This window comes from Methylobacterium cerastii, assembly GCF_022179125.1.
GTDB classification, from domain to species: domain Bacteria; phylum Pseudomonadota; class Alphaproteobacteria; order Rhizobiales; family Beijerinckiaceae; genus Methylobacterium; species Methylobacterium cerastii.
Window position 1 is genome coordinate 1 of record NZ_BPQG01000034.1, and the last position, 55,819, is coordinate 55,819.

At 70.7% G+C, this 55,819-nt stretch carries 51 protein-coding genes and 1 pseudogene (1 of these 52 cut by a window edge); 30 read left to right on the top strand and 22 right to left on the bottom strand.

Translation table 11 applies throughout. The annotated features are described in order from the left end of the window. Positions 1 to 206: pseudogene (locus tag MFF13_RS11830) on the bottom strand (hypothetical protein); the annotation flags it as partial. Between the two features lie 348 nt (positions 207 to 554). Here MFF13_RS11830 and MFF13_RS11835 point away from each other — a divergent pair. After that, positions 555 to 716, top strand: coding sequence for a hypothetical protein (locus MFF13_RS11835; RefSeq protein ID WP_187273592.1), 162 nt, complete (start codon positions 555 to 557; stop codon positions 714 to 716). A gap of 304 nt (positions 717 to 1,020) precedes the next feature. On the opposite strand, the gene MFF13_RS11840 is transcribed toward MFF13_RS11835, so the two are convergent. The 3 genes from MFF13_RS11840 to MFF13_RS11850 all read right to left on the bottom strand — a co-directional run bounded on the left by MFF13_RS11840 (position 1,021) and on the right by MFF13_RS11850 (position 3,049). Further along, positions 1,021 to 2,064: a cytochrome-c peroxidase gene (locus tag MFF13_RS11840; RefSeq protein WP_147763820.1), complete on the bottom strand. Its 1,044-nt coding sequence runs from the start codon at positions 2,062 to 2,064 to the stop codon at positions 1,021 to 1,023. A gap of 167 nt (positions 2,065 to 2,231) precedes the next feature. Continuing rightward, the gene (locus MFF13_RS11845; RefSeq protein ID WP_147753917.1) at positions 2,232 to 2,807 is read right to left on the bottom strand and encodes a sigma-70 family RNA polymerase sigma factor; all 576 of its coding nucleotides are present in this window, start codon (positions 2,805 to 2,807) and stop codon (positions 2,232 to 2,234) included. Next, positions 2,804 to 3,049 carry a NepR family anti-sigma factor gene (locus MFF13_RS11850; RefSeq protein WP_187273593.1) on the bottom strand — a complete coding sequence of 82 codons (246 nt, stop codon included), beginning with the start codon at positions 3,047 to 3,049 and terminating at the stop codon, positions 2,804 to 2,806. Before MFF13_RS11850 ends, MFF13_RS11845 begins: the two co-directional genes overlap by 4 nt. A 613-nt stretch (positions 3,050 to 3,662) precedes the next feature. On the opposite strand from MFF13_RS11850, the gene MFF13_RS11855 reads away from it, so the two are divergent. The 3 genes from MFF13_RS11855 to MFF13_RS11860 all read left to right on the top strand — a co-directional run bounded on the left by MFF13_RS11855 (position 3,663) and on the right by MFF13_RS11860 (position 4,364). Continuing rightward, the gene (locus tag MFF13_RS11855; protein WP_187273594.1) at positions 3,663 to 3,821 is read left to right on the top strand and encodes a hypothetical protein; all 159 of its coding nucleotides are present in this window, start codon (positions 3,663 to 3,665) and stop codon (positions 3,819 to 3,821) included. 121 nt (positions 3,822 to 3,942) lie between these two features. Continuing rightward, positions 3,943 to 4,155, top strand: coding sequence for a transposase (locus MFF13_RS26565; RefSeq protein WP_187273595.1), 213 nt, complete (start codon positions 3,943 to 3,945; stop codon positions 4,153 to 4,155). Beyond that, entirely contained in the window at positions 4,152 to 4,364 is a 213-nt protein-coding gene (locus tag MFF13_RS11860) for a hypothetical protein (RefSeq protein ID WP_147828382.1), read from the top strand. Before MFF13_RS26565 ends, MFF13_RS11860 begins: the two co-directional genes overlap by 4 nt. Before the next feature lie 155 nt (positions 4,365 to 4,519). Here the strand turns inward: MFF13_RS11860 and MFF13_RS11865 are convergent, their stop codons facing one another. The 4 genes from MFF13_RS11865 to MFF13_RS11880 form a co-directional block, all read right to left on the bottom strand. Next, complete coding sequence (locus MFF13_RS11865; protein ID WP_147828383.1) at positions 4,520 to 4,819, bottom strand: hypothetical protein; 300 nt, start codon at positions 4,817 to 4,819, stop codon at positions 4,520 to 4,522. An 81-nt stretch (positions 4,820 to 4,900) separates the two neighbouring features. Continuing rightward, a complete protein-coding gene (gene accC, locus MFF13_RS11870; RefSeq protein ID WP_147828384.1) occupies positions 4,901 to 6,253 on the bottom strand; it encodes an acetyl-CoA carboxylase biotin carboxylase subunit in 1,353 nt (450 codons plus the stop codon). Between the two features lie 113 nt (positions 6,254 to 6,366). Then, the gene (gene accB / locus MFF13_RS11875) at positions 6,367 to 6,834 is read right to left on the bottom strand and encodes an acetyl-CoA carboxylase biotin carboxyl carrier protein (protein WP_147763823.1); all 468 of its coding nucleotides are present in this window, start codon (positions 6,832 to 6,834) and stop codon (positions 6,367 to 6,369) included. A gap of 142 nt (positions 6,835 to 6,976) precedes the next feature. Further along, positions 6,977 to 7,780: a DsbA family protein gene (locus tag MFF13_RS11880; RefSeq protein WP_373322523.1), complete on the bottom strand. Its 804-nt coding sequence runs from the start codon at positions 7,778 to 7,780 to the stop codon at positions 6,977 to 6,979. Positions 7,781 to 7,934: 154 nt separating this feature from the next. Here MFF13_RS11880 and MFF13_RS11885 point away from each other — a divergent pair, with 154 nt between their 5' ends. The 4 genes from MFF13_RS11885 (at position 7,935) to MFF13_RS11900 (ending at position 10,456) form a co-directional block, all read left to right on the top strand. Continuing rightward, positions 7,935 to 8,591, top strand: coding sequence for a DUF1345 domain-containing protein (locus tag MFF13_RS11885; protein WP_147761700.1), 657 nt, complete (start codon positions 7,935 to 7,937; stop codon positions 8,589 to 8,591). Positions 8,592 to 8,678: 87 nt separating this feature from the next. Then, positions 8,679 to 8,951 carry a BrnT family toxin gene (locus MFF13_RS11890; RefSeq protein WP_147761720.1) on the top strand — a complete coding sequence of 91 codons (273 nt, stop codon included), beginning with the start codon at positions 8,679 to 8,681 and terminating at the stop codon, positions 8,949 to 8,951. Continuing rightward, entirely contained in the window at positions 8,917 to 9,231 is a 315-nt protein-coding gene (locus MFF13_RS11895) for a BrnA antitoxin family protein (protein ID WP_238272232.1), read from the top strand. The genes MFF13_RS11890 and MFF13_RS11895 overlap by 35 nt, the downstream gene beginning before the upstream one ends. A 70-nt stretch (positions 9,232 to 9,301) precedes the next feature. Next, positions 9,302 to 10,456 carry a pyridoxal phosphate-dependent aminotransferase gene (locus MFF13_RS11900; protein WP_147761698.1) on the top strand — a complete coding sequence of 385 codons (1,155 nt, stop codon included), beginning with the start codon at positions 9,302 to 9,304 and terminating at the stop codon, positions 10,454 to 10,456. Positions 10,457 to 10,493: 37 nt separating this feature from the next. On the opposite strand, the gene MFF13_RS11905 is transcribed toward MFF13_RS11900, so the two are convergent. Together MFF13_RS11905 and MFF13_RS11910 are read right to left on the bottom strand one after the other, a co-directional pair. Further along, positions 10,494 to 11,753, bottom strand: a complete 1,260-nt coding sequence (locus MFF13_RS11905; protein WP_147761697.1) for a methyl-accepting chemotaxis protein — start codon at positions 11,751 to 11,753, stop codon at positions 10,494 to 10,496. Positions 11,754 to 12,000: 247 nt separating this feature from the next. Then, on the bottom strand, positions 12,001 to 15,096 hold the full coding sequence (locus tag MFF13_RS11910) for an Rne/Rng family ribonuclease (RefSeq protein WP_238272233.1): 3,096 nt from the start codon (positions 15,094 to 15,096) through the stop codon (positions 12,001 to 12,003). 753 nt (positions 15,097 to 15,849) lie between these two features. Here MFF13_RS11910 and MFF13_RS26385 point away from each other — a divergent pair. Then, complete coding sequence (locus MFF13_RS26385) at positions 15,850 to 15,978, top strand: hypothetical protein (protein ID WP_281406900.1); 129 nt, start codon at positions 15,850 to 15,852, stop codon at positions 15,976 to 15,978. A 178-nt stretch (positions 15,979 to 16,156) separates the two neighbouring features. Then, positions 16,157 to 16,771, top strand: a complete 615-nt coding sequence (locus tag MFF13_RS11915; RefSeq protein WP_147828389.1) for a ParB-like protein — start codon at positions 16,157 to 16,159, stop codon at positions 16,769 to 16,771. Positions 16,772 to 16,789: 18 nt separating this feature from the next. Here the strand turns inward: MFF13_RS11915 and MFF13_RS11920 are convergent, their stop codons facing one another. After that, positions 16,790 to 17,170: a PRC-barrel domain-containing protein gene (locus MFF13_RS11920; protein ID WP_238272234.1), complete on the bottom strand. Its 381-nt coding sequence runs from the start codon at positions 17,168 to 17,170 to the stop codon at positions 16,790 to 16,792. Between the two features lie 118 nt (positions 17,171 to 17,288). Here MFF13_RS11920 and mepA point away from each other — a divergent pair, with 118 nt between their 5' ends. Then, complete coding sequence (gene mepA, locus MFF13_RS11925) at positions 17,289 to 18,218, top strand: penicillin-insensitive murein endopeptidase (protein ID WP_147761692.1); 930 nt, start codon at positions 17,289 to 17,291, stop codon at positions 18,216 to 18,218. A gap of 116 nt (positions 18,219 to 18,334) precedes the next feature. On the opposite strand, the gene MFF13_RS11930 is transcribed toward mepA, so the two are convergent. Both MFF13_RS11930 and MFF13_RS11935 read right to left on the bottom strand, forming a co-directional pair. Beyond that, positions 18,335 to 18,631, bottom strand: coding sequence for a hypothetical protein (locus MFF13_RS11930; protein ID WP_238272235.1), 297 nt, complete (start codon positions 18,629 to 18,631; stop codon positions 18,335 to 18,337). Between the two features lie 62 nt (positions 18,632 to 18,693). Beyond that, positions 18,694 to 19,596 (bottom strand): LysR family transcriptional regulator, encoded by a 903-nt coding sequence (locus tag MFF13_RS11935; protein WP_238272236.1) that lies wholly within the window; start codon positions 19,594 to 19,596, stop codon positions 18,694 to 18,696. Between the two features lie 170 nt (positions 19,597 to 19,766). Between MFF13_RS11935 and MFF13_RS11940 the strand changes: the two genes are divergently transcribed. From MFF13_RS11940 to atzF, 6 genes are read left to right on the top strand one after another with little or no spacing between them, the layout of a single operon-like run. Then, a complete protein-coding gene (locus MFF13_RS11940; RefSeq protein ID WP_147761689.1) occupies positions 19,767 to 20,711 on the top strand; it encodes an ABC transporter substrate-binding protein in 945 nt (314 codons plus the stop codon). A 1-nt stretch (position 20,712) separates the two neighbouring features. Next, positions 20,713 to 21,606, top strand: coding sequence for an ABC transporter permease (locus MFF13_RS11945; RefSeq protein ID WP_147828394.1), 894 nt, complete (start codon positions 20,713 to 20,715; stop codon positions 21,604 to 21,606). A gap of 5 nt (positions 21,607 to 21,611) precedes the next feature. Then, positions 21,612 to 22,391: an ABC transporter ATP-binding protein gene (locus MFF13_RS11950; protein ID WP_147828395.1), complete on the top strand. Its 780-nt coding sequence runs from the start codon at positions 21,612 to 21,614 to the stop codon at positions 22,389 to 22,391. Beyond that, positions 22,388 to 23,305 carry a polysaccharide deacetylase family protein gene (locus MFF13_RS11955; protein WP_147828396.1) on the top strand — a complete coding sequence of 306 codons (918 nt, stop codon included), beginning with the start codon at positions 22,388 to 22,390 and terminating at the stop codon, positions 23,303 to 23,305. Before MFF13_RS11950 ends, MFF13_RS11955 begins: the two co-directional genes overlap by 4 nt. Next, complete coding sequence (locus tag MFF13_RS11960; RefSeq protein ID WP_147828397.1) at positions 23,298 to 24,113, top strand: alpha/beta hydrolase; 816 nt, start codon at positions 23,298 to 23,300, stop codon at positions 24,111 to 24,113. The genes MFF13_RS11955 and MFF13_RS11960 overlap by 8 nt, the downstream gene beginning before the upstream one ends. A gap of 49 nt (positions 24,114 to 24,162) precedes the next feature. Next, positions 24,163 to 25,959 (top strand): allophanate hydrolase, encoded by a 1,797-nt coding sequence (gene atzF / locus MFF13_RS11965; RefSeq protein WP_147828398.1) that lies wholly within the window; start codon positions 24,163 to 24,165, stop codon positions 25,957 to 25,959. Positions 25,960 to 25,974: 15 nt separating this feature from the next. Here atzF and MFF13_RS11970 read toward each other — a convergent pair whose 3' ends face one another. Together MFF13_RS11970 and MFF13_RS11975 are read right to left on the bottom strand one after the other, a co-directional pair. Beyond that, positions 25,975 to 26,613, bottom strand: a complete 639-nt coding sequence (locus MFF13_RS11970) for an invasion associated locus B family protein (protein WP_238272237.1) — start codon at positions 26,611 to 26,613, stop codon at positions 25,975 to 25,977. Between the two features lie 8 nt (positions 26,614 to 26,621). After that, positions 26,622 to 29,564, bottom strand: a complete 2,943-nt coding sequence (locus MFF13_RS11975; RefSeq protein WP_187273596.1) for a YadA-like family protein — start codon at positions 29,562 to 29,564, stop codon at positions 26,622 to 26,624. A gap of 705 nt (positions 29,565 to 30,269) precedes the next feature. Here MFF13_RS11975 and MFF13_RS11980 point away from each other — a divergent pair. The 4 genes from MFF13_RS11980 (at position 30,270) to MFF13_RS11995 (ending at position 36,785) form a co-directional block, all read left to right on the top strand. Further along, positions 30,270 to 32,933: a DUF3772 domain-containing protein gene (locus MFF13_RS11980; protein WP_238272238.1), complete on the top strand. Its 2,664-nt coding sequence runs from the start codon at positions 30,270 to 30,272 to the stop codon at positions 32,931 to 32,933. Positions 32,934 to 33,289: 356 nt separating this feature from the next. After that, positions 33,290 to 34,273: a GDP-mannose 4,6-dehydratase gene (gene gmd, locus MFF13_RS11985; RefSeq protein ID WP_147828401.1), complete on the top strand. Its 984-nt coding sequence runs from the start codon at positions 33,290 to 33,292 to the stop codon at positions 34,271 to 34,273. 52 nt (positions 34,274 to 34,325) lie between these two features. After that, entirely contained in the window at positions 34,326 to 35,297 is a 972-nt protein-coding gene (locus MFF13_RS11990) for a GDP-mannose 4,6-dehydratase (protein WP_147828402.1), read from the top strand. A 57-nt stretch (positions 35,298 to 35,354) separates the two neighbouring features. After that, entirely contained in the window at positions 35,355 to 36,785 is a 1,431-nt protein-coding gene (locus MFF13_RS11995; protein ID WP_147828403.1) for a phosphohexomutase domain-containing protein, read from the top strand. Between the two features lie 42 nt (positions 36,786 to 36,827). Here MFF13_RS11995 and MFF13_RS12000 read toward each other — a convergent pair whose 3' ends face one another. Further along, the gene (locus tag MFF13_RS12000; protein ID WP_147828404.1) at positions 36,828 to 37,835 is read right to left on the bottom strand and encodes a sensor domain-containing diguanylate cyclase; all 1,008 of its coding nucleotides are present in this window, start codon (positions 37,833 to 37,835) and stop codon (positions 36,828 to 36,830) included. Positions 37,836 to 38,057: 222 nt separating this feature from the next. Between MFF13_RS12000 and MFF13_RS12005 the strand changes: the two genes are divergently transcribed. From MFF13_RS12005 to MFF13_RS12015, 3 genes are all read left to right on the top strand, one after another. Next, complete coding sequence (locus MFF13_RS12005; RefSeq protein WP_147828405.1) at positions 38,058 to 38,561, top strand: CAP domain-containing protein; 504 nt, start codon at positions 38,058 to 38,060, stop codon at positions 38,559 to 38,561. Between the two features lie 37 nt (positions 38,562 to 38,598). Then, positions 38,599 to 39,540 carry a TAXI family TRAP transporter solute-binding subunit gene (locus tag MFF13_RS12010; RefSeq protein ID WP_147828406.1) on the top strand — a complete coding sequence of 314 codons (942 nt, stop codon included), beginning with the start codon at positions 38,599 to 38,601 and terminating at the stop codon, positions 39,538 to 39,540. Between the two features lie 558 nt (positions 39,541 to 40,098). Beyond that, positions 40,099 to 41,883, top strand: coding sequence for a glucan ABC transporter ATP-binding protein/ permease (locus MFF13_RS12015; RefSeq protein WP_147828407.1), 1,785 nt, complete (start codon positions 40,099 to 40,101; stop codon positions 41,881 to 41,883). A 470-nt stretch (positions 41,884 to 42,353) separates the two neighbouring features. Here MFF13_RS12015 and MFF13_RS12020 read toward each other — a convergent pair whose 3' ends face one another. Further along, positions 42,354 to 43,229, bottom strand: a complete 876-nt coding sequence (locus tag MFF13_RS12020) for a YihY/virulence factor BrkB family protein (RefSeq protein ID WP_147828408.1) — start codon at positions 43,227 to 43,229, stop codon at positions 42,354 to 42,356. A 280-nt stretch (positions 43,230 to 43,509) separates the two neighbouring features. Between MFF13_RS12020 and MFF13_RS12025 the strand changes: the two genes are divergently transcribed. After that, positions 43,510 to 44,388 carry a DMT family transporter gene (locus tag MFF13_RS12025; protein ID WP_147828409.1) on the top strand — a complete coding sequence of 293 codons (879 nt, stop codon included), beginning with the start codon at positions 43,510 to 43,512 and terminating at the stop codon, positions 44,386 to 44,388. Positions 44,389 to 44,572: 184 nt separating this feature from the next. After that, positions 44,573 to 46,255, top strand: coding sequence for an acyl-CoA dehydrogenase family protein (locus MFF13_RS12030; RefSeq protein ID WP_147753143.1), 1,683 nt, complete (start codon positions 44,573 to 44,575; stop codon positions 46,253 to 46,255). A gap of 467 nt (positions 46,256 to 46,722) precedes the next feature. Here MFF13_RS12030 and MFF13_RS12035 read toward each other — a convergent pair whose 3' ends face one another. The 3 genes from MFF13_RS12035 to MFF13_RS12045 form a co-directional block, all read right to left on the bottom strand. After that, positions 46,723 to 48,003 carry a hypothetical protein gene (locus tag MFF13_RS12035; RefSeq protein WP_238272239.1) on the bottom strand — a complete coding sequence of 427 codons (1,281 nt, stop codon included), beginning with the start codon at positions 48,001 to 48,003 and terminating at the stop codon, positions 46,723 to 46,725. 89 nt (positions 48,004 to 48,092) lie between these two features. After that, on the bottom strand, positions 48,093 to 48,374 hold the full coding sequence (locus MFF13_RS12040) for a hypothetical protein (RefSeq protein ID WP_147753141.1): 282 nt from the start codon (positions 48,372 to 48,374) through the stop codon (positions 48,093 to 48,095). Next, entirely contained in the window at positions 48,349 to 48,723 is a 375-nt protein-coding gene (locus MFF13_RS12045; RefSeq protein WP_147753140.1) for a hypothetical protein, read from the bottom strand. Before MFF13_RS12045 ends, MFF13_RS12040 begins: the two co-directional genes overlap by 26 nt. Here MFF13_RS12045 and aat point away from each other — a divergent pair. Then, positions 48,722 to 49,408, top strand: a complete 687-nt coding sequence (gene aat, locus MFF13_RS12050; RefSeq protein WP_147753139.1) for a leucyl/phenylalanyl-tRNA--protein transferase — start codon at positions 48,722 to 48,724, stop codon at positions 49,406 to 49,408. The genes MFF13_RS12045 and aat overlap by 2 nt on opposite strands. A 48-nt stretch (positions 49,409 to 49,456) precedes the next feature. Here aat and MFF13_RS12055 read toward each other — a convergent pair whose 3' ends face one another. Both MFF13_RS12055 and MFF13_RS12060 read right to left on the bottom strand, forming a co-directional pair. Continuing rightward, entirely contained in the window at positions 49,457 to 50,110 is a 654-nt protein-coding gene (locus MFF13_RS12055; RefSeq protein ID WP_147753138.1) for a DUF2155 domain-containing protein, read from the bottom strand. Positions 50,111 to 50,457: 347 nt separating this feature from the next. Beyond that, a complete protein-coding gene (locus MFF13_RS12060) occupies positions 50,458 to 50,874 on the bottom strand; it encodes an NADH:ubiquinone oxidoreductase subunit NDUFA12 (protein ID WP_147753137.1) in 417 nt (138 codons plus the stop codon). 560 nt (positions 50,875 to 51,434) lie between these two features. Here MFF13_RS12060 and MFF13_RS12065 point away from each other — a divergent pair. The 3 genes from MFF13_RS12065 to MFF13_RS12075 all read left to right on the top strand — a co-directional run. Beyond that, positions 51,435 to 55,160 (top strand): vitamin B12-dependent ribonucleotide reductase, encoded by a 3,726-nt coding sequence (locus MFF13_RS12065; RefSeq protein ID WP_238272240.1) that lies wholly within the window; start codon positions 51,435 to 51,437, stop codon positions 55,158 to 55,160. 29 nt (positions 55,161 to 55,189) lie between these two features. Then, positions 55,190 to 55,561 carry a hypothetical protein gene (locus MFF13_RS12070; RefSeq protein WP_238272241.1) on the top strand — a complete coding sequence of 124 codons (372 nt, stop codon included), beginning with the start codon at positions 55,190 to 55,192 and terminating at the stop codon, positions 55,559 to 55,561. A 66-nt stretch (positions 55,562 to 55,627) separates the two neighbouring features. Next, positions 55,628 to 55,819 carry the 5' portion of a hypothetical protein gene (locus MFF13_RS12075; RefSeq protein WP_238272242.1) on the top strand. The gene runs 183 nt beyond the window's last position, so 192 of the gene's 375 nt are visible here — the first part of the coding sequence; its start codon is at positions 55,628 to 55,630; its stop codon lies off the right edge, out of view.

Here is a 55,819-nt window from a genome sequence, read left to right on the forward strand (position 1 = left end):
GCGTTCAGGAGTGCCGTACCGAGGGGGGTGCCCTCGGCGAGGCAGCCGAACATCAGGCACAGGATCGACAGGCCGACGAGCCATTCGAAATCAAGGCAGAGCACCTGTTCGAGGCCGCGGGGCTGGCCGGCGACGTCGAAGGCGCAGAACCACTTCACGTGGGCGCTGGCCTCGCTGCTGGCCAGAACGATCGCCGGGAGGGCCATGGCGCCGGCAAGAAACGGAGAAGAACAGCGCCACTCGGAAAACCGCATCGAAGCCTCGCACCGACCCGCCAGAACAGTCCCCACGCCTGCATTTAGGACTAAGCCGATCGACTTCGCCAAGGGTTTGTTAACATCCATGTCGAAAAGGTTAACGCTGTGGGAAGCGTGTAGAACTGGCTGTACGCGATCTCAGTCGAGACGGCTCGCCCCGGCAACGCGGCATTCAGCATGGGCCGTGATTCCGCCGGGCGCCCCCGCCCCGGCAAGACTTCGCTCAGTGTTCGCCGGTCATCGTGCCCGGGCCGGATGACCACGTCGCCGGCCGGACCCAGCGCGAGGACGCGACGGATGATCGGTTTGACAAGTGTGGTCAGTCTCGGGGCCGGGATCGGTCTCGCCGCGTTCGCGCCCCGGGCGGGCCTGCGCGCCCACGCCTTCGAGTCCTGCGGCGGCCTGCTGCTGGTGGCCGGCCTCGCGCTGCTCGGCTCGGGGCTACCACTGTTCCGCTAGAGCATTTTCCGTGATCTCTGGATCACAGAAAATGCTCTAACCTGCTGTGTGGTCGCATTTTCTTCACGCGAGCCGGCATCCACCTCGCTTGAAAATGCTTTAGCGCGGGGCGTCGTGCGAACCGTCATCCATCCCGCTTGAAGATGCTCAGCGCCGTCGTGGACGACGCGCTGCGTCAACGCCCGGTTCGAGAAAGACTTATACCGAGTCTCAAGGGTAGGAACCCATGAGGTCCGGCGGATTGCCGCCGCCCCGCAGTCGCGGGGGCCAGACCTCGATGAGTCGGGCTCATCGAGGTCTGGTATTACGGCCGCGGTGCGGCCTCGGTCAGATCCGCCAGGGCGGGTCCGGTCCCGGGCTCGGAGTTCAGCGTGCGCAGGAAAGCCAGCAGGTCGGCCTTCTCGTCCGCGCTCAGGTTGAGCGGGCGGATCTCCGGCGAGCGGCTCGGCCGGTCGATGCCGCCCCGGTCGTAGAGGTCGATCACCGCCTCCAGCGCCGCGATCGACCCGTCGTGCATGTAGGCGCCGCGGCCCGCGACCTCGCGCAGGCCCGGGGTCTTGAAGGCGTAGCGCAGGACCTGCGAGTTCGTGACGAAGCGCCCGCGGCCGAGGTCGGCGCCGACGGCCGTGCCGATGTCGTGGAAGGAGCCGTCGGTGAAGGCCCAGCCGCCGTGGCAGGCGGCGCAGTTCGCCCGGCCGTTGAACAGGTCGAAGCCGCGCTTGGCCGCGACCGGGATCGCCGCCTCGTCGCCGGCGATCCAACGGTCGAACGGGCTGGCGCCGGACACGATGAGGCGCTGGAAGGTGGCGAGCGCCGCCTCGATCCGCGCCTTGGTCACGCCCGGGTCGGCATAGGCCTCCTTGAAGGCGGCGACGTAGGCGGCATCCGCCGAGAGGCGGGCCACGGCGTCCTCGACCGGCAAGCCCATGTTGCCGGGGGCGCTGATCGGCACGAACGCGACGCTTTCCAGATCGCGGAACTTGCCGTCCCAGCCGAGCCGGCCCTCCTGCCAGGCGAGGTTGAGCAGGGTCGGGGTGCGCAGGTCCGTGTCGGAATCGGCGCGGGTCGGCGCGCGCCGGCGCCCGTCCGCCCAGGCGAGGTCGGGCAGGTGGCAGGTCACGCAGGCGCGGTCGCGGTCGGCCGAGAGGATCGGGTCGAAGAACAGTTTTCGGCCGAGAACGGCCTTGGCCCGGCTGTAGGGGTTTTCGTCGGGGAACGGGATCGTCGCCGGAGCGGCATAGGTCGCGCGCCAGGCGGCGCGCTGCGCCACCCCTGAATCGGTCGCCGACCCGGTGACCGCGCCGAGCATCGCAATTGCGGTGACTCCACCGCCGAGCTTCCATCGCATCCCTGAGCTCCTAGGGAGCGTACCTACGACGCGAAATCTTGCTGATCCGTGAAGGTTTCGTTCCGATTTCACGCCGTCACGGTCACATGACGCCGGAAAAGCCAGCCCAGGACAATAAACCTCAGCAACGACTTGGCAACCTGGTGCTCGAAACCCTGACGATGCTTTCAGCCGGCCTGGAGCGCGGCGCGGGTATGGGCGTCGGCGCCGACGTCGCCGGCGCCGTCCATGCCGAGGGTTTCGATCAGCCGTCCCCGTGCGCGGCTGACCCGGCTCTTGATCGTGCCGACGGCGACGCCGCAGATTTCGGCGGCCTCCTCGTAGGTGAAGCTCTGGGCGCCCACGAGCACCAGCGCCTCCCGCTGGGCGAGGGGCAGCAGGTTCAACGCGCTCTGGAACGCCCGCATCTCCACGCGGACCTCCTGCTCGGGCAGGCTCGTCAGCCGCCCGGCATGGCTGCCGTCGGCATCCTCGACCTCGCGCTTGCGCTTGCGCTGCTCGGAATAGAACAGGTTGCGCAGGATCGTGAACAGCCAAGCGGTCAGGTTGGTCCCGCGGCGGAAGCTCTCGGCCTTGGTCCAGGCGCGCATCAGCGTGTCCTGCACGAGGTCGTCGGTGCGGTCGAAATCGTAGGTCAACGAGAACGCGAAGGCGCGCAGCGCGGGAATCGCGCCGAGCAGGAGGTCGCGCATCTCGGAATCGGCGCCGGCGGGCGTTCCGACGGGGGCACAGGCCTGGATCATCGCGCCGACTCCTTTTCCGACCGAGCCGCCAACTCCGCGACGAGCGCCTCGAACCGCTCGGGGATCGGCTGGGCGAGCAGGCCCGCGTAGAGCACCCGCAGGCTGCGCCCGATCCGCCGCCGGGTCTCGGCGTCGAGCCGGCCATCGCCGCGCGGCCGCCGTTCGGACGCCCGAACCACGACGACCTCGGGCGGGCGCACGATCGTCCTGTCGGCACCGCGTTCGTCGGGGATGTCCTGCATCGTCGGCCGTCCTCGCAAAGCGGGGCGACGCCTCGCGACCCCACCGCCCGCGGACGACCGGAAACGGCCCTCAGGCCACCGGTTCTCCGCGGACGCAGGGTCCGTCGCCGTCGCTACGGGTGCTAGGGCCGGACGGTTTAATCAAGTCTGAAAACGGCATTCACCTAGAATTCATCGCCATAGATCTCGATACCATCTTATGGTCAAGCTGATGACTTTGTCAATCTGTATGATATCCTCGATCTGGATACATCTTGTTACATTCGAATGTTCGAAACCTGACGGTTTGAACTATGTGGGGATGGGATGGCTCTTCCCTCCCCTTCAGCGGAGGAGCGCGATCACGGCTTCGCTCCACGCTGTTATTACGGGGATGCGCAGTAGAGCTTGGAATCTGGAACCGTAGCTTGCGCTTCAGTGGGTACCGTGAGTGGTCCTGGATCCCTGTATCTTGAGGTGGCTGCTGTAGAGGAGCGGAGCAGGCGCAGCTCGGTGGATCCCCGATCTGCTGCATGATCGCAGTCCGGCGCGGCCGCGCCTGCTCGATAGCCCTCGATCGAACAGGCTTGGGCCCCGCCCGGCTGGCGGCGAGCCTGCATGCCGGACCGGTCCCATGGCTGAAGTGCTGGACGCCGGGCTGATCGCCCGCTTTGTTCGGGCCATGCTCGATGCGATCCGCCCGCTGCCCGACGCCGCCGCCCGTGCGCTCAAGCGCTGTCCACCCGGCGCCAGCAGCTGGTGGCCATGCGCGGGGTCGAAAACACCCGCCTGAAGCAGGCGCGCGAACCGGCCGTGATCGCAAGCCATCGCGCCTGCATCGCGGACCTCGATTGGGGCCTACGCGGCCATCGAGGCGGAGCTGGACGCCCGCAATCCAGGTCGATGCCGAGTGCGTGGTCGCGCATCGCCTGCTGCGCTCGATCCCGGGCGTCGGCGCGCGCGTGGCGGCCGTGCCGATCTACGACCTAGCCGAGCTCAGACAGCGCGACCGCAAGAGCATCGTCAGCCTAGCGGGCTTGGCCCCGCATGTCAGCCAATCCAGCCACGCTCCGCCCCGCGACCATGATCGGCGGCAGCCGGTTCTGCGTGCGCGGCGCTGTACATGAGCGCCCTCGTGGCGGCGCGCCACGACCCGGCCTTCACGACCGCCGACCGAGCCCTGTGCGATCAGACCAAGCCGGCCAAGCTGGACCTGCGCGCCGTCGCACGCCGCATCATCGTCACCGCCAACGCTCACTCGCGCGATTCCTACACCAGCACAACAAACTGGGGTGATGACGGTGAGGATGTGAAAGCCAAAACAAGACGCGCATGAAGCGGATCGCTCTGAGGGCGAGCCAAGATGGCGCTTCGCATTCCCCGGCGCGTTCGAAAATCCCGGTCGGCTCGCACGAGCACGAGGGTCTCGATACGAAAAAGGCCGGCGCCCTCACGGGAACCGGCCTCTCGATCCGCGAACGAACCGGTGCGTCAGCGGGCGGGGCCGCCCGCGGTTCCGCCGGCGTTCGGGGCCATCTTGTTGGTCTGATCGACGTTGCCACCCTTGGCCGAGTCGGCGCCGGGCGCCATGCCCATCTCTTCGGCCGGGCGGGTGACGGTGCTGCCGGTGGTCGCCGCGCCGTCGGCACCCGGCGCCACGTCGCGGGGGCCGCCGGTGGTCTGGCCCGCCTGCGGGACCGCGCGCGAAGGCTGGCCGACGTTGCCGGCATCCTGGGCGAGGGCGGGGGCGGCGACGAGGGCGCCGATCACGGCGAGGGCTGCGAGGCGCATGAGAATTCGTTCCGGTTGCGTGCGATGGGATCGAGCAACGGATGGTGGACGCTTCGGTTCCGGTCTCGCTTCGTCGCCTGCTCAGGCGTCGAGGCCGCCGGCTTCCAGGAATTGCTCCAGCCAGTGAATGTCGTAGGCGCCGTTCTGGACGTCGGCGTTGCGCACGAGGGTGCGGAATAGCGGCAGCGTGGTGTCGACGCCGTCGATGACGAACTCGTCCAGCGCCCGGCGCAGGCGCATCAGGCACTCGTTGCGGGTGCGGCCGTGGACGATGAGCTTGCCGATCAGCGAGTCGTAGTTCGGCGGCACGCGGTAGCCCTGGAAGGCGGCCGAGTCGACGCGGACGCCGAGGCCGCCGGGCGGGTGGTAGTAGGTGATCAGGCCGGGCGAGGGCCGGAAGGTCGCCGGATGCTCGGCGTTGATCCGGCACTCGATGGCGTGGCCCTCGACCCGGATGTCGTCCTGCGTCACCGACAGGGCGCCGCCGGCCGCGACCCGGATCTGCTCGATCACGAGGTCGATACCGGTGATCATCTCGGTGACCGGGTGCTCGACCTGGATGCGCGTGTTCATCTCGATGAAGTAGAACCGCCCGTCTTCATAAAGGAACTCGACGGTGCCGGCGCCGAGGTAGCCGAGCTTGCGCATCGCGTCGGCGCAGATCTCGCCGATCTCGCCCCGCATCTCGGCATTGAGCGCGGGCGAGCCGCCCTCCTCCCAGACCTTCTGGTGGCGACGCTGCAGCGAGCAGTCGCGCTCGGCCAGATGCACCGCGCCGCCACGGCCGTCGCCGAGCACCTGCACCTCGATGTGGCGCGGCTTGGTGAGGTACTTCTCCAGGTAGACCGCGTCGTCGCCGAAGGCCGCCTTGGCCTCGGAGCGGGCCATGCCCAGCGCCTGCTCCAGCTCGCCTTCCGAGCGCGCCACCTTCATGCCGCGCCCGCCGCCGCCGGCCGCCGCCTTGACCAGCACCGGGTAGCCGATCTCGGCGGCGACCCGCTTGGCCTCCACCGGGTCCTCGATGCCGCCGTCGGAGCCGGGCACGCAGGGAATGCCGAGCTTGAGCGCGGTGCGCTTGGCTTCGATCTTGTCGCCCATGATCCGGATGTGCTCGGCCTTCGGGCCGATGAAGCCGATCTCGTGATGGGCCAGCACCTCGGCGAAGCGCGCATTCTCTGAGAGGAAGCCGTAGCCGGGATGGACCGCGTCGGCACCGGTGATCTCGCAAGCCGCGATGATCGAGGGGATGTTGAGGTAGCTGTCGCGGGCGGCGGGCGGGCCGATGCAGACGCTCTCGTCGGCCAGCCGCACGTGCATCGCGTCGGCGTCGGCGGTCGAGTGCACCGCCACGGTCTTGATGCCGAGCTCCTTCGACGCCCGGAGGATGCGAAGCGCGATCTCGCCGCGGTTGGCGATCAGGATCTTGTCGAACATGGCAGGGGCGTTTTCCAGCGAAGTGTGCGCGGTTCGCGTGACGAGAGCGGGGCCTTCGCCGACGGCGGCGCGGATGGCGGGCTGACGAACGCCCTCGGCTCCTCCGCGCTCGGCTACTCGATGACGAGGAGGGCTTCGCCGTACTCGACCGGCTGCCCGTCCTCGACGAAGACCGCGGCCACCGTGCCGGCGCGGGGCGCGACGATCTCGTTGAAGGTCTTCATCGCCTCGATCAGGAGCAGCTTGTCGCCGACCTCGACCCTGGAGCCGACCTCGACGAAGGCCTTCGCCTCGGGCGAGGGGCGCAGGTACGCGGTGCCGACCATCGGCGAGGGCACGGCGCCGGGATGGGTCTTGCCACGCTCGGGCACGGCGCCGGGGCCGGCAGGAAGCGGCTGGGGTGCCGCCGGGAGCGCCATGGCCGCCGGCGCGGCGACCTGGACGTTCACCGGCTCGATCCGGCGGACGACGCGGATGCGGAGATCCCCCTTCTCGACCTCGATCTCGGACAAGCCGGTCTCGGTGACGAGGTTGGCGAGCTCGCGGACGAGATCGGCATCGATGGGGTCGTGCTTGGACATCGGGCCTGTCTTCTGGGGACTGAACCTGGGATGGCGGATGGCGGCCGCGCCTGCGCCGTTCCGCCGGCGCGGCCGCGGACCCCGATCCCGCGAAGGCGCCGGTCTTAGACGAAGGCGCGCGTTCGCGACACCCCGTCGCGCGTCAGCAGGAGGCGTGACCGCACTGGCGGACGTCGGCGATGGTCTTGCGGATCGGCTCGACGCCGACCGCGCCGGGGATGATCTCGTCGCCGATGATGAAGGCCGGGGTGCCCGAGAGGCCGAGCTTGTCGCCCAGGCCCCGGTTCTCGGTGAGTGCGGCCTTCACCTCGGGCCCTTGCGCGTCCTTCTGCAGCTTGGCCATGTCGAGGCCCATCGCCTTGGCGACGTCGAGGGCCTTGGCGCCGTTCACGCGGCCCTTGGACTCGAGCAGCTTCTGGTGGAACTCGAACAGCTTGTCGCCCTTGAGCTGCTGCTTGGCGGCAAGCGCGATCTGGCTGGCCTCCTGCGATTCCGGGCCGAGCACCGGGAAGTCCTTGATCACCACCCGCAGCTTCGGGTCGGCCTTGATCAGCGCCTGCACGTCGCCCAGAGCCTTGCGGCAATAGCCGCAATTGTAGTCGAAGAACTCGATCATCGTGACGTCGCCGGCCGGGTTTCCGGCGACCACGTCGTGCGGGCTGTCGAGCAGCGCCTTCTGCGATTCCTTGAGGGCCGCGGCCTGGGCGAGGCGCTGGGTCTCGACCTGGCGCTTCTCGCCCTCGGCGATCGCCTCCTGCAGCACGTCCGGGTTCTTGATCAGGTAGTCCTTGACGATCGCCTCTATGCCGGCGCGCTGCGCGTCGGTGAAGGGCGCGGCCGGCGCGGTCTGCGCCAGCGCCGGGCCCGCGAGGGCGAGGGGCAGGGCGAGGGGCAGGGACAGCATCGCCGCGAGGCAGGAGGCCGAGAGCAAACGGGGGAGAAGCATACGTCCTCGCTGGGCGGGCGCGGCGGGCAGGCCGAGCCGGGGCATGGTCGATCCGGTATCGATCGGGTTAGGCGTTTTCACGGCGGCGGGTCAAATCCCCGGATCGAATCCGGTTTTGCACGATGCGTCATTTCTCCTGCGAGGCGTCACGTCGATGATCGATCCCCTCCGGGCCTTCCGGCTCCGCCCGCGCCTGCTCGCGGCCTTCGGCATCATGGCCGCCTGCGCGCTGCTGGTCCCGGGGCCGGACCTCGTCACGCGCCTGCTCGCAGGCTGGTGCGCCGGGATCGTGGCCTACGCCGTTCTGATCGTCCGCCAATCGACCGGGCAGTCCCGTGACGCCCTGCGCCTGCAGGCCTCGCGCCTCGACGACAGCGCGGCCCTGGTCACCGTGTTCACCCTGCTCGCGGCCGCGGCGAGCTTCGCCGCGGTCGGCGTGTTGGTGCTCGGCGGCAAGGCGAGCGGGGCGGGCAAGGTCTTCGACCTGACGCTCGCCGGCGCGACGGTGCTGTGCACCTGGTCCTTCGTGCAGCTCGTCTTCTCGGTCCACTACGCCCACGTCTACTACGGCGACGACGCGCCGGGCGAACGCCGCGGCGGCCTCGACTTCCACGGCGACGAGGACCCGGACTTCTGGGACTTCCTGTACTTCACCGTCACCATCGGCGCGGCGGCGGCGACCTCGGACACCAACATCACCAGCAAGCGCATGCGCCGCATCGCGACGGTGCAGACGGTCTACGCCTACCTGTTTAACACCGGCGTGCTGGCCCTCGCCGTGAACATGGCGGCGGGGTTCGTTGGGCATTGAGGATGTTGGGCGATCCGGGCGATGCTCCCGAATCGTCGGCGCGCCGTTTCGTCATCGCCGGCCGCATTTGATGGCGCTACAAATATTATGGCGATCACCTTCGATCCCGCGAAGCGAGATTGGACGCTCCGTGAGAGAGCCCTCGATTTCGCAGCTGCCGCGACCGTCCTCGCCGGCTCCTGCGTCAGCTTCGAAGACGATCGCCAGGATTATGGCGCGACGCGCATCATCACGATCGGGACGCTCGCGAGCCGGATGGTCGTGGTCGGCTGGACCCTGCGTGGCGACGACGAGCATGTCTTTTCGATGAGGAAGGCCAATGACCGTGAGCAAAAGAAATATGGTCCCGCCCTCCGCTGACGGCATCGGGCAAACGGACCTTGCGCGGCTCGATGCCCACGTGATCCAGGCGAGCGAGTATGACGAGATTCCCGAGATTACCGACGCCATGATGGCGCGCGCAGTGCCCGGCTCGGGCCACGACATCGCGCGCCGCGGGCGTGGGCGTCCGAAATCCGAGGCTCCGAAGCGGCAGGTGACGTTGCGCCTCGACGGCGACGTGATCGCGGCGATGCGCGCTAGCGGGCAGGGCTGGCAGGCGCGGGCCAACGCCGTGCTCCGCGAACGCTTCAAGGCGTAGCGCCACGGCGACAGGTCCTGCGGGCCGTTCGAGGGCTGACCGGCGGCCGCGGCCCGCGTATAAGCGTCGGATGATCCCGATCTCCCGCCGTGCCGCCGCCGTCGCGCCCTTCCTCGCCATGGACGTGATGGTCGCCGCCGCCACAAAGGCGCGGGCCGGGGAGGACGTGGTGCGGATGGAGGTCGGCCAGCCCTCGGCGCCGGCGCCTCGGGCGGTGATCGCCGCCGCGCAGCGGGCGCTGGAAGGCGGCCGCGTGCCCTACACCGAGGCCCTGGGGCTGCCGGCCCTGCGCGAGCGCATCGCGCAGGATTACCGCGAACGCCACGGGGTCGCGGTGCCGCCGGAGCGTGTGGTGGTGACCACCGGTTCGTCCGCCGGCTTCATCCTGGCCTTCCTGAGCCTGTTCGACGCCGGCGCCCGGGTCGGCGTGCCGCAGCCGGGCTATCCGGCCTATCACAACATCCTCTCGGCCCTCGACCTGGTGCCGGTGCCGATGCGCCTGAGCGCCGCCGACCGCTACGCCCCGACCGCCGCGCTGCTTCAGGCGACGCATGCGGCACATGCCCTGTCCGGCGTGCTGGTGATGAGCCCGGCCAACCCCTCCGGCACGGTGATCGGTGAGGCGGCGCTCGCCGAACTCTGCGCGGCGGCGCGGGCGCTCGGCCTACCCTTCGTCTCCGACGAGATCTATCACGGCCTCGGCTACGGCGTGCCGACGACGACCGCGCTCCGGTTCGACTCGGATGCGATCGTCATCAACTCGTTCTCGAAGTACCATTGCATGACCGGCTGGCGGGTCGGCTGGATGGTGGTGCCCGACGCCCTCGTGCGCCCGATCGAGCGGCTGGCGCAGCACCTCTACATCTCGGCGCCCTACCTCTCGCAGGTCGGCGCGCTGGCGGCCTTCGATGCCACCGAGGAGCTCGACGCCGTGCGCGACGGCTACGCCCGCAACCGCGCGATCCTGCTCGATGCGTTCCCCGGAATCGGCCTCGGGCGCACGCATCCCGTGGACGGCGCCTTCTACCTTTACGCGGATGTGGCGAACCTCACCAACGACGCCTCCGCCTTCTGCCGGCGGATGCTCGACGAGGCCGGCGTGGCGGCCACCCCCGGCCTCGACTTCGACCGGGAGGCCGGCCACCACCACGTCCGGTTCTCCTTCGCCGGCTCGGAAGCCGAGTGCCGGGAGGCGGTGCGGCGCCTGCGCACTTGGCTGGCGTGATGCCGCTCAGGCTCGTCCGACCCGGCGCCTGATACGTTCAGGCTGCCAGGACGGCCGCGTCGGCGGCCGCTGCAGCTGCGAGGGTCGTCGCGGTCGCCGCGTCGAAGGCCTGGAACGCGACGGTCGCGGCGTCCCAATCCTGAACCTTCACGCCGGCGCAAAGCGCTGCCGCCTGGGCGGCGGCGGCGATGACTCCGGCGCGGACGTTTGCGGGCAGGATCGGGTCGGCGACGATCGCCATCATGCCGGTATGGGGCACGACGCCGACCAGCACCGAAGCGAGCCGGCGCTTCCAGGCGGCGCAGTCGGCCGGCAGCCGGGCGAGGGCCACGGCCAGGGGGTCGCCGTCCAAGCGGTCGAGCAGGGTGCGGCTCATCGCTTCGAGCGCCTCGAGCTCGCCGATCGCGTCCTTGATCTCACCGCGCGACTTCTCTGTGCCGGCGGCGATGCGGCCGACGTTGGAGGCGATCTCGCCGGTGGCGGCGATCTGCTGCTCCATCACCTCGGCCAGGGCCCGCATCTCGGAAGCCGCCTCGGCGACCGCGGCGCTCTCGGCCTCGACGCGGGCGTTGGCGCGGTCCATCACCTCGGAGCCGGCCGCCACCGCGGCCCGGCTGTGGCCGACGGCCGCGTGCATGGCCGACAGCTCGGTCTGAAGCGCGGAAAGCCGCGCGCGGATCTCGTCGGTCGCCCGGGCGGTCTGGCCCGACAGCGCCTTCACCTCGCCGGCGACCACGGCGAAGCCTCGGCCCGCCTCGCCGGCGCGCGCCGCCTCGATGGTGGCGTTGAGCGCGAGCAGGTTGGTCTGAGCCGAGATCGAGGCGATCGCGGTCGCCATCTCTTCGATCCGACGCGCAGCCGCGGCGAATCCGTCGAGGCGCCCGCCGATCTCCGACGTGCCGGCCTGGATCTCCTGCATCCGCTCGCCGGCCCGGCGCATGTCGCCAGCGCAGATCGCGATGCCCTCGCGGGCCCGCTCGGCCGTCTCGGCCGAGGTCTGCGACCGGGCGGCGATCTCGCTGGTCGAGGCGGCGAGTTCCTCGCTCGCGGCCGCGATCAGGCGGGCCTGGTCGGCGACCTGTGCGGAATCGTGGGTGAGCCAGCCGATCGAGGTTCCGGCCGACGAAGCCGCGGCCGACAGGCGGCCGGGCAGGCGCAGCGCTTCGGGGTCGGCGGGCGGCACGGAGACGGGCTTGATGGCCTGCTCGGGCGCCTCGGCGGTGCAGTCGAGACCGCCGGGAGCCACAACCGAGAGGGCCGGCGTTTCAATCCTGGCTTTGCGGAAGAAGCTCAACATCGATTGCGTTCCTTGGGACAGGACTGCAACCTGGAATGGAATAGGTCAATACGGAGTTTATACCGCACACGTTTGTACACAAACAGAGCGATTTCAATCCGTCGGTGATGTCGAGATCGTCATTTGCGCCGCACCCGATGTCTCGGAGACCTCATTGCCGTCGCCGGCGAAGCGAGGCCCTGGGTTCGTTGGAACCCAGGGCCTCGTCTCAGTCGGCCGGCTTCGTTTCAGCCGGCCTTGCGCCGGTTCATTCGCCAGTCAGCGCGGCCTTGGTGCGCGACCACCAGCCGGCACGCTTCGGCCGGTCGGGATCGGACGGCTCGCTGAGCACCACCGCCACCGGCTCCGGCGCGCGCACCGGAGCGGGCGCCGGGGACGCCGGCTCGACCATGGGCTCGGGGGCCGCTTCGGTCGCAACCGGCGACGGCGGCGGGGCGTCGGGGGAAGATGTCTCGGCGGGGCTCGACACCGGCAGGTCGATCGCGGTCTCGGCGGGAGGCGTCGCCGCGGCGATCGCCGCCTCGACGGCCTCGGCGCTCACCGGCTGCTCCGGCTGCAGTTCGGCGACCGGGTCGCCGCCTGCCTCCTGCGACGCGTCGAAGTCGGACGCGGCCCCCTCGGACGCGACGGCGTCGCCACCATCCCGGCCGCGGCCCTCGGCGCGGCCGCGGCCGCCCCGACGTCCGCGGCGCCGGCGGCGTCCGCCGGCATCCTCGTCGCCCTCGGCCGGCGCGGCCTCCCGGGCCGGCGCCTCCACGGCTTCGGGGTCTCCGGTTTCTGCGAGTTCGCCCTCCGCCTCGTCGTCGGCCGACCCCTCGCCTTCTCCGTCGCCCTGCTCCGAACCGGCCTCCGCGCCGCGCTCGGCCTCGCCGCCCTCGGAGCGACCGCCGCCGCGCTTGCGCCGGCGGCGCCGGCGACGGCGCTGGCCGTCGCCCTCATCCGATTTCTCCGAACGCTCGGCTCCAACCTCGCGACCGTCGTCGGCCTCGTCGCCCTCGGCGTCGGTCTCGCCCAAGACCTCCGGGCCGGCGGCGTCCTCGAGGGTTTCGTCCTCGATCTCCTCGAAGGTGTCGTCCTCCTCGATCTCGGAGGTCGGCGAGATCGCGGTGGCGCGGATTCCGGTGATCGGACCCTCGGCGCGCTGGGCCGGCTCGCCGCGATCCAGCTGGTAGGCGGTGGTGGCCCCCAGCCGCTCGTCGGCGGCGATGGTCACGGTGACGCCGAAGCGCATCTCGAGCTCGTGCAGGTGCCCGCGCTTCTGGTTGAGGATGTACAGCGCCACCTCGGTGCGGGTGCGCAGGATCAGGTTGTGGCTCGCCGACTTGAGCAGCGCCTCCTCGATCGCCCGCAGGATGTGCAGCGCGACCGATGCGGTGGCGCGCACGAAGCCGGAGCCGCCGCAATGCACGCACGGCACCGACGAGGATTCGAGCACGCCGGTGCGGATGCGCTGGCGGCTCATCTCCATCAGGCCAAAGGGCGAAATGCGGCCGACCTGGATGCGGGCGCGGTCGTTCTTCAGGCAGTCGTTGAGCTTCTTCTCGACGGCGCGGTTGTTGCGCTTCTCCTCCATGTCGATGAAGTCGATCACCACGAGGCCGGCGAGGTCGCGCAGGCGTAGCTGGCGGGCGACCTCCTCGGCCGCCTCCATGTTGGTGCGAAGCGCCGTGTCCTCGATGTCGTGCTCGCGGGTCGAGCGACCGGAGTTCACGTCGATCGAGACCAGGGCCTCGGTCGGGTTGATCACGAGATAGCCGCCGGACTTCAGCGTCACGTGGGTCGAGAACATCGCGTCGAGCTGCTGCTCGACGCCGTGGCGGGCGAAAATCGGCGTTGCGTCGCGGTAGGGCTTCACCACCTTTGCGGATTGCGGCATCAGCATGCGCATGAAGTCGCGCGCCTCGGCATAGGCCGCCTCACCCGAGACCAGCACCTCGTCGAGGTCCTTGTTGTAGAGGTCGCGGATCGCGCGCTTGATCAGCGAGCCCTCCTCGTAGACCAGAGCGGGCGCGGTCGAGGACAGGGTCAGCGCGCGCACGCTCTCCCACAGACGCATCAGGTATTCGAAGTCGCGCTTGATCTCCGGCATCGTGCGCGAGGCGCCGGCCGTGCGCAGGATCACGCCCATGCCGTCGGGCACCTCCAGCGCCTGGGCGGTCTCCTTGAGGCGCTTGCGGTCGGCGGCCGAGGTGATCTTGCGGGAGATCCCGCCGCCGCGGCCGGTGTTCGGCATCAGCACCGAGTAACGGCCGGCGAGCGACAGATAGGTGGTGAGCGCCGCGCCCTTGGTGCCGCGCTCTTCCTTGACGACCTGGACCAGGATGATCTGGCGGCGCTTGATCACCTCCTGGATCTTGTAGTGGCGGCGGTGGCTGCGCGGACGCTCGGGTAGCTCGCCGAGCGCGTCGCCGTTGCCGCCGACCTGCGAGATCTTCGGCTCGGCGTCGGGATCCTCGTCGCCCTCGTCCTCGTCGGACTCCTCGTCGTCGCCGTCCTCTTCGTCCTCGTCGTCGGAATCGTCGTCCTCGTCCTCGTCTTCATCCTCGTCGGATTCGTCCTCGGACGCCGTCGGCGCCTCGGCGACGGTCAGTCCCTGGGCCACGGCGACGATCGCCTCAGGGCGCGGGGCGTCGTCGGCGGTCTCCCCGTCCTGGGCCTCGTGCTCATGCGCCTCGCCGGCAGGCTCGTCGGCATCCGGCTCGGGCAAGACGGCGGAGGCGTCGCTGCCCGGCGCGATCGCGCCCTCGGGCCGGTCCTGGTCCACATGCGCCTCGGCGACGTGATCGTCGCCGGCATGGGCTTCGTGGGCATGGGCCTCAGCGGCCTGCGTGTCGTGGGACTGCGCGTCGTGATGCGCTTCGCCGGCCGGGGCATCATGCCCGTCCGCACGGGCGGCCTCGTGCGACGCGTCATGCTCCTGCGCGACGTCCTCGGCGCTCACGGTCTCGTCGAGCTTGGCGGCGGAGGCCTCGGCCCGGCGCCCGCGGACGCGGCGGCCGTTGCTGCGCGGCGACTTGCGGCGGCGTTCCTCGCGCTCGCGGTGCTCTTCCGCGTCGCGCGCCTCGTCCTCGAGCAGCGCCTGCCGGTCGGCGAGCGGGATTTGGTAGTAGTCGGGGTGGATCTCTGAGAAGGCGAGGAAGCCGTGGCGGTTGCCGCCGTACTCGACGAAGGCGGCCTGGAGCGAGGGCTCCACGCGCGTCACCTTGGCGAGATAGATGTTGCCGCGAAGCTGGCGCCGGTTGGCCGCCTCGAAGTCGAATTCCTCAACCCTAGAACCGTGAACCGTGACGACCCGGGTCTCTTCCGGATGCATCGCGTCGATGAGCATCTTGTTGTTGGCCATGACGAACTTTCGACATGGCGGCGGACGTCGCTCTCCTGGGCCCGTGTCCCGGTGGAGCCTCGCCCGGCCTGAAGGCCGTCAGGGAGAGGGCTCGCGCCGGCCTCGAAACCGAGGCCGCGGGGCTTGAACTGAAGGGATTGCCGTCAACCGCCGCTCGGCGCGCGCTTCCGCTGCGCCTGGGGTTGAACCTGATCGGGGGGACGGACGGATCGGCGCGACGCGCATCGCGCACGCTGACGGCACGGGCAACGGCAATCGATGCTGTGCCTCCGTCCATCTGTATTCCCGACCTCGCGAAAACCATCTCGACCGTCCCGTGATGACGAGGCGACCGCGAATTCCATGATAACCCATGCGCCGGGACAAAACCCGTCGCGTGTGCAGAGCCCCGGCCGTCCAGGGCCGCAACGGCGGAGAATCGTCGCCGCCGCGGGCACGCCGTCGCCCGATGGCGGGCCGCGACGCACGAACGATCCCGTGAGGATCGGACAGGGCCAGCCATCATTACAGATCGTCGCAGGGATTTGGCAAGGCCGAGCTGGAATCGCCCGCCAAGCGCCTGCGGGGCGGCGCCCGTTTCAAACCGGCCGGCGTGTTCGCGGGCGGGAGGCCAGGGCGCCGATGTCGCGCCCGACACCCACAATCTTGCCGGCTTTGGGGCGCGGACTGCCGGTCCTGCGGTTGCACGGGCGGCGATCCGCCGAGCCCGCTCGACGACCCTCTTCGATTCCCTCAGATGGAGTGCGCGAGCCCTTGTTGAAAACCATCGCCCTGGTCGTCTCGGTCGCCGCCTTCCTCGCGCTCCGGGCCTTCGTGAAATTCCTGCTGCTCCCGTTCCGCGCCCTGCGGAACCTCCGGAAGGACAGCCCGATCTCGACCTAAGCTCCGCTTGGCCGACGGCCCTCGCAGAACCGCTCGTCGCAGAACCGCCCGTCGAAGGGCCGCGGGCGGCTATCGGAACCGTGAACGGCGGGGCGCCGATCGTGCCTTCCGGCGTGGGCTGGAATCATGACAGATCGCCGCGGGGGCCTGAAGGCTCGGCGGTGGGAATACCGAATCGATGGCCAACCGTGAGCCGGTGCTGGCGCCCGTCCCGATCGCGGACCTGCGCCCGACGCAGATGACGGTGGGCTACCGGGAGGTCGCCGAGAAGCGCCGGCGCTGGCGCGACTATGACGACAACAAGCGCGCCGCCTTCCTGGGGGCGCACATGGTGCCGACGCTGCTCGGGCCGAAGAAGCACCACTACGTCATCGATCACCACCATTTGTCCCGCGCCCTGCTGGAAGAGGGCGTCGAGAGCGTGCTCGTGACCATAGTCGCGGACCTGCACCACCTCGACAAGGACGCGTTCTGGACGGTGTGCGACCACAAATCGTGGGTGCACCCCTACGATGCCGAGGGCGTGCGCGCCGGGTTCAAGGATATCCCCAAGGCGATGGCGGACCTCGCCGACGACCCCTACCGGAGCCTGGCCGGAGAGCTGCGCCGGGCCGGGGGCTTCGCCAAGGACACGACGCCGTTCAGCGAGTTCCTCTGGGCCGACTACCTCCGTCGCCACGTCAAGGCCAAGCGCATCGAGAACGACTTTTCGGCGGCGCTGGAGGAGGCGATGGCCTTGGCCAAGGCGTCCGAGACGAGCTACCTCCCCGGCTGGTGCGGCCCGACCGCATAGCGGCGCTCGGCCCTTGCGTCACAGGCCCCAATACGGCGCCGCGTTGTAGTAGCGGTGGACCCGCTCCTCCCAGGCGTGGTCTTCGGCCGGGTCGGTGCCCTCGGGCGAGCGCGGCGGGGCGTCGCGCAGTTGCGCCTCGGTGACGTCGACGACGTAGGCGTCGTGCTCGGGCGAGAAGCGGAGCACCGCCCAGGGCAGCGTATGGAAGCCCTCGCCGAGCCCGAGGAAGCCGCCGAAGCTCATCACCGCGTAGGCGACCTGGCCCGAGCGCTTGTCGAGCATCAGCCGCTCGATCCGTCCGACCTTGGTGCCGTCCGGCCGGCGCACGTCGGTGCCGACGACGCGGTCGTGGGCGATCAGGCTGCGGGCCTGTTCAGAGGTATCCGGCGTGGGTGTCACGATGCGGCCTCCGGTTCGTTCGGCCCGCGCGACGGCGGGCCTGCCCGAAAAACGCCCCGGCGGCGGGCGACGTTCCGATCCTCGACGGGCGACCGCCGGACCGGATACACAGACCCGCATGCACACGCGCCGCCTCGCCCTCTCCGCCGCCCTCGTCCTTTCGTCGGCCCTCGCTTCGCCCGCCCACGCACAGGACAAGGGGACCCTCAACCCCAAACCCCTGCCGCCGCTGGAGAATCCCGACGCGCCCTCGACGCCGGCCAAGGCGCTGTTCGGGCGGGTGACCGGCCCGGCCTCCGGCCCCGCCCACGCCTACGGCTCCTACGCCAAGGGCTGTTTCTCGGGCGGCGCGGCGCTGCCGATCGACGGGGCGACGTGGCAGGTGATGCGCCTGTCGCGCAACCGGAACTGGGGCACGCCCTACCTCGTCGACTTCCTGGAGCGGCTGGCGGCCAAGGCGCCGCGGGTCGGCTGGCCGGGCCTGCTCGTCGGCGACATGTCGCAGCCGCGCGGCGGTCCGATGCTCACCGGCCACGCCTCGCACCAGCTCGGGCTCGACGCCGACGTGTGGCTCACCCCGATGCCGGACCGGCGCATGACGCGGGCGGAGCGCGAGGAGACCTCGGCCACCGACATGGTGCGGCCCGACCGCCTCGACATCGACCCCGACACCTGGACGCCGGAGCGGCTGAGCCTGATCCGCCTCACCGCCGAGCAGCCGGAGGTGGCGCGCATCTTCGTCAACCCGGCGATCAAGAAGGCCCTGTGCCGGGAGGCGGACGGCAGCCGCGGCTGGCTGCGCAAGGTGCGCCCGATGTACGGGCACAATTACCACTACCATATCCGCCTCGCCTGCCCGGACGGTCAGGATTCCTGCGGCGACCAGGCCGCCCCGCCGCCCGGCGACGGCTGCGGCGAGGAGCTCGCCTACTGGTTCAGCGACGCGATCCTCCACCCCCGCCCCCCGAAGACCAAGCCGAAGCCACGCCCGCCGATGACCATGGCGGCCCTGCCGGCCGAGTGCCGGATGGTGCTGAAGGCGCGCTGAAGGCGAAGGTTCGCAGGCGGACGGCGCACGCCATCACCCCACCCTGAGGTGCGGACGCGAAGCGGGCGCCTCAGGATGTGGTGGTGGGTTGGACGATGGGTCGGCGGCCCGTCGGATTACGAAAGCCCCTCTCCCGGCGTCGGCTCGGCCGCGGCGGCGCCGGGCTCCGGGGCGGGGGCGGGCGGCGCGGCCGGGGGCTGGTCGACGAGAGTGCCGATCAGGTCGAGGAGCGCCCGGTGCTCGGGGCCGCCGGCGCCGGCGCGCAGGAAGGCGCCGACGGGGGTCTCGGAGGTGCGGCCGCCGGACGACGCGTTCGGCTCGTGCAGGATGGCGACCTCGGCGCCGTCCGCGCGGCGGAGCCACCAGCGGTCGCCGTTCTCGCTGGCGTGGATCAGGCGTCGATCGGTCTTCATGGGGGCGCTGTCCTGGTTGGCACGGACGGAGAAGTCGGCGGGCGCGGTTTCGCTCCCGTACCTCAGGCGCCTGCCTGCCGCCGGTCGAGGCTGTGGGTGAGCTGGTCTGCGAACTTCGCCGCCGCGACGGAGAGCAGGCGCCCGCGCAGCTGCCCGAGGATCATCACCATCGGGTCGAGGTCGCGCGCGTCGATCGGGCGGCTGGCGAGGCGCGGGTCGTCGGGGATGCCGCTCGGCACCTGGAGGCTCACGGCCTCCTCGCGCAGAACGAGGTTGCGCAGGAACTCGAGCGAGCTCGACTCGACCCCCGGCCCGAGCGGCACGCCCTTCCGCGCCAGGGCCTGCTCCAGGTGTAGGCGGATCGCCAGCGACCGGTCGGGCAGGGCCATCGCATGGGCGAGGCAGTCGCGCAGGCGCACCGGCCCGGCCTCCCGGGCGAGGGGATGGCCGGCCCGCATCAGCGCGCAGAGCGGCTGGCGGCAGGAATACAGCACGTGCAGGTCGGCGGAGGGCGGCGGCTGCAACACCAGGGCTAGGTCGGCCTCGAAGGCGGTCAGCGCCGCCACCGCCTGGACGTGGTCGCGCACCTGCACCGTGAACCCGACCTGCGGAAACCGCTCGCGGTAGGCCTGGACCTCCTCCGGCACCACCTGCGTGACGAAGGCCTGGCTGCAGGCCAGCGCCACGTGCCCGCGCCGGACCCCGGAGAGGTCGGCGATCTGCGAGCGCACACGCTCGAGGTCGGCGAGCTGGTCGCGCACGTGCCGGACCAGCAGCTCGCCGGCCGCGTTGAGCCGCATCCCCTGCGCCAGCCGCTCGAAGATCGGCGTGCCGAGTTCGTACTCGATGTCCTGGACTTGGCGCGTCAGCGCCGAGGGGGCGATGTTGAGGCGCTCGGCCGCCCGGCGGATCGAGCCGCTGCGGGCGATTTCGGCGATGCAGGCCAGCGTCCGGGTGTGCTTCATCGCAGATCCCCGCCTCGGGCGCGCTTCGGACGGCCCATACCAACCAGCTAGACCGCCTGTTGCCGAAATCGCAACAGCCCCATCCCGATTGAGCACTCGTTAGCAACGGCAGGGGGATCTACGCTTCGTACCGTCGCCGTTCCCCGCCTCGCCGGCCTCGGAGTGAAGCCATGATCGCCCGCCGCACCCTCCTTGCCGGCCTCGGGGCCGGGCTCGTCTCGGCGCCCTTCGTGGCCCGCGCCGCCGCGCCGGTGACGATCCGCATGGGCTCGCTCAAGCTGATCCATTCGATCGCGCCATACTTCTACGAGCGCTTTACGCCGGCTGGCTACGTGGTCGAGGTGATCCCGTTCGAGAGCCCGACCGAGTGCAAGAACGCGGTGGTCACCAAGTCGGTGGATTTCGGCACCTTCGGCATCGCCTCGGCGACCCTGGGCGCGGCCGCCGGCGAGCCGCTAACGGTGATCGCCTCGACCTGCAACGGCGGCATGGCGATCATCTCCAAGAAGGATTCCGACGTCCGCGCGGTCAAGGACCTCAGGGGCAAGCGCGTCGCCCTGTGGCCCGGCTCGACGCAGGAGGTGTTCGCCCTCGAGCGCATGCGCATGGAGGGGCTCTCGATCAAGGACATCGTGCCGGTGCGCATCTCGTTCTCGGAGATGCACATCGCCTTGGCGCGCGGCGACATCGACGCCTATGTCGGCGCCGAGCCGGCCCCCGGCGTCAGCCTGTCGAGCGGCGTCGGCCAGCTCGTCGAGTACCCCTACGGCACCGAAATGGGCTCGCTCAACATGGTGTTCGGCACCCATCGCGACACGATCGCGGGCAAGCCCGACCTCGTCCGCACCATGCTGGAAATCCACCGCAAGGGCACCGAGTTCGCCGCCAAGAACCGCGACGCGATGATCGACATGGCGGTGATGAAGCTCGGCCAGAAGCGAGAGGCTTTGGTGGTCTCGGCTCCCAACGTCGACCTGACGTGGAAGCTCGGCCCGGACGAGGTGAAGAAGGCCGAGGCCTACGCCCGGCACATGCTCGCCCTCAAGCAGATCAAGCGCCTGCCGGAGCCGGGCTTCGTCGACACCACGTTCGTCGACGCGATGCGGGACGCGTGACATGAGCGCGACGACGGCGACGGAGGCGGACGTGGCCGCCGCGGGCGACGCGGCGCTCCCCCTCTCCCGCACCGGAGAGGGCACCCGCGTTCCACGCCGTCGCACCAAGGACATCCTGCAGCGCATCAAGGGCGCCGCCCTCGCGCTGGCCCTGCCCCTCGCGCTCGCCCTCGTCTGGCACCTCGCCACGGTCGGGAAACCCTACAGCCTGATCCCGCCGCCGGCCGAGGTCTGGACCGAGATGCGCGACCTCGCCGTCGGCGGCGTCAACGACGACGCGTTCAGCGGCACGCTGTGGACGCATCTCGCGGCTTCGCTCGCCCGCGTCTTCGGCGGGTTCGCGCTCGCGGCGGCAGCCGCCCTGCCGCTCGGGCTGTTGATCGGCCGGGTGCCGCTGATGCGGGCGCTCCTCGACCCGACCTTTCAGATCCTGCGGCCGGTGCCCGTCACCGCCTGGCTGCCGCTGGCGATGATCCTGTTCGGGCTCGGGCCGCGCTCAGCCTACTTCCTGGTGTTCCTCGGAGCGTTCTACCCGATCCTCGTCAACACGATCTTCGGCGTGCGCGCGGTCGAGCCCCGGCTGTTCGAGGCCGCCGCCATGCTCGGCTGCACCGGCCCGGCACAGTTCGCCCGCGTGGTTCTGCCCGCCGCCCTCCCATCGATCTTCAGCGGGTTGCGCCTCGGCCTCGGCTTCGCCTGGGTGGTCATCGTCGTCGGCGAGATGACCGGCGTCCAGACGGGCCTCGGCGCGATCATCATGGAGGCGCGCCAGCTCTCGCGCACCGAGATCGTCATCTGCGGCATGGTGGTGATCGGCGTCGCCGGGTTCATCTCCGACCGGATCGTCATGGAGATCGGTCGCCGCCTGCTCTCGTGGAGCCCCGCGCATGGTTGAATCCGATGGCTGATCCAACGATCCCGATCGTCGATGTCCGCGACGTCTCGAAGACCTACCTGTCGCAGGGGCGCCGGACCGAGGCCCTGCGCGGCGCCAACCTCACCGTCCAGCGCGGCGAGTTCGTCTGCCTTCTCGGGGCGTCGGGCTGCGGCAAGTCCACCCTGCTGCGGATCGTGGCCGGCTTCGAGGCCACCACCGCCGGCGAAGCGCTGATGTGGGGCAAGCCGATCCCCGGACCCGGCCCGAGCCGGGGCATGGTGTTCCAGGATTACGGCCTGTTCCCGTGGTTGACCGTCCGCGACAACATCGGCTTCGGCCCGAACTCGCGCGGCCGCCCCGCCGCGGAGGTGCGCGAGACAGCCGCGCGCTACATCGACCTCGTCGGCCTGGGCCAATTCGCCGACGCCTACCCGCACCAGCTCTCGGGCGGCATGAAGCAGCGCGTGGCCATCGCCCGCGTGCTCGCCAACGAGGCCGAAGTGGTGCTGATGGACGAGCCGTTCGGGGCGCTGGACGCGATGACCCGCGAGCGGCTGCAGGACGAATTGCTCGAGCTCTGGAGCCGAACCGGCCTCACGGTGCTGTTCGTGACGCACGCCATCGAGGAGGCGATCGTGCTCGCCGACCGCATCGTGCTGATGTCCCCCGGCCCCGGCCGGATCGAGGCGGTGCACACGGTCGACCTCCCCCGCCGCCGCGACGTCTCGAGCCCCGCCTTCAACGACGTTCGCCGCATGCTCTCGGCTCAGCTCCACAGCCACCACGCGCCGAAGGCCGCATGAGCGAAATTCCGCGCACCGACCGGCGTCGGCCGGAAAACCGCCTCGCCTATCGTGCCGCGATCGACCGGCCGCGCCTCGCACTGCCCGGGGCCAAGGCCGTCGCGGTCTGGCCGGTGGTCAATGTCGAGCACTGGCTGATCGACCATCCGATGCCGCGCCAGATCCTGGTGCCCCCGACCGCGGCCACCCTGCTGCCGGACGTGCCCAACTGGGCGTGGCATGAATACGGGATGCGCGTCGGCTTCTGGCGCTTCCTCGAAGCTTTCGCAGTGCGCGGCATCCGGCCGACCCTGTCGATCAACGGCTCGGTCTGCACCGCCTATCCGCGGGTCGCAGCCGCCGCGCACGCAGCCGGCTGGGAGTTCATGGCCCACGGCTTCGAGCAGGTTCCGACCCACCGGATCGAGGACCAGCCCGGGATGATCGCCCGCACCGTCGCCGCGATCCGCGATCTCACCGGCGCGGCGCCGCGAGGCTGGCTCGGGCCGGGCCTCACCGAGACGCTGGACACCCCAGACCACCTCAAGGCGGCAGGCATCGAATATGTCGGCGACTTCGTGGTCGACGATCGGCCCGCGCGCATCGCTACCGCGCACGGGCCGCTGGTGGCGATGCCCTATTCGGTGGAGCTGAACGACATCCCGCTGCTCGCGATCCAGCATCATCGCGCCGACGAGTTCGTGGAGCGGGCGCTGGCGCAGTGCGACCGCCTCGCCCGGGAAGCTGTCGGCGACGGGCCGCTGTCGGGCGCGAAGATCATGAGCTTCGCCATCCACCCCTACATCACCGGGGTGCCCCACCGCATCGGGCTGCTCGAACGCCTGCTCGACGCGCTGCTCGCCCGGCCGGACGTGGTGTTCCTGCAGGGCGGCGAGCTGCTCGACTGGTACCTGGGGACCGGCGACGATGCCTGAGACGATGGATTGGCGAGACCTCGACCGCGCGGACTTGAGCCGGGCCTACGACAATTCCGGCGCGGTGGCCGACAGCGCCGCGATCGTCGCCGGCTGGCGGACGCGCAGCGCCGCGTTCCGCGAGGCCCAAGTCGACGCGCTCGACCTCGCCTACGGGCAGGGTGAGCGCCAGCGCATCGACGTGTTCCGCTGCGGCCGGCCGAGCGCGCCGATGCTGGCCTTCGTCCACGGCGGCTACTGGCAGCGCAACGATCGGCGCGGCTTCTCCTGCATGGCCGAGGGGCCGCTGGCGCGCGGCCTCGACGTGGCGCTCGTCGGCTACACCCTGGCGCCGGAGGCGCGCCTGACGGACATCGTCGCGGAAGCCCGCGCCGCGCTGGCGCTGCTGCGGGCCGAGGGCGGCGGGCGCCGGCTCGTGGTCTCGGGCTGGTCGGCCGGCGGGCACCTGGCCGCCGCGGTCGCCGACGCGGCCGACGCGGCCCTCGCGATCAGCGGCATCTTCGACCTCGCGCCGATCGCCGGCACGACCCTGAACGACGCGCTGGCCCTCTCCACCGAAGAGATCGAGACGCTCTCGCCGGTCCGCCACCTCCGCCCGGGCACGCCGCCCGTCGCGGTGATGTACGGCGGCGACGAGCTTTTCGAACTTCGCCGCCAATCGGACGCCTACCACGCCGCCCGCGGCGCCGCGGGGCTGGACGGGCCGCTGATCCCGGTGCCGGGCGCCAACCACTTCACCGTGCTCGACGCGCTGATCGACCCCGAGGGCGTCATCAGCCGCACGGCCGCGCGGCTCGCCGGATTGTAGGCCCCGACACGAGGCCCCTTCCCATCAGATCGACCCGACGAGACGCGCCATGCCCCCGTTCCCGACGATCCCCGCCCTGCACGCGGCCTACGCCGCCGGAGAGGACCCGCGTGCGATCCTGGCGGAGGTGTACCGCCGCGTCGCGGACGCCGACGATCCCGGCATCTTCCTCGCCCTCGTGCCGGAGCCCGAAGCCGCGGCGGCCTTGGCCGCGCTCGGCCCGTTCGATCCGGCAAGCAAGCCGCTCTGGGGCATCCCGTTCGCGGTGAAGGACAACGTCGACGTCGCCGGGATGGCGACGACGGCCGCGTGCCCCGACTTCGCCTACACCGCCACCGAGACCGCCCACGCGGTCGAAAAGCTTCTGGCGGCGGGCGCGATCCTCGTCGGCAAGACCAACCTCGACCAGTTCGCCACCGGCCTCGTCGGGGTACGGACACCCTATCCGGTGCCACGCAACGCGATCGATCCGGCCTACGTACCGGGCGGCTCCAGCAGCGGCTCGGCGGTGGCGGTCGCCCGCGGCCTCGTCGCCTTCGCGCTCGGCACCGACACGGCGGGCTCGGGCCGGGTGCCGGCGGCCCTGAACAACGTCGTCGGCCTGAAGCCGTCGCTCGGCAGCGTCTCGACGCGCGGCATGGTTCCGGCCTGCCGCACGCTCGACACGCTCTCGGTCTTCGCCGGTACCGTGGCCGACGCCGACGCCGCCTTCCGGATCATGGCCGGCTACGACCTCGCCGACGCGTATTCCCGGCGGCTGCCGCTGCCGGCGCCGTCGGCGATCCCGCCCGGCCTGCGCCTCGGCGTGCCGGATGCGCAGGGGCTGGATTTCGCCGGAGACGCCCTGTCGGAGGCGGCCTTCGCGGCGAGCCTTTCCGACCTCGAAGCCCTCGTCGGCGCAGCGCGCCCGGTGGACTTCGCGCCGATGTTTTCGACCGCGCGCCTGCTCTACACCGGCCCCTGGGTGGCCGAGCGCTACCAGGCGATCCGCGACGAGATCGAGACGCGGCCCGAGATCCTGCATCCGACGACGCGGGCCGTGATCGAGAACGCGAAGGGTTTCTCGGCGGCGGACGCCTTCGGCGGGCTCTATCGCCTGGCCGAGCTGCGGCGTGCGGCCGACGCGGTCTGGGACGCGGTCGACGTGCTCGTCGTGCCGACCTTCCCGCGTCCGCGGACGGTCGCCGACCTCGCCGCCGACCCGATCGGACCGAACAGCGAGCTCGGCACCTACACCAACTTCGTCAACCTGCTCGACTGGTGCGCGCTCGCCGTGCCCGGCCGCTTCCGGGCGGACGGCTTCCCCGCGGGGGTGACGCTGCTGGCGCCCCGCGGCCGCGACGGGCTGATCGCGGCAATCGGCGCCCGCCTGCACGCGGCGTCCGGCGTGCCGATCGGGGCGAGCGCCGTGCCGGTCCCGGAGGCGGTCGCGCCGAAGGGGCCTCAGGGCGACGCAATCGAGCTGGCGGTGGTCGGCGCGCACCTGTCGGGCCTGGCCCTCAACGGCGAGCTGACCGGCCTCGGCGCCCGCTTCCTGCGGGCCGTCTCGACGGCGCCGGACTACCGCTTCTACGCGCTCCCCGGCGGCCCGCCGCATCGCCCGGGCCTGCTGCGGGTGGCGGCCGGCACGGGCACGGCGATCGAGACCGAGGTCTGGGCGCTCCCGCCCGAGGCCTTTGGCCGCTTCGTCTCGACGATCCCGAGCCCGCTGGGCGTCGGCACCCTGCGCCTTTCCGACGGCACGGCCCCGAAGGGGTTTTTGGTCGAGGCCGAAGGCGTCGTCGGCGCCGAGGAGATCGGGCGCTACGGCGGCTGGCGCGGGTTCCTGGCCCGCGCCGCCGGTTGATCCGGGCGAAACGCGCTACTTGAGGCTGGCGATCGCGCCAGCGAGGCCGTCGAGGGAGGTCGCGATGGCGACGGGGGCGGCGGTCTCGCTCCGGCGATAGCGTACGCGGACGGAGGCGCGCGCGGCGATCGCCCGGCGAAGAGCCTCGTCCACCGCCAGGAAGCCGAGGCAGAGGCTGGCGTTGCAGCTCTCCAGGCGGATCACGGTCTCCTCGGCCGCGCCGAACGCCAGCCCCACGGTGCGAGCCGACCATGCGCCCACCGGCGCGCGCACCACGAAGACCGGCGCCCCCGCGCTGGTGGCCGCGAGCGACCAGCTGAAAGCGAAGGCCCCGTCGCCGTCCACGATCGATTGCGAGGCGTTGCAGACCCTGCGATGGCGGCGCAGGTTCTCGTCGCAGATCAGGGTCCAGGTCGCGAAGGCCTGGATCATCCGGCGGGTGTCGCCCGGCGCCTCGCCGGGAAGCGGCGCACCCTCGGGCGGGTGGACGCGATAGGCCGGCGCCGCGAACTGGGCGCGGGGCGCGTCGTCGGTGGAGACTGCGCCGCGCATCGCGAACGGCCCGAGGGCGCCGTCTCCGGCCGGGGCCGCGAGCGCGGGCGCCGCGAGCAGCATCCCGAGCCCGGCCACGGCGGCGATGGCCTGTGTGCGCACGGCCCGCCTCAGTTGAGGGTGAAGCTGGCGCCGGCGCCGATCCCGAAGTCGCGTCCGGCGGCGACGCCGGTGGCGTTCACCCGCGCGGACCCGTCGGGAAGCGTGTAGCCGATGCCCATCGAGGCCGCGCCCTCGCCGCGCCAGACGCCGCCGCCGGCCGCCATGCTCAGCTTGCCCGGGCGGTCGTCGAAGCGGAGCGAGGCGGCCGCCAGGCCGATCGCCGCGCCGCGCCGCGCCTCCTGGCGGACCTGCCCGACCTCGTTCTGAAGGCCGGCGAGCTGGCTGCCGAAGGCGTTCGCCTGCTTCTCCAGCGGCGCGACGCGGGCGTCGGTGTAGGCGGTGCCGGCGGCGTAGCTCGCCTGCACCCGCTGGTCGGTGTAGGCAAAGCTCTGCGCCTTTGCGGTCGCGACCTGGGCCGTCACCTGCCCGAGGTTGGCGGCATCAGTGGGCTGCACCCCGGCCGCGACGTTGCGGATCAGAACCGGCTGGTTCGGGTCGCTGCCGGCCAGCGTCATCGACTGGCCGCGCCCGCCGGTCGCCGGGTCGACGTCGTACTTCACCGCGAACGCGTCCACCGCCGCGAGCGCGTCGCCGACGCCGGAATAGGACCGGCCGCCGAGGGCGTAGGTCGGCCCGGTGAAGCTGCCGTCGGCGGCGAAACCCGCTCCGCCGCCGAGGGCGCCGGCGAGGTTGCCGCCGACCGCGCGGAGCTGGCGCAGGTTGACCGCGTCGGTGTCCTGGGTGCCGCCGGCGACGTTGACGATCTGCCGCTCCGCGCCCTCCGCGCCGACCGAGACCGCGCCCGCGGTCGAGGCCACCGTGATCCCTGAGAACGCCTCGGCAGCCCCCGAGAGCCCGGCGCGGCGGGCGATCGCGTTGGCGCCAAGCGCGACGCCGCCCTCGACGCTCGCCACCGAGGCCGGACCGATGGCGAGGCTGTCGGTCGCGGTGGCCTGGGCGGCGGCACCGGTGCTGCGCACCGCGACGTAGCGGCTTCCGGCGGTGTTGAGGGTGGTCACCGCGGCGTCGAGGCTGCCGAGCGCGGAGCCGACGTCGCCGAAGCTCGCGCCTTGGATCGCGTAGCTCGGGGCGGTGACTGTGCCGTCGGCAGCCACGCTCGACCCGCCGCCGAGGCTCCTCGCAAGCGAAGCGGAGAGCCCGTAGACCTGCCCGCCGCTGACCGCGTCGGTGGAGCCCAGGGCGATCCGGCCGCCGGAGACGCCGGTGAGCGTTCGGGCCGTGCCGTCGCGGTCGGCGAAGCTCACCGTGGTGCCGTCGGTCTCGGCGCCGACGGTCAGGCCGCGGGTCGCGGCGTCCTGCTTCACGAGGCCGACGCTGCCGTTGGCCAATCCGGCCGACAGGCCGGCGACCGCCTGGTTCGTCGCATAGAGCTGGCCCCCGTTGACCGCTTCGTCGGAGCCCGCCGAGAGGGCGCCGGAGGAGACGCCGCGGAGCACACGGCCGCTGCCGGCACTGTTGCGGAAGTCGACGAGCGCCCCGTCCGTCGCGGCGGCGACGCGGATCGCACGGCTCGTCGAGTCCTGCCGCACCAGGCCGAAGGTGCCGTCGTCGATGCTCTGGCGCAGCGCGTAGAGCTGGTCGCCGTTGACAGCATCGGTCGAGCCCGCGGCGAGGCTGCCCGGGGCGAGGCCGGTGATGCGGACCGCGGAGCCGACGGTCCCGGCGCGGCTCAGGTCGACGCTGGCCAGCCGGTTGCCCGACCCGTCGGTGTCGTAGCGCAATGCGAGTTGGTCGAGGGCGCCGACGACGCCGGGCACGGTGGCGTAGGATCGTCCGTTGTAGGTGTAGCTCGGCGGCGTGTAGGTGCCGTCGCTGCCGAAGCTGCCGCCGAGCGCTGTCGCATTCTTGGTGACCCCGCTCCCGACCGAACGGAGCTGGCGGACGTTGACGGCATCTGTGTCCTGCTGGCCTCCGGCGACATTCGTGATCTGTCGCTCAGCCCCTTGTGCGCCGACCGACACTTCGCCGTTGGCGGAGGACAGGGTGTTGGTGGTGTAGGCCTCGGTGCCGCTGAGGCTGCCCCGCAGCGCCATCGAGCCGGCACCGAGCGCCACGGACTGCGCCTTCGTCGCCGAGGCTCCGCTGCCGAGCGCCAGCGCCGAGCCGCCGACGGCCCTGGCGTTGTCGCCGATCGCGATGTTGCTGGCCGTCGGATTGCTCCCGGTTTCACCGGCGACGGAGAGGCGGCCCAGCGCCAGCGCGTCCTGTCCGTAGGCGCTGGCGATGAACCCCTGGGCGAACGAGAAGTCGCCGACCGCATAGGATTGTCGTCCCAGAGCGATGGCGACGTCGCCGAGCGCTTGGTTGTTCGTCCCGAGCGAAAGGGTCGAGCGGCCAGTAGCGAGGTTGGCATAACCGATCGCGACGCCGTAGGAGCCGGCCGCGTCGTTGTTCGCGCCGATCGCGGTCGAGTTGAAGGTCCCGGTGCCGGCCGAGTTGTGGTAGCCGACGGCCACGCCGCCGGCGGCGCCGACCGTGGACTTCTTGCCGATCGCCGTGCCCGACGGCTGGGCGCCGGCACTGGTCTCCCCGGCGCCGGGCGGTGTGGTGCTGCCGTTCGCGCCGTTCTGGATGTTGCCGCCGGTCCCGGCCGCGGGGATGCCGACGCCGCTGGCATCCCGGTAATTGATGATGCCCTGGTTGTTCGTCGCCGACTGCGCGGAGGCGCCCGACCCGATCGCCACGGCACCGGCGCCAGCCGAGCTCGCGTTGTAGCCGCCGGCGAAGGACTCGTCGCCGCCGGCCGTCGCATTCGGGCCGATCGCGGTCGCGTTCGTTCCGGCCGACGTGGCGCCGGTACCGGCATTGTAGGCTTGTGCCGAAGCCGAGCCCGTCGCGGCGAAGCCGAGGGCCAAGGTCAGCGCGGTCGTGGTCAGCAGGTGGCGATGCAGGCGCGCCGCAGGGCGGTCACAGGGTCGGTGGCTGGACATGACGACCGGTGGTTCCTCGAAACACGCAACGAAGAGAACGGGACGGGCAAGGCGGTGCCGCGAACATCCAGTCACGCGATGGGCGGATGCTCTCGGTCGATCGGGTCGGGCGGGCGTTCCGGCCATGCGCCTTGGAGGTCGGAAGGCGGATCATGCTTCGGGCAGGCGATCACCCTAAAGAAACTTCCTTGTTCTCACGGCCCCTTCAGCGCTGTTTGCTGCATTCGGATTTGCGCTTCAGCGAACATTTGAGTCCAGCCGTGTCGTTTATGACGGGTCATGATTAAAATCATGCTACTCGCGGCGATGTCGGATCGGCGTCGCTCAGGGACACATCGGGGCCGCTTTCGCGATCCGGCCAGGGGGGCGGTGTGACGGCCGACGTTGGGGCCGGCGGTCGTCCCGTCGCGATCACGTCCAATTGATTGCGCGGGCGGGCCGGCGGGCGCGGACGGGCCGAATGCCGGCCTCAGCCTTCGACCACCGGGGGGCGAACTCGGATCGCGGACGGCCGCAGGGTTATCGTCTCCGCCGGGGGTTCTGGGCGGCCCCCGGCACGCTTTCGCCCCATTGATCGGCGACACGGCGCACCTCTTGCGGGACGGCACCATGGCAAGGGCATCACGGAAGGGCGTCGCGGAGCCCGCGCCCACGGCCCTGTGCCCCCATCCTGCCGTCGCCCCTGCCGAGCATCCAAGGATTTCGATGAGTCGTCGCCCGTCCGCGCGCAGCCGAATCGCCCGCGAAACGCGCCTGCGCAGTCCGATCCGCTCGATGATCGCCGCCGGGCTGGCGGCGCTCCTGCTCGCCCCCGGCCTTGGTTGGGCGCAGTCGGCCCCGCCGCCGGCCCCCGCGGCCGGGACCCAGACCAAGACGCCCGACGCCAAATCCTCGGAGACGAAGCCGGCCGAGGGTAAGCCTGCTGACGCCAAGCCGGCCGACGCCAAGCCGGCCCCCCCGAAGCCCGAGATGTCCGAGGCGCTCAAGGCGGTGCGGGCCAAGCTCGACGCGGCCAAGAACGACCTCGCCGCGCGCGAGAAGGAACTCGCCCGCACCGATCTCGGCACGCCGGAGCTGTCGGCCATCCGCGACGGCGTCGGCCCGGTCACCGACGAGATCCGGACGATCATCGGCCGGCTCGACGCGCCGCTCGAATCGGCCCGCGAGCGCCTGACCCAGCTCGGGCCGAAGCCCAAGGACGCCGAGGAGAGCCCCGAGGTCGCCCAGGAGCGGGTCGAGCGCGACGCGGCGGTCTCGCGCATCGACGAGACCCAGCGGCTGGCGCGCTCGCTCCTGGTCCAGGGCGACCAGATCATCGACCGGGTCTCGAACCGGCGGCGCGAGTCCTTCACCAAGGGACTGTTCGAGCGCAGCTTGGCCCTGGTAAGTCCGCAGCTCTGGAGGCGGGTCGCGGCCGACGTGCCCCGCGACGTGCGCTCGCTGCAGAGCGCGCTGTCGGACATCCTGCTGCTGTTCTCGCGCAACGGCACCCTCGGCAACCTGCTGCTGCTCGGCCTCGCCTTCGGCGTCTCGGTGGCGCTGTATTTCGGCCGCCGCAACATCGCCCCGCGTCTCGGCCGGCGCGACGCGGCGATGGCCGAGCCGACCCGGCGCCAGACCCTCCTCGGCGCGTGGCGGGTGCTGCTGCTCGGCACCGTGCCGGCGGTGATCGGCTCCTACGCGGTCTATTACGCCCTCGACGGCACCGACCTCCTGCCCTCCCGGCTGCTGCCGGTGGCCGGCGCGATCCTGGCCGGCCTCGCCTTCATCGCCTTCGTCGAGGCCTTGTGCGACGGCCTGCTCTCGCCGGACAAGCCGCAATGGCGGCCCGCGCCGGTGAGCGACGCGGCGGCGATCCGGGTGACGCGGCTCGCGGTCGGCATCGCCACGGTGATCACCGTGGTGAAATCGATCGAGGCGCTGAACTCGGGCATCTCGGCGGCGCTGCCGATCTCGATCGCCACCCGCGGCATCGGCGCGGTCGCGACCGCGCTGATCCTCGCCATAGGCCTGCACCGCTTCGCCGACAAGGAAGAGGAAGAGGAGGCCTGCTTCGGCCCCTACGTGCCGACGAAGACCACCACCGGCCTCGGCGGACCGGCGCGCCTCGTCGGCTGGGCGGCGACGGCCGTCATCGGCGTCGCCGCCCTCGTCGGCTACGTCGCCTTCGCCGCGTTCGTGATCGACCAGCTGGTCTGGACCGCGAGCCTCCTGGTACTGCTCTACCTGCTCGTACAGAGCGCCGACACCTTCGTCGGCGGCTCGCTGTCGGACGACACCCGGCTCGCCACCGCGCTCCAGGCCAACACCGGCCTGCGCAAACGCTCGCTCAACCAGATCGCGGTGCTCTCGACCGGGGCCGCGCGGGTGCTGCTGTTCCTGATCGTGGCGCTCCTGGTGCTCGCGCCCTGGGGCCTTGATTCGACCGACATCGTCTCCTCGATCCGGCAGGCCTTCTTCGGCTTCAAGGTCGGCGACGTCACGATCTCTCTCTCGACCATCGCGCTGGGCCTCGGGATCCTGATCCTCGGCATCGTCATCACCCGGGCGGTCCAGCGCTGGCTCGAGCAGGTCTACCTGCCCGCCACCGACCTCGATGCGGGCCTGCGCAACTCGATCTCCACCGTGTCGGGCTATTGCGGCTTCCTGCTCGCCCTGGCCCTGGCCTTCTCGTATCTCGGCCTCAGCCTCGAAAAGCTGACGATCGTGGCCGGCGCGCTCTCGGTCGGCATCGGCTTCGGCCTGCAATCGATCGTCAACAACTTCGTTTCGGGCCTGCTCCTGCTCTGGGAGCGGCCGATCCGCGTCGGCGACCAGGTGGTGATCGGCGATTCGGAGGGCATCGTGAAGCGCATCTCCGTGCGCTCCACCGAGATTCAGACCTTCGACCGCTCGGCGGTGATCGTGCCGAACTCCAACCTGATCTCAGGCATCGTCAAGAACCGCGTCCGCGGCGACCGGACCGGGCGGGTGTCGCTGACCGTCAACGTGCTGCGCAACCAGGACCCGGCGCGCGCCGCCGAGATGCTGCTCGCCTGCGCCGCCCAGCACGCCGACGTGCTGAAGGAGCCGGCACCGCGCGTGGTGTTCCGCAAGATCGGCGACCCGTTCCTCGAATTCGAACTCGTGGTGATGATCGTCGACGTGAGCCTCGGCCTGAAGGTGCAGAACGACCTCAACTTCGCGGTGTTCGGGACACTGTCCCAGGCGGGTTTCATCCCGCCGCTCGGGCCGGGCTCCAGCATCGTCACGGTTCAGGGCCTCGACGGGATGCAGGAGGCGTTCTCCGAAATCGCCGGCCGGTTCCGCCCTCCGCCGGAGAACGGGATCGACTCCGGCCGCGACACGAGCCCGCTCGGCGCCCGGTAGCACGCGAGGCTCGCTTCCGCGGGCGGGCAACCGAGGTTCGCAAGCACGCAGAGATAGATTTCGTCCGCCGCCATGCCCGCCTGGGTTGCAAAAACAAAAGTCCTTGGCCAAACGCTCCGGCATCGTTCGCGAGCGGGCGGGACGATTCGCGATGGCGACGCACCCGCCTGCCTCCGCCAACGGCACGGTGGCGCCGCCGGGGACCGGACCCGCACTACGCCTGCGTATCGGCAGCCGAGGTCGGGCCTCTGATGCGTTGAAAACGGCGGTTCCGGTGGATATGCCACCGGGAAACACCGTGCGCCCTCGCTCATCGAACGACGGAACGTCACGTTTAGATGGAAGAGGTCTCGCAGATGAGCACCAAGACGGCACTGATCACCGGCATCACCGGGCAGGATGGGGCGTATCTCGCGCAGCTTCTGCTGTCGAAGGGCTATGCGGTGCATGGGGTGGTACGGCGCTCGAGCCATGCCGGGGTGTTCGACCACCGGCTGAAGTGGCTCGGGATCGAGGACGACGTGGAGCTTCACGACGGCAACCTGCTCGACCTGTCGAGCCTCGCCCGGATCGTTCAGGCTGTGCAGCCGGACGAGGTCTACAACCTAGCCGCGCAGTCGTTCGTCACCGCCTCGTGGCAGCAGCCGCTGCTCACCGGCCAGATCACGGGCCTGGGCGCCGTCAACCTGCTCGAATGCGTGCGCACCCTGAAGCCCGATGCGCGCTACTACCAGGCCTCGTCGTCGGAGATGTTCGGCCTGATCCAGGAACAGGTGCAGAGTGAGGCGACGCCGTTCTACCCGCGCTCGCCCTACGGCGTGGCCAAGCTCTACGCGCACTGGATGACGATCAACTACCGCGAGAGCTTCAAGCTGCACGCCTCGAACGGCATCCTGTTCAACCACGAGAGCCCGCTGCGCGGCGTCGAGTTCGTCACCCGCAAGGTCACGGACGGAGTGGCGCGGATCAAGCTCGGGCTGGCCAAGGAATTGCGGCTCGGCAACATCGACGCCAAGCGCGACTGGGGCCATGCCAAGGACTACACCCGGGCGATGTGGATGATGCTGCAGCAGGAGAAGCCGGACGACTTCGTGATCGCCACCGGGCGCACCACCACGGTGCGCGACATGTGCGCGCTCGCGTTCTCTCACGTCGGCCTGCCGATGGACGACCACCTGATCATCGACGAGAAGCTGTACCGACCGGCCGAGGTCGAGGTGCTGCTCGGCAACCCGGCCAAGGCGGAAGCCGCGTTCGGCTGGAAGGCCGAGATCTCGCTCGAGACGATGATCCAGGAGATGGTCGAGGCCGACCTGAAGCGCCTCGGCGGCCGCGCTTGACCGGCAAGCGCGTCATGGACCAGTGCCGCGCCGTGACGGCCGCCGTTCGCTCGTGAAGCGGATCCTGGTCACGGGGGCGGCCGGCTTCGTCGGGCAGCACGCGCTCGCGGCGCTCTCGGCCGCAAGCGGGCCGGCGGACCGGATCCTCGGGATCGGCCGCGGCAGCCCGGACGTGCTGCCGGAGCGCGTCGCCTACGAGACGGTCGACCTGCTGGACGAGCCGGCGCTGAATGCCTGCCTCGCCGCGTTCCGGCCGACCGACGTGCTGCATCTGGCCGCGATGGCCTCGGTGCAGCAATCGGCGGACGCGCCGGGCGAGACCTGGCGGGTCAACCTCGTCGGGCTTTTGAACCTCGCCGAGGCGGTGGTGCGATCCGCGCCCGGCGCGGGCTTCCTGTTCGTGAGTTCGGGTGAGGTCTACGGCCGGGCGTTCCTCTCCGGGCGCCCGCTGACCGAGGAGGCGGCGCCCGACCCGCAGGGACCTTACGCCCGCTCGAAGTGGTTCGGCGAGACGATCCTGCGCGACGTGCTGGCGCGGACGGGCGTGCGGCTGGTGATCCTGCGGCCGTTCAACCAGGTCGGCGCCGGCCAGGACGAGCGCTTCGTGCTGCCGTCCTTCGCCGGCCAGATCGCGCGGATCGAGGCCGGCCTGGTGCCGCCGGTGCTGGAGGTGGGCAACCTCGCCGCCGAGCGCGACTTCCTGCCGGTGGGCGACGTGGTGCGGGCCTATGCCGAGCTGATCGCCCGCGGCGTGGACATCGCCGACGGGTCGGTGTTCAACGTCGCCTCGGGGCGGCCGCGCAGCATCGCGAGCGTGGTGTCGGACCTGCGCCGGCACGCACGGGTCGCGTTCGAGGTCCGGGTCGCAGCCGACCGGATGCGCGCGTCCGAGATCCCGGTGGCGGCCGGCGACGCGACCCGGCTGCGCACGGCGACCGGCTGGACGCCCCGCGGCGACTGGGACGCCGCGATCGCCGACGTGCTCGAGCATGCGCGCGCAAGGCTGGGCCGGCCCGGACCGTGAGCACGGCCATCGAGTCGGCGAAGGGCAAGTTTAGGTCGGCAAGGAAATGAGGACGTCGTGAGCAGCCTGAAGTTCGGGACGAGCGGCCTGCGCGGCCTGGTGGCCGACCTCGTCGGGTGGCCGAGCTACGCCTATGCCGGCGCGTTCTTCCGCTCCGTCGGCGCCACTTCCTGCGCGAGCCGCACCGCGGTGATCGGGCGCGACCTGCGCGACAGCAGCGCGGACATCGCCGCCACCGTCGCCACGGCGGCTGCCGCCGCGGGCTTTGCCGCGATCGATTGCGGCCCGCTTCCGACGCCGGCGCTGGCGCTGGAGGCGATCCGGCGCGGGGCCTGCGCCGTGATGGTCACCGGCAGCCACATCCCGCAGGACCGCAACGGCCTGAAGTTCTACCGGCCCGACGGCGAGATCACCAAAGCCGACGAGGCCGCCATCCTCGCCGCCCTCGGCGACGTCTCCGCGGTCGGGACGATGCCGGCGCCCGTCGCCGCGACGCCGGACCCGGACGTGGTCGAGCGCTACCGGCGCCGGTACAGTGCGGCCTTCGCGCCCGACATCCTCGCCGGCCTGCGCGTCGCCGTCTACCAGCAGAGCTCGGTCGCCCGCGACCTGCTCGCCGACTTGCTGGCAGGGTTCGGCGCCGAGGTCACGCCGGTCGGCCGCTCGGACACGTTCGTCCCGATCGACACCGAGGCGCATCGCCCGGAGGATGTGACTTACATCGCCGAGACCATGGCGTCGGGCGCCTACGACGCGCTGGTCACCACCGACGGCGACGCCGACCGACCGCTGGTGGCCGACGCCGCCGGCGGCATCCTGCGCGGCGACGTGCTCGGCCTGATCACGGGGCGGTATCTCGGCGCCGACGCGGTGGCGGTGCCCGTCACCGCGGGCTCGGCGATCGAGCGGGCCGGCGGGTTCGCGCAGGTGCTGCGCACCCGGGTCGGCTCGCCCTTCGTCATCGCCGGCATGGAGCAGGCGCAGCGCGCAGGCGCGAAGACGGTGGCCGGCTTCGAGGCGAATGGCGGCTTCCTCCTCGGGTCGGACGTAGCGCTCGGCGGATCGGTGCTGCCCGCCCTGCCGACGCGCGACGCGATGCTGCCGATCCTCGCGACGCTGGCTGCGGCCCGCGACGCCGGCCTGCCGCTGGCCGGCCTCGTCGCCGCGCTCGACGTCGGCGCGATGGCGAGCGACCGCCTGCCCGAGACGCCGCCCGAGCGCAGCGGCGCGCTCCTGCGCAGCCTCGGCGACGCGGGGTTCCGGCACACGTTCCTGAAGCCGGTCGGCGTGCCGGAGGCGGTCGACGCGCAGGACGGGGTCCGGATCGCGCTCGACGGCGGCCGCACGATCCACTTCCGCGCCTCGGGCAACGCGCCGGAGCTGCGCTGCTACACCGAGGCGCGCACCGAAGCGGAGGCCAAGGGCCTCCTGGCCTGGGGCCTGAAGGCGGCGGCGGCGGCGATGGCGGCGCACCAGCGGGACGCGTAGGCGTCGTCGTATCCTCGGGGGCGGCCGCGCGAGGCTGGGCGATCACGCGAGGCGGATCGGGGCGCCATGGGTGCGGAACGTGTTCCGGCCGGCGCGCTTGGCGGCGTAGAGCGCCGCGTCGGCGCGGGTGAAGGCATCCGCCGGCCCGCCCCCTACCAGGGCCGCGATGCCCACCGAGGCGCCGACCCGGATCGTGACGCCGCCGACCTGCATCGGCCGGCCGACCGCGCCGACGATCCGCGCCGCGAGGGCTTCGGCGGCGTCGGCCGCGCAATCGCCGCCGAGCAGGATCGCGAACTCGTCGCCGCCGATCCGCGCCACGAGGTCGGCCCGTCGGCAGAGCCCGGCCAGGCGGCGGGCCGCCTCCCGCAGGCAGGCATCGCCTGCCGCGTGGCCGAAGCCGTCGTTGACTGCTTTGAAGCCGTCGAGGTCGACCAGCACCAGCAGCCCCGCGCCGGCACGGCACAGGGCCGCAAGGCGGTCCTCGAAGCACATCCGGTTGGCCAGCCCCGTCATCCCGTCGACCTCGGCGCGCCGGCGCGCCGCCTCGGCGGCCAGCCTCTCCTCGGTGACGTCCTGCTTGATCCCGAACAGCCGAACCGCGACGCCCGCGCGCGCCTCCACCGTAGCGGTCAGGCGAATCCAGCGGAGCTGCCCGGCGGCGGTCCGGATCTCGGCGTCGAGGCGGAAGCCGGTCCGCTCGGCGATCGCCCGCGTGCGGGCCGCCTCGAGGGCGCGGCGCGAGGCGGCCGGATAGTGCTCGAGGGTGCGCCCCCGCGACAGGGCCGTCCCGCGCGGAATCCCGAACAGGTCGTAGACGCCGGACGACCAGTCGAGGGCCTCGTCGTGCAGCCGGCATTCCCACAGGCCGATCCCGGCCGCGGCAGCGGCCTGATCGAAGCTGCGCTGGCGCTCGGCCAGCCGCTCGGCGTCCCGGCGGATCAGGCGCAGCTGCGCCTCGGCGGACCGGAGGGTCGCCGACGCCGCAGCAGCGGCATGGGTGGGCAGCCCGGTCATGCGGTGGGCGACGCCGCCTTGCGGGAGCCGCACCACGGGTTCGCTTCGGAGATTGCCACGCGATCCTCTCGGCGGACCGGAGCGAGCACAGGGAACGTCCCGGCATCCACGGTTCGATTCGGCACAGCCTAAGCGCAAGCCGGTGAACGGATCGTCAATCCTGATGACCGTCGCCGCTGCACGGTGCCGGCGGACACCCTATATGATCGTGCGGATGGCCCGGCGCGGGCCGATGGCGAGCGGCGGGTCGGACACGTGGGCAGGATCGGACGATACGGTGCGGGCGTCCTGGTGCTGGCCGTCACGGCGTTGCTGGCCGGCTGCGCCACCGACACGCAGACGACCTCGGCGCTGCCGAGCCTCTACCTGCCGCTGTCGAACGACGCCGCCCACGTCGACACCGAAGCCGCCCGCGACATGATCTCGGCCTATCGCCGCGGCCGCGGCGAAGCGGCCCTCACCCTCGATCCGCAATTGCAGAAGCTCGCCGAGGCCGAGGCCGCGTCGATGGCGCTCGCCGACCGGCCGAGCAAGGCGCAGACCGTGAAGGGCGCGGTGGAGCGCCTCGGCTTCTCCTCGGCCAACGCCAACCTGTCGGCCGGCTACCACACCCTCGCCGAGGCCTTCTCCGGCTGGCGCGACAGTCCGCCCCACAACGCGGTGATGCTCGATCCGAAGGCCGCGCGGATGGGCATCGCCACCGCCTACGCGCCCGGCTCGAAGTACAAGGTCTACTGGGCGCTGCTGACCGCGAAATAACGGCTCGCCGTCCCGGCAGGCCGATCCGGAGGATGCGATGCCGCCGACACGCGTCCTGCTCGCCCTGTGCCTGTTCGCGCTGCTGGCGCCGTCGGTGCGGGCCGATCCGCTCCGCCTCGTCCTCGGCACCGCCACCCCCGGCGGCGGCTTTCCGGCCTACGGCGCAGTGTTCGCCGCCGCCCTCCACGAGGTCGATCCGGACCTCACCATCGAGACCCAGGCCACCGGCGGCTCGGCCGAGAACGTCGGGCTGCTGCGCGCCGGCGCCGTCGACCTCGCCCTGGTGCAGGGGGAGGTCGCCTACCCGGCGCTGGCGGAGAAGGACGCGCCGCGCCTCACGGTGGTCGCGCCGATGTACGCCACCCCCGGCCTTCTCGTCGTCGCTGCTGCGAGCCCCGTGCGGACGCTGGCGGACCTCGCCGGCAAGCCGGTGGCGCTCGGCACACGCAATTCCGGGCTGACGGCGATGGGCCGCGCGGTGCTCACCGCCTCGGGCCTCGACCCGGAGCGCGACGTCGTCCCGATCCTGCTGGCCCATGCCGGCGACGGCCCGGCCCTGGTCGCCGACGGGCGCGCGGCCGGGCTCTGGGGCGGCGGGATCGGCTGGCCGGGCTTCATGGCGGTGGCGGCGCTGCCCGGCGGGGCCCGCTTCGTCGGACCGGCGCCGGAGGCGATCAACCGGGCGCTCGCCGCCAGCCCGTCGCTCCGCCGCATGACCGTGCCGGCCGGCAGCTTCCGCGGCCAGGACGCGGCGATCGACACCGTCGGATCGTGGAGCCTCGTCCTCGCGCGGCCCGGCCTCGACCCGGAGGCGGCCCACCGGCTGGTGGCGGCAATCGACCGGGCGGGCGCGGACTTGGCCCGGCGCCTGCCGCAGGGCCGCGACAGCGATCCCCGGAACCTCTCCGGCGCGGTGCCGGCCGAAAACCTCAACCCGGGGACGGCGCGCTACCTGCGCGAGGTCGGCGCGGCACGCTGACCGTCCGATCTCGAGCAGGCTCTCGGCTTCGGGAGGGGCATCGTCTCGACGCACGCCGTCAGTCACCGCGCGTGAAGATGTTCCGGCCGTCGTCATTCTGGGGCTGCGAAGTGGAGCCCGGAATCCAGAGCCTACGACGAAACCAGGTCCGACACCGCCGGCGGTCCCGGAATGACGGTGCTGGAGGAGGTGGCCTCAGGCCGAGCCGGCGCGGGCGCTGCCGAACATGACGCCCGACGCGAGAATTCGCCCGCATGCGCCGTTCGCGCGCTTGTGAACCGCTCGGGCGCGGGGTTAGGAAATCTTGCTGAACGAACCGTAAAGACGGCCCGCCCCCGCGGCGGCTCCGTCAGGCGCCGTTCAGCCAACCCCTGGCATAAGCCCCATCGCGCCAAGCGTTTGGGAGCCCGGAGTTCGGGACGTCCCACTTGACCGTCCGCACGATCGGACGGGGCGCGACGGAATGAGGAGGCCGGGCCGCAACCGCGGACCGGTTCGGGGAAGAAGCGCGCGGGACCCGGGCAACACGGGGCGTGCAGAGGTCGGTTCGGAGCTGACATGTCGCTGTTTCGTCTCTACGCGCGCGTCCTGAGCCTTCTGGGCCACGACAAGCGGCTCGCCGTCGGCCTCGGCTTCGCCAACGTGGCTCTGGCGGTGGCGGCGTTCGCCGAGCCGCTGATCATGGGCCGCATCATCGACGGGCTCACCCACCTCAAGCGCGGCGGCAACGGCCTGCAGACCATGCTGCCGCTGATCGGCGCGTGGGTGGCGTTCGGCTTCTTCACCATCGCGGCGGGCGTCGCCATCGCGCTCCACGCCGACCGGCTGGCCCACCGCAACCGCCTCTCGACGATGGCGAACTACTTCGAGCACGTCCTCGACCTGCCGCTCGCCTTCCACTCGGCCAACCATTCCGGCCGCGTGCTGAAGGCGATGCTGGAAGGCACAAACGGCATGTCGACCCTGTGGCTCGGCTTCTTCCGCGACCACTTCGCGGCCCTGGTCTCGCTGGGCGTGCTGCTGCCGATGACGCTGTTCGTGAACTGGCAGCTCGGCTCGATCCTGCTCGTGCTGGTGCTGGTGTTCACCGCGCTGACCACCTTCGTCATGCGCCGCACCGAGACCCTGCAGGGCGAGGTCGAGTTCTACAATTCGGGCCTCGCCGCGCACGCCTCCGACGCGCTCGGCAACGTCGCCGTGATCCAGTCCTTCACCCGTGCCAAAGCCGAGAAGGACGCGATGCGCGACATCATCGGCAACCTGCTCGCCGCGCAGATCCCGGTCCTGTCCTGGTGGGCGCTGGCCAACGTCGCGACCCGCGCCTCGGCCACCATCACCATGACCGCGGTGTTCGTCACCGGCATCATGCTCTACCAGGCCGGCTCGACCACCGTCGGCGAGGTCGTGGCCTTCATGAGCCTCGCCACCGCCTTGGTGACCCGCCTCGACCACGTGGTCGGCTTCGTCAACGGCCTGTTCCAGCAGGCCCCGAAGATCGCCGAGTTCTTCACCATCTTCGATACGGTGCCGGCCGTCCGCGACCGCGCGCACGCGGTCCAGGTCGCCCGCTTCGAGGGCGAGGTCGAGTTCGACGCCGTCGGCTTCTCTTACGACGGCCGCCGCAAGGCGCTCGACGGGGTGTCGTTCTCGGCGCGCGCCGGCGAGACCGTGGCGCTCGTCGGCACCACCGGCTCGGGCAAGTCGACTACGCTCGGCCTGCTCCACCGCAGCTTCGACCCCGGCGCCGGCGCGATCCGCATCGACGGGATGGACATCCGCGACGTCGGCGTCTCGTCGCTGCGCCACAACATCGGCGTGGTGTTCCAGGAGCCGATGCTGTTCGCCCGCTCGATCCGCGAGAACCTCCAGGTCGGCCGCCCGGACGCCACCGACGCCGAGATGCTCGACGCGCTGGAGCGCGCCCAGGCCTCCGCCTTCATGGCGCGCCAGCCCGACGGCCTCGACACGGTGATCGGCGAGCGCGGTCGCTCGCTCTCGGGCGGCGAGCGCCAGCGGCTCTCGATCGCCCGGGCGATCCTGAAGAACCCGCCGATCCTGATCCTCGACGAGGCGACGAGCGCGCTGGACGCCGCCACCGAACGCCGCCTGCAGGGCGCGCTGGAAGCCGTGATGGAGGGCCGCACCACCTTCGTCATCGCCCACCGCCTCGCGACGATCCGCAACGCCGACCGCATCCTGGTCTTCCACGAGGGCCGCATCGTCGAGAGCGGCACCTTCGACGGCTTGGTCGCCCAGAACGGCCGCTTCGCCGAACTCGCCCGGGCGCAGTTCATGGCAGCCGAGGCCGACGAGGAAGAGGCGGTGCTGGCGCTGGCGGCGTGAACGAGGACCGTTACGCGGATGCGGGGCCGGGCCGAGAGGTCCGGCCTCGTGCGTTCGGAGCTGCCGGCCACTCCTCTTCTGCAAGACGGCATGTGATTCCGACACCTCTCGTTTTCGGCTTCCGCATCCTCCCCGTCCTCCCGGGGCCCCGAAGGCGAGCCCGGGATCCAGAACCGGAGGTCATGCTCCAGTCTGCGCCGTCGGCGGCTCTGGATCCCGGGTTCTGCTGCGCAACCCCGGGATGACGGCGCGGGTGCGGTTCGCTTCGACGAGCGCTGGGAATCCGGCAGGCTCGCGGTGGAGGGGAGTGGCGCGGACCATCGCCGCGACAGGTCCTGATCGGCTGACGCCCAAAGAAAAACGGCCCGCCGCCCGTTTCGGGGAGGCGGGCCGGATAAGGTTTCGGATCACATGGAGTCTCGTGGCAAACAGCCCGGATCGGACTCGGTTCCCGGCAAAGCGTCTCGGCTCTAGGGGTGCGCTTGGCGCGCCAGCATCCGGGCCCGGAGCCGGGCGCGACGGGCCGCGATCACCGTGCCGTTGATCTCGCCGCCGAACAGGAACATCGCCGCGAGCCAGTAGAGGAACACCAGGAACACCATCGCGGTGGCCAGCCCCCCGTAGGTGGAGGCGTAGGCGGTCGAGAAGCGGTCGAGGTAGTATCCGAAGCCGAGGCCGGCGAAGAACCACAGCAGCAGCGTCACCCCGATGCCCGGCAGCACCGCCAGGAACGAGCGCCGGCCGGCGGCGACGAACTTGTGGGCGATGATCAGCACCATGGCCAGCAGCAGCGCCGTGATGCCGATGCGCGCGATCGCCACGGTGAGGCCGAGGGGCTCCAGCCCCGGCGCGACCAGGACGACGTTGCGCCAGATCAGAGGCCCCAGCACCACCAGCAGCGCGAAGGCCAGCATCGCGAAGGCGCCGCAGACGACGTAGCCGATCGATTCGAGGCGCGTCAGCCACCACGGCCGCATCTCGCGTAGGCCGTAGGCGCGGTTCAAACCTACCCGCAGGCTCTCGACGCCCGAGGACGAGAAGTACAGCGCCAGCACCGCGCCCAACGTCAGGACCCCGCCGCGCTGCTCGGTGAGCACCCGGTGGACCTCGCCGACGATCGGCTTGGCGACCTCCCGGGGCCAGGCGTCGAAGATCAGTACGCCGGCCTCGTCCGCCAGGGACTTGGTGCCGAGCAGGCCCGCGAGCGCCGCGAGCAGGATCAGGAACGGGAACAGTGAGGTCAGGATCGACAGGGCGATGTGGCTCGCGATCGCCCAGCCGTCATGGGACACGAAGCGCTGCGCGGCGATGCCCGCGACCTCGAGGGCGGTGCGGAGGGGCTTCATGCCGGCATCCCCCCTCCCCGGGTGCGCGGCAAAGGGATGTGCGGCGATCCTTCCGTCAAAACGTTTGTCACGTGCGGCGATGCTACCCGATGGAGGATGCGTTTTCCGCATACGTGATCGCCCGCCCGCCTCCGTCAACGCGTGGAGAGGCGGGCGGGGGCGTTCGGTGCCGGGGTGAAGCCTTCGGGCAACGGCAGGCGGCCCCCTGTCCCGCAATCGGGGGCGCGAGGCGGCTTTTTCGGTTGTCACCGCGGGCGCCGCGTGCTGCCTGCGCGGCATCATGCCAGCCCTCCTCGCAAACGTCCTGATCCCGGGCCTGTTCGTCCTGATCTGGGCGACCGGCTTCATCGCGGCCCGGTTCGTCGCGCCCTACGCCCAGCCGATGCCCTTCGTGGCGTTGCGGGTCATGGGTGTGGCCCTAGTGCTCGCCGCCATCGCGCTGGCCCTCCGCGCCCGCTGGCCGCGGACCGGCGCCGGGTGGCGCGACGCAATGGTTGCGGGCGTGCTGATGCAGGGCTGCTACATCGTCGGCGTGTTCTGGGCGATCCATCGCGGCCTTCCGGCGGGGATCGCCGCCCTCGTCGGCAGCCTGCAGCCGCTGGCGACGGCGATGCTGGCCGGGCCGGTGCTCGGCGAGGCGGTGAGCCGGCGCCGCTGGTTCGGGATCGGGCTCGGCTTCCTTGGGGCCGGCCTCGTCCTCGCCCCGAAGATCGGCGCCGCCGACCCCGCCGGCATCCCGCCCGTGGCGCTCGCCGCCTGCGCCGGCGCGGTCGCCGCGATCACGCTCGGCACGCTCTGGCAGAAGCGCACGGGCGCCGACGCCGACCTCCTCGCCACGGCGACGCTGCAGTTCGTCGGCGCCTGCTTGGTCGCCGTGCCGCTGGCGCTGCTCTCCGGCGACGGCCTCGGCGTGCCGCTGCTGCTGCCGGTCTGGCTCGGGATGGCGTGGTCGGTGCTGGTGAGCTCCGTCGCCGGGATCCTGCTCCTGCTCGTCCTGATCCGCCGCGGTGCGGTGGCCGGCGTCTCGGCGCTGCTGTTCCTGGTGCCGCCGGTCTCGGCGGCGATGGCCTATCTGATGTTCGGCGAGGCGCTGACCGGGCTGCAGATCGCCGGCATGGCGGTCGCCGCGGTCGGCGTCGCCGTGGCCAACCGGGGCTAAGCTCGACGGCGCGGCGACGGCGCCCACTGTTTCGCCAACCAGTTGCGGCGTTGAGGAAAATTGCAGGCGGCTGCATAGAAAATTCAAGACGAATTGCGGTCCCGAGCCTGAAGAATTTGCTACGTCCCGGCCGATCGGGCCTATATTGCTGGCAACCGGAAACGTTCAGACGAAAGTGCCAGCCATGTCCGCTTCGCCCGCCTTCCAGCCCGAGCCGCAGGATCTCGTCGCCCTCACGAAGGCCGCCGGCGAATCCGCGAAACGTCTCGTCGCCGAGGCGACCCGCCGGGTCCGCACCCGCGTGCTCGGCACCGACGGCAAGGTCGACGCCGCCAAGCTGGAGGCCGAGCAGCACGCCGCCCACGGGCTGGCCTGGATCGCCACCTACGGCGAGGCGGTGCGCGAGCTCGGCACCTACGCCGCGAACCTGCGCGAGGCCGGCCGCCTCGGCGAGACCGAGACGCTGCTCGTGAAGATCGGCGCCGGCGAGTACCTCGAGCAGATGTTCTCGGGCATCCCGATGAGCCAGGGCGAGATGGTGCGCCCGGTCGGCTCGCTCGGTCTCACCGCCCGCGAGGTGCAGCAGTTCCGTACCGACGCCGTCGAGGCGCTGATCGCCGACGGCAACACCCCGGAGAACCGCGCCGCCCTGGTGCAGAAGATCCGCGACGGCGCGGCCTCGGCCACCGTCGGCGATTCCGGCCTCGACGAGGACATGGAGGCGATCCGCTCCGAGATGCGCCGCTTCGGCAAGGCCGAGGTGGTGGCCCAGGCCCACGAGTGGCACCTGAAGAACGACTACATCCCGATGGAGATCGTCGCCAAGATGGCCGAGCTCGGCGTCTTCGGCCTGACGATCCCGGAGGAGTACGGCGGCATGGGCCTGCCGAAGATCTCCATGTGCGTCGTCTCCGAGGAGCTGTCGCGCGCCTATATCGGCGTCGGCTCTCTCGGCACCCGCTCGGAGATCGCCGCAGAGCTGATCCTGTGCGGCGGCACCGAGGAGCAGAAGCAGCGCTTCCTGCCCAAGATCGCGTCGGGCGACATCCTGCCGACCGCGGTGTTCACCGAGCCGAACACCGGCTCGGACCTCGCATCCTTGCGCACCAAGGCGGTGAAGGACGGCGAGACCTGGAAGATATCCGGCAACAAGACCTGGATCACCCACCCCGTCCGCGCCGACATCATGACCGTGCTGGTCCGCACCAAGCCCGAGGAGAAGGGCCACCGTGGCCTCTCGATGCTGATCGCCGAGAAGCCCCGCGGCACCGACGCGGAGCCGTTCCCGGTCGAGGGCCTAACCGGCGGCGAGATCGAGGTGCTCGGCTACCGCGGCATGAAGGAGTACGAGCTCGCCTTCGAGAACTTCGAGGTGCCGGCCGCCAACCTGCTCGGCGAGGTCGAGGGCAAGGGCTTCGCCCAGCTGATGCAGACCTTCGAATCGGCCCGCATCCAGACCGCGGCCCGCGCCGTCGGCGTCGCCCAGTCGGCCCTCGACCTCGGCCTGCGCTACGCCGAGGACCGGGTGCAATTCGGCAAGCCGCTGATCAGCTTCCCGCGGGTGGCCGACAAGCTCGCGATGATGGCGGTGGAGATCAACATCGCCCGCCAGCTCACCTACTTCTCGGCGCGCGAGAAGGACGAGGGCAAGCGCTGCGACCTCGAGGCCGGCATGGCGAAGCTGCTGGGCGCCCGCGTCGCGTGGGCGGCGGCCGACAACGCCCTGCAGATCCACGGCGGCAACGGCTTCGCCCTGGAATACGCCGTCAGCCGGGTGCTGTGCGACGCCCGCATCCTCTCGATCTTCGAAGGCGCGGCCGAGATTCAGGCCCAGGTCATCGCCCGGCGCCTGCTCGAGGCGGCGTGAGTCGATGCCCGGGCCTTTAGGCTCGGGCACCGCGGGCTCCGCGTTTTCCACCTTCGGACGTCTGCAGAGTGATGCGCGGGTCCCTTCTCCCATGAGGAGAAGGACAGGATGAGGGGCGTGCCCCCTCGGTGTAGGTCACGCCCCCCCAAGCCTACCCTCTCCCCTGGGCAGGGCGATCGCAGATGGCGATTTGCTCTTCGGAAACACACTGGCAGCACCGCGTCATCCCGGGGCCGCGCAGCGGAGCCCGGGATCCAGAAACGCAGGTCGAGCCGGATTTTGCACCAACGGCGGCTAGGGATTCCGGGCTCGCCTGCGGCGCCCCGGAATAACGGTGTGGTGCCTCCTGCAATTACCGTCCCCCACGGGGGGCCGAGCGGTGCTTCGGACAGTCCAACCGCGACCGTGCGCAGAGACGCGTGAACACGACCGCCAGCGGGGAGGGAGACGCCTCCCCCAAACCGCACTCACGGCACGGCGACCGCGGCGACCGCGTGCGGCGTGTCGTCGAGAAGCAGTGCCCGCAGCCGGGCGGCGGCGTCCGGGCCTGTGCCTTCGAGCACCTGCCGTAAAGCCGCGATCCGGGCGCCGCACCGGACCGCCAGGTGCCGGGCGTGTCGCCGCGGGCGCGCGGCTTCGGCATCCGCGGCGGTCGTCGGCTCCCTGGCGGCTGTGGCTTGCCGCAACGCCTGCGCCACCAGCGCCGCCAGGCTCGGCACCGGATGATGGGCCTGCCGCAACGCCTCCTCGATCGCGACCAGGTCGCCGCCGGCCATCGCCTCGCAGGTGCTGTCGTCGGAGGCCTGCGCCGCGCGCATCGCCGTCAGGGTCGCATGCCCGAAGGCGCGGACCGTGGCGTCGTCGGCCCGGCGGAACAGGCCCCGCAGGTGCGCGCTCGCGTGGGCGCGCATCCCGCCGAGGGCATCCGCCTCCGAGCGGCCGTCGTGGTAGCCGTCGCGGTACCAGGCGGCGATCCGATCGATGGCGCCAGGCTCCGCTTGGGCGAGGATCGGCAGGTTGCGCAGCACCTGCGCGCGGGCCGCGAGCGGGCTGTCGTCGTCGTCCAGGGTCGAGTCGGGGAAGCGGTCGGTCTCCACCACCTCGGTCACGGCGCCGGCCCGGATCAGGCGGTCGGCGTCAGGCATCCAGATGTCGTCGGAGGCGACCGCCAGCGCCTCGGCGGTGAAGTCCGCAGCGAGCCCCGCCGCGCGATAGGCCGCCCGCTCAGGGGCCGCGTCGATCGGGAAGGCCTGCCCGAACAGACCGGCTTCGTAGGGGGCGTGGAAGCCGAGCCGTCCGCTCGCGCCGAGGTAGCGCCCGCGACCGCGGACGAAGGCCAGGGTGCAGGCCGAGGCGCACTCGTCGGGAACGTAGGTGTCGAGCTGGTGCGCGGCGATCAGCGCGCCCAGCGCCAGCCCCTCCTCGACGAGGCCGCCGCCGCTGGTGAGATGGATGCGGCGAACGTTTGGATGCGCGGCGAGCAGGTTCGCGACCTGCAGTGCGACGCCGTCCATCAGGTCGCCGGCCACCCGCACGTCTGCCCCGCCCGGCCCGAGGACGACCCGCGCCCCAGCCTCCTCCGGCGCGAAGCGCTGCGCGAGGTCCGTCGAGGCGCCGACGAACGCCATCCGCACGGCGGTCCGCGTGTCGGCCGAGACCGCGCCGACGAGGCAGGCGACGCCGAGCGCCGAGACCGCACACGTGGTCGCGAACTGGGTCGCGAAGCGGCGGGGCTTGTCGTTCGGCATGCCAAGACCTCTCGCCTGCGCCTTCGCGCAGGCCGTCTCACGGATTGGAGTTTATTGGGATCACGCTTCGGGCCGAGCGGGCCGGCGGCTTAGAACGCCTCATGCGCGAGGTAGGCGACCATCATCTCGGCCACCGCGCGGCCGGCATAGGCCGGCGGGCTCTCGCCCCGTCGCACCGGGAAGGCGTCGACGATCCTGCGGCCGGCCAGGATGCCCCGGACCTCGTCGGGCATCAGACCGTCGTCGACGGCGGTCGCGAAGGCGGCCCGGCCGTAATCGCGGCGCCGCAGGCGGGCCGCCGCGGCGGCGTCGCGGTATCCGGACGCGCGGCCGGCGCCGGTCGGGTCAAACGTTGCGTCGTGATAGCCCATGATCGAAGTCCTTCCCTGCCTGCTCTCGCTCCTTCCCCATGCCGTCGGTGCGGCAACAGGCGTGGATCGGGCCGGCAGGCATCCGGGACTTCAGCTGTGACTTGCGCATCGCCACGGTCATGCCGGCCTCCATGCGGCGTGTACGCCGCCGCGTCCTTTCGATAATCCTGACGATACGCTGCGAAGCCGGGGATGTGCTTCCAAAGTTATCCGCGGATGCAGACCAGTCGTGGCGCGGACGGATCGAACCGCAGAAGGATTGCGATCCGCGCGCCGCGGCGTCGGCGGCGCGGATTTGCGCGCCCGCCCCCTGGCGTTCCGGGCGCGCGCACGCCAGAATCGACGCCATGCACGACGGCACCCGCGTGGAGATCACGCCCGAGATCCTGCTCAAGGCCTACGCCGCCGGCATCTTCCCGATGGCCGAGGACGCCGACGACCCGACGCTGTACTGGGTCGAGCCGCGGGCGCGGGGCGTGCTGCCGCTGGACGGGTTCCGGGTGTCGAAGCGGCTCGCCCGCACGGTGCGCTCGGACGCGTTCGAGGTCCGCAGCGACACCGATTTCGACGGCGTGATCGCCGGCTGCGCCGCCCCGCGCCGCGAGAGCGAGCGCACCTGGATCAACGGCCGCATCCGCGAGCTCTACGGCGCACTGTTCGACCGCGGCCACGCCCACACCGTCGAGGTCTACGCCGGCGAGCCGCGCCGCCTCGTCGGCGGGCTCTACGGGGTGTCGATGGGCGCGGTCTTCTTCGGCGAGAGCATGTTCCACGAGGTCCGCGACGCCTCGAAGGTCGCCCTCGTCCACCTGATGGGCCGGCTTCGCGCCGGCGGATACCGCCTCGCCGACACGCAGTTCGTCACCGAGCACCTCGCCCAGTTCGGCGCCGAGGAGCTGCCGCGCCACGTCTACAAACGCCGCCTCGCCGAGGCGCTCGGCCATGCCGGCGACTGGAACGCCTGGCCGACGGACGGCAGCGTGCGCGGCGCTCAGGCGCTCGCCGCGCTCGGGGTGGGTGGCGCAGGGGATTGAGGCGAAAGCGTTTTCCTCCCGCACAAGGGGAGGAAGAAGAGATCGCGATCAGCGGAAGAGCGCGTCGAACAGCGATTGCGGCTGCTGGGGCTGCGGCGGGGCTGCGGCCGGGCCTTCGTTCGAGGGGAAGAACTTCCGCGAGGGCTTCTGGCGCGGCTGCACGGGGACGCCGCGTGGCGCCTCGACGTCGACCTGACCGGCCGAGTTGACCTGCTGCACCGTCTTGGTCGCATCCTTCGTGCCGCGCTTGCGCTCGGGCTTGGCGGCCATCGCCGGCACATCCTCCTGCTCGCGCGCCTCGGCGATGATGTCGCTGCCGCCCTTACAATCCACGAGCCACACGTCGTAGATCGGGTGCTCGATCGCGTGCAGGCCGGGACTCGAGGCGAACATCCAGCCGGTGAAGATCCGGCGGTACTTGTTCTCCAACGTCACCTCGTCGACCTCGAGGAAGGCCGTGGTCTTGGCGCTCTCGGTCGGCGGCCGCGTGTAGCAGACCCGCGGGGTGAGCTGCAGCGCGCCGAACTGCACGGTCTCGTCCACCGCCACCTCGAACGAGACGATGCGGCCGGTGATCTTGTCGAGGCCGGAGAACACCGCGGTCGGGTTCTTGATCTTGTCGGCCGAGGCTGGGCCTGCGCAGAGGGCGACGAAGGCGATAGCGAAGGGCCCGAGTGCGGCGCGTGCTGTGATGCGGCTCAAGGCACGCCCCTCCCGACGATTGGACGACGCGGCGAAAAGCCGACGGATGGCGGGCGTTCAACACCGGAACGGTGGTGGAAAAAGGGCGTGGCGCTTGTGATCCCGCCGTACGTCGGACGGACGAGGCCTGCAGGCTCCGTTTCCAGCCCCCCCGTCATTCCGGTGCTGCGCAGCAGAGCCCAGAATCCAGATCCGCCGACAGCGCATGCTGAAGAGCGACCTGCGGCTCTGGATTCCGGGCTCGCCTACGGCGCCCCGGAATGACGGTGCCCTCGTCAGAAAAGGCCCTACAATCCCGAAGCCGGGTCAGCACAGGTCGGTGACCTGCCGGCAGGAGGACCGGAGCGCTACTCGCCTGGATTCCACGGCACGTAGTCGCCGGTCGCGGCGGGCCGCGCGCCCCAGGAGAGCTGCGAACCCTTTGGGCGGTAGGCGTCGGCCGTGCCGGTCATGTTCTCGACGTGGGGCTTCTGCCACTCGCGCGGGGTGTAGGCTTCCTCGCTCGGCGGCAGCTCGACGTTGTGGCAGAGCCAGCCGCGCCAGCCGGGCGGGACCTTCGAGGCGTCGGCATAGCCGTTGTAGACCACCCAGCGCCGCTCCGAGCCGACCGAGCGGTCGATCAGGGCGCCTTGCGCGCGATAGTACTTGTTGCCGTGGTCGTCGCTGCCGACGAAGTTGCCGCTGCGCGCGGTGTAGAGCGCGAGCGACATCGTCTGCCCGTTCCACCACGTGAAGATGCGCAGAAGCGTATCCTTGAGCGCCATCGCCGTCTCCGAGCCTCGTCGCACACGCGACCGCGATCGGTGTGCCGGGGCGGTTATGCGGAGCGGGTGCTCGCAAGTCCAGATCCAAGTCCGGAACCAGATCGAGATCCAAGTCCGCAGCGAGGGCTGCAACCCGGCGGCGCCGTCGCCGGGGGCCGAGGTATCGCCCGGCGGTCACGCCCGTGCGGCCATGCGGCGCGAAGGCGCCTCGAGCCGTCCGCCGACGCTGTGGACGCAAAAATTTTCCGCGCGAAATCCCCACAGCAGAAACAGCACTTACGCAGTGCCGCGACTTATCCACAGTTTTACCCGCAAGACCACAACATCTAGCGTGGAACCGGCCGCGCGAACACCACTTGTTGACGTAAGGGCCGGCCCGGCGTTAATGTCCGGGTCATGGTTCGGGCGCACCGATCCGTTCGATCAGCGCGCGTCCAGCCACCTTCTTACCAACGTCGGCCAGTCCGGGCAGCGTCCATCCAGGCGCCCGGATTCGGCTCTTCGGATCTCCGGATTCAACCCCGGGGCGCAGCTGCGCCTCGTCGGGAGAGGTGCGTCTCATGCGGTTCGAGCGTCGTTACACCACGTCCGGTTCTTCGCCCTATGCGGCGATCCCCTTCCGCAAGGCGCTGTCGGAGATCCGCAACCCGGACGGCTCTACGGTCTTCCGCCTCGACGGCATCTCGGTGCCCGAGGCGTGGTCCCAGGTCGCCAGCGACGTGTTGGCGCAGAAGTACTTCCGCAAGGCCGGCGTGCCGGCGCGCCTGAAGAAGGTCGAGGAGAACGACGTTCCCTCCTTCCTGTGGCGCTCGGTGCCCGACGAGGTGGCGCTGAACGAACTCCCCGAGGCTGAGCGCACCGGCTCCGAGACCTCCGCGACCCAGGTGTTCGACCGCCTCGCCGGCTGCTGGACCTATTGGGGCTGGAAAGGCGGCTACTTCACCAGCGAGGAGGACGCCTCCGCATTCCTCGACGAGCTGCGCTTCATGCTCGCCAAGCAGATGGTCGCGCCGAACTCGCCGCAATGGTTCAACACCGGCCTGCACTGGGCTTACGGCATCGACGGCCCGAGCCAGGGCCACTACTACGTCGACTACAAGACCGGCGTGCTGACGAAGTCCGAGACGGCCTACGAGCACCCGCAGCCGCATGCCTGCTTCATCCAGTCGGTCCAGGACGACCTCGTCAACGAGGGAGGCATCATGGACCTGTGGGTCCGCGAGGCGCGCCTGTTCAAGTACGGCTCCGGCACCGGCTCGAACTTCTCGTTGTTGCGTGGAGAAAACGAAAAGCTCGGCGGCGGCGGCAAGTCGTCGGGGCTGATGTCGTTCCTCAAGATCGGCGACCGGGCGGCGGGCGCAATCAAGTCTGGCGGCACCACGCGGCGCGCGGCCAAGATGGTCATCGTCGACATCGACCACCCGGACATCGAGCAGTTCATCGACTGGAAGGTGAAGGAGGAGCAGAAGGTCGCCGCCCTGGTGACCGGCTCCAAGGTCGTCTCCAAACACCTCACCGCGGTGATGAAGGCCTGCACCCAGTGCGAGGCCGAGGGCGACGCCTGCTTCGATCCCGAGCGCAACCCGGCGCTCAAGCGCGAGATCAAGGCCGCCCGCAAGGCGATGGTGCCGGACGCCTACACCAAGCGCGTCGTCCAGTTCGCCCGCCAGGGCTTCACCAAGATCGACTTCCCCGTCTACGACACCGACTGGGATTCGGAGGCCTACCTGACGGTCGCCGGCCAGAACTCCAACAACTCCGTCTCCCTCACCGACGACTTTTTGCGCGCGGTCGAGGCTGACGGGGAGTGGCTGCTGCGCGACCGCAACTCGAACAAGACCAAGTCGGTCGGCGCCCGCCACCTCTGGGAGAAGATCGGCGAGGCCGCCTGGGCCTCGGCCGACCCGGGCCTGCACTTCAACACCACGATGAACGACTGGCACACCTGTCCGACCGGCGGGCGGATCCGGGCCTCGAACCCGTGCTCCGAGTACATGTTCCTCGACGACACCGCCTGCAACCTGGCCTCGGCCAACCTGCTGACGATGTACGACCGGCAGACCAAGCAGTTCGACGTCGAGGCGTTCGAGCACCTCAACCGCCTCTGGACGGTGGTGCTCGAGATCTCGGTGACGATGGCGCAGTTCCCGTCGAAGGAGATCGCCGAGCTCTCCTACAAGTACCGCACGCTGGGGCTGGGCTACGCCAACATCGGCGGCCTGCTGATGACCATGGGCCTGCCCTACGATTCGGATGCGGGCCGGGCTCTCGCCGGCGCGCTCACCGCGATCATGACCGGCGTGGCCTACGCCACCTCGGCCGAGATGGCCGCCGAGCTCGGGGCCTTTCCGGCCTACGAGGACAACGCGGACGCCATGCTGAAGGTGATCCGCAACCACCGCCGCGCGGCGCATGGCGAGGCCGAGGGCTACGAGTTCCTGTCGATCTCGCCCGTTCCCCTCGACCACGCCAACATCCCGCAGGGCAACCTCGGCGACCACGCCCGCGCCGCCTGGGACCGCGCCCTGCGGCTCGGCGAGGAGCACGGCTACCGCAACGCTCAGGCGACGGTGCTGGCACCGACGGGCACGATCGGTCTCGTCATGGATTGCGACACCACCGGCATCGAGCCCGACTTCGCCCTGGTGAAGTTCAAGAAGCTCGCCGGCGGCGGCTACTTCAAGATCATCAACCAGGCGGCGCCCGATGCGCTGCGGGCCTTGGGCTACCGGGAATCCGAGATCGCCGAGATCGAGGCCTACGCGGTCGGCCACGGCTCGATGGGCCAAGCGCCGGCGATCAACCCCGGCAGCCTGCGGGCCAAGGGCTTTTCGGACGACAAGATCGCGGCGATCGAAGCCGGCCTGAAGTCGGCCTTCGACATCAAGTTCGTGTTCAACCGCTGGACGCTGGGCGACGACTTCCTCATGGGCACCCTGAAGGTGCCGGCGGAAAAGCTCTCCGACCCGACCTTCGAGCTGCTGCCGTTCCTCGGCTTTTCGAAGAAGGACGTCGAGGCCGCCAACACCCACATCTGCGGGGCGATGACCCTGGAGGGAGCTCCCTTCCTCAAGCAGGAGCACTACGCGGTGTTCGACTGCGCCAACCCGTGCGGGCGGATCGGCAAGCGCTACCTCTCGGTCGACAGCCACATCCGCATGATGGCCGCCGCCCAGCCCTTCATCTCGGGGGCGATCTCCAAGACTATCAACATGCCCAACGACGCCACGGTCGAGGATTGCAAGGCGGCCTACACCCTGTCCTGGCGCCTCGCGCTTAAGGCCAACGCCCTCTACCGCGACGGCTCGAAGCTGTCGCAGCCGCTGAACTCGGCCCTGATCCAGGACGAGGACGACGAGGAGGACATGGTCGAGGCGCTGGTCCAGGCGCCGGCCGCCGCCAAGGCGACGCAGCTCGCCGAACGCATCGTCGAGCGGGTGATCGAGCGGGTCGAGCGCATCCGCTCGCGGGAGAAGCTTCCGCACCGGCGCAAGGGCTACACCCAGAAGGCGGTCGTGGGCGGGCACAAGGTCTACCTGCGCACCGGCGAGTACGACGACGGCCGCATCGGCGAGATCTTCATCGACATGCACAAGGAGGGCGCCGCCTTCCGAAGCTTGATGAACAACTTCGCCATCGCGATCTCCCTCGGCCTCCAGTACGGCGTTCCGTTGGAGGAGTACGTCGAGGCGTTCACCTTCACCCGCTTCGAGCCGGCGGGCTTCGTGCAGGGCAACGACGCGATCAAGAACGCGACCTCGATCCTCGACTACGTCTTCCGCGAGCTGGCGATCTCGTACCTCGCCCGCATGGACCTCGCCCACGTCGACCCCTCCGAGATCGGCTCCACGATCCTCGGCGGCGGCGAGGGCGACACCACCCGCGAGCCGGGCATGCCGCAGCAGACGGCCGCCAGCGTCGTCTCTCGCGGGCTGCTCCGCGGCTCGGCCGACCGGCTGACCCTGATCCAGGGCGGCCCGTCCGGCGCGACCGTCGGGGTCGGCTCCGGCAACGCGGGCCAGTCGGCCCCGGCCGGCGGCGTGGTCCACGCCCTACGCGGCGCGACGGCGCTGAAGATGGAAACCGAGCTGTCCGTCCACGCGGAGACCTCGATCGAGGCCCTGCCCTTCGCCAAGCCGGAGCGCAGCGTCGCAGACCGGCGGGCCGAGGCCAAGATGAAGGGCTACGTCGGCGAAGCCTGCCCGGAATGCGCGAACTTCACCCTGGTCCGCAACGGAACCTGCCTGAAGTGCGACACCTGCGGCGGCACGACCGGCTGCAGCTAGTCAGATATGGACTTGAGCGGAGACTGATTATGCGCGATTGGCCGGTAAAGCGTCTCTCAAGAAGTGAGATTTGGCGCGATAGCCTTGATCTTAGAAGGTCAACAGGCATTCACGGCCAATCGCAAATAGACTTCCTCGATTTGCTTCGCAATCGGCTTCCAAAGCTCGGAGGCCGCTTCTCCAAACTTGAGGTTGTTGTTCAAGAAGATGATCAGTTGCATGGATTGCCGGCGTTAACCCGGTATGTTCGCGGGGGAACGATACGCGTATTTGTTACAAAGACCACCGAAAGAGATGCTATTCTTGGAATAAACGGAGGGCAAGAAATTCTTGGGCATGAGCTAGGTCACGTTCGGTATCACGAAGGAGAACCGAAAGCTTATTTAGCTGGCGATTTTTAGCCTCTTAGTTATATCGATAGTTCTGAAGAATCAGCAGAATGGCAGGCTGATGAGTCTTATATTTCTATGGCCGCGCCTGAATTCTTAATTAAAGAAAATCAAGATCCCGTTCGTCTTTCTACGTTGTGCAATACCACGCTCGCTTTCGCGGAACGCGCTATTTCTTATTTTAAGGAAAGCATTTCATCGCGCGAGATTCATCCGACATACACAGCCTTCAAGCGCGACTTACGGGCAGTAGAAGGTAATTATGTCAAG

Bases quoted from the DNA above. Each gene is read 5' to 3' on its own strand.
- gmd (WP_147828401.1), top strand. From the start codon at position 33,290: ATGAGCACCAAGACGGCACTGATCACCGGCATCACCGGGCAGGATGGG.
- MFF13_RS11900 (WP_147761698.1), top strand. From the start codon at position 9,302: ATGATCCCGATCTCCCGCCGTGCCGCCGCCGTCGCGCCCTTCCTCGCC.
- MFF13_RS11865 (WP_147828383.1), bottom strand. From the start codon at position 4,819: ATGCGCCTCGCAGCCCTCGCCGTGATCGGCGCCCTCGTCGCCGCCCCC.
- MFF13_RS11850 (WP_187273593.1), bottom strand. From the start codon at position 3,049: ATGCAGGACATCCCCGACGAACGCGGTGCCGACAGGACGATCGTGCGC.
- MFF13_RS12010 (WP_147828406.1), top strand. From the start codon at position 38,599: ATGCCGCCGACACGCGTCCTGCTCGCCCTGTGCCTGTTCGCGCTGCTG.
- MFF13_RS11835 (WP_187273592.1), top strand. From the start codon at position 555: ATGATCGGTTTGACAAGTGTGGTCAGTCTCGGGGCCGGGATCGGTCTC.
- accB (WP_147763823.1), bottom strand. From the start codon at position 6,834: ATGTCCAAGCACGACCCCATCGATGCCGATCTCGTCCGCGAGCTCGCC.
- MFF13_RS11975 (WP_187273596.1), bottom strand. From the start codon at position 29,564: ATGTCCAGCCACCGACCCTGTGACCGCCCTGCGGCGCGCCTGCATCGC.
- MFF13_RS11905 (WP_147761697.1), bottom strand. From the start codon at position 11,753: ATGTTGAGCTTCTTCCGCAAAGCCAGGATTGAAACGCCGGCCCTCTCG.
- MFF13_RS12045 (WP_147753140.1), bottom strand. From the start codon at position 48,723: ATGGCGTCGATTCTGGCGTGCGCGCGCCCGGAACGCCAGGGGGCGGGC.
- accC (WP_147828384.1), bottom strand. From the start codon at position 6,253: ATGTTCGACAAGATCCTGATCGCCAACCGCGGCGAGATCGCGCTTCGC.
- MFF13_RS11860 (WP_147828382.1), top strand. From the start codon at position 4,152: ATGAGCGCCCTCGTGGCGGCGCGCCACGACCCGGCCTTCACGACCGCC.
- MFF13_RS11845 (WP_147753917.1), bottom strand. From the start codon at position 2,807: ATGATCCAGGCCTGTGCCCCCGTCGGAACGCCCGCCGGCGCCGATTCC.
- MFF13_RS11930 (WP_238272235.1), bottom strand. From the start codon at position 18,631: ATGAAGACCGATCGACGCCTGATCCACGCCAGCGAGAACGGCGACCGC.
- mepA (WP_147761692.1), top strand. From the start codon at position 17,289: ATGCACACGCGCCGCCTCGCCCTCTCCGCCGCCCTCGTCCTTTCGTCG.
- MFF13_RS12060 (WP_147753137.1), bottom strand. From the start codon at position 50,874: ATGGCGCTCAAGGATACGCTTCTGCGCATCTTCACGTGGTGGAACGGG.
- MFF13_RS11950 (WP_147828395.1), top strand. From the start codon at position 21,612: ATGGCTGATCCAACGATCCCGATCGTCGATGTCCGCGACGTCTCGAAG.
- aat (WP_147753139.1), top strand. From the start codon at position 48,722: ATGCACGACGGCACCCGCGTGGAGATCACGCCCGAGATCCTGCTCAAG.
- MFF13_RS12030 (WP_147753143.1), top strand. From the start codon at position 44,573: ATGTCCGCTTCGCCCGCCTTCCAGCCCGAGCCGCAGGATCTCGTCGCC.
- MFF13_RS12065 (WP_238272240.1), top strand. From the start codon at position 51,435: ATGCGGTTCGAGCGTCGTTACACCACGTCCGGTTCTTCGCCCTATGCG.
- MFF13_RS11915 (WP_147828389.1), top strand. From the start codon at position 16,157: ATGGCCAACCGTGAGCCGGTGCTGGCGCCCGTCCCGATCGCGGACCTG.
- MFF13_RS11980 (WP_238272238.1), top strand. From the start codon at position 30,270: ATGAGTCGTCGCCCGTCCGCGCGCAGCCGAATCGCCCGCGAAACGCGC.
- MFF13_RS11960 (WP_147828397.1), top strand. From the start codon at position 23,298: ATGCCTGAGACGATGGATTGGCGAGACCTCGACCGCGCGGACTTGAGC.
- MFF13_RS12070 (WP_238272241.1), top strand. From the start codon at position 55,190: ATGCGCGATTGGCCGGTAAAGCGTCTCTCAAGAAGTGAGATTTGGCGC.
- MFF13_RS12035 (WP_238272239.1), bottom strand. From the start codon at position 48,003: ATGCCGAACGACAAGCCCCGCCGCTTCGCGACCCAGTTCGCGACCACG.
- MFF13_RS11890 (WP_147761720.1), top strand. From the start codon at position 8,679: ATGGCGATCACCTTCGATCCCGCGAAGCGAGATTGGACGCTCCGTGAG.
- MFF13_RS11940 (WP_147761689.1), top strand. From the start codon at position 19,767: ATGATCGCCCGCCGCACCCTCCTTGCCGGCCTCGGGGCCGGGCTCGTC.
- atzF (WP_147828398.1), top strand. From the start codon at position 24,163: ATGCCCCCGTTCCCGACGATCCCCGCCCTGCACGCGGCCTACGCCGCC.
- MFF13_RS12015 (WP_147828407.1), top strand. From the start codon at position 40,099: ATGTCGCTGTTTCGTCTCTACGCGCGCGTCCTGAGCCTTCTGGGCCAC.
- MFF13_RS11840 (WP_147763820.1), bottom strand. From the start codon at position 2,064: ATGCGATGGAAGCTCGGCGGTGGAGTCACCGCAATTGCGATGCTCGGC.
- MFF13_RS12025 (WP_147828409.1), top strand. From the start codon at position 43,510: ATGCCAGCCCTCCTCGCAAACGTCCTGATCCCGGGCCTGTTCGTCCTG.
- MFF13_RS11885 (WP_147761700.1), top strand. From the start codon at position 7,935: ATGATCGATCCCCTCCGGGCCTTCCGGCTCCGCCCGCGCCTGCTCGCG.
- MFF13_RS12020 (WP_147828408.1), bottom strand. From the start codon at position 43,229: ATGAAGCCCCTCCGCACCGCCCTCGAGGTCGCGGGCATCGCCGCGCAG.
- MFF13_RS11855 (WP_187273594.1), top strand. From the start codon at position 3,663: ATGGCTGAAGTGCTGGACGCCGGGCTGATCGCCCGCTTTGTTCGGGCC.
- MFF13_RS11955 (WP_147828396.1), top strand. From the start codon at position 22,388: ATGAGCGAAATTCCGCGCACCGACCGGCGTCGGCCGGAAAACCGCCTC.
- MFF13_RS11945 (WP_147828394.1), top strand. From the start codon at position 20,713: ATGAGCGCGACGACGGCGACGGAGGCGGACGTGGCCGCCGCGGGCGAC.
- MFF13_RS12040 (WP_147753141.1), bottom strand. From the start codon at position 48,374: ATGGGCTATCACGACGCAACGTTTGACCCGACCGGCGCCGGCCGCGCG.
- MFF13_RS11880 (WP_373322523.1), bottom strand. From the start codon at position 7,780: ATGCTTCTCCCCCGTTTGCTCTCGGCCTCCTGCCTCGCGGCGATGCTG.
- MFF13_RS11910 (WP_238272233.1), bottom strand. From the start codon at position 15,096: ATGGCCAACAACAAGATGCTCATCGACGCGATGCATCCGGAAGAGACC.
- MFF13_RS11935 (WP_238272236.1), bottom strand. From the start codon at position 19,596: ATGAAGCACACCCGGACGCTGGCCTGCATCGCCGAAATCGCCCGCAGC.